At 71.1% G+C, this 56,865-nt stretch carries 52 protein-coding genes (1 of these 52 only partly in view); 30 read left to right on the forward strand and 22 right to left on the reverse strand.

Features of this window, described 5'->3' with window-relative positions:
• Window positions 1–262 (forward strand): universal stress protein (locus ACY34M_RS17760; RefSeq protein ID WP_462723543.1); only part of this gene is annotated, 262 nt, incomplete at its 5' end.
• 26 nt (window positions 263–288) lie between these two features.
• Here ACY34M_RS17760 and ACY34M_RS17765 read toward each other — a convergent pair.
• Genes ACY34M_RS17765 through ACY34M_RS17775 form a run of 3 tightly spaced genes read right to left on the reverse strand, consistent with a single transcriptional unit; the run spans window position 289 to window position 4,830 of the window.
• Window positions 289–1,182: a universal stress protein gene (locus tag ACY34M_RS17765; protein ID WP_462723542.1), complete on the reverse strand. Its 894-nt coding sequence runs from the start codon at window positions 1,180–1,182 to the stop codon at window positions 289–291.
• Window positions 1,183–1,218: 36 nt separating this feature from the next.
• Window positions 1,219–3,903: a pyruvate, phosphate dikinase gene (ppdK, locus tag ACY34M_RS17770; protein WP_462723546.1), complete on the reverse strand. Its 2,685-nt coding sequence runs from the start codon at window positions 3,901–3,903 to the stop codon at window positions 1,219–1,221.
• Window positions 3,904–3,933: 30 nt separating this feature from the next.
• On the reverse strand, window positions 3,934–4,830 hold the full coding sequence (locus tag ACY34M_RS17775; RefSeq protein WP_462723541.1) for a universal stress protein: 897 nt from the start codon (window positions 4,828–4,830) through the stop codon (window positions 3,934–3,936).
• A gap of 214 nt (window positions 4,831–5,044) precedes the next feature.
• Between ACY34M_RS17775 and ppk2 the strand changes: the two genes are divergently transcribed.
• From ppk2 to ACY34M_RS17805, 6 genes are all read left to right on the forward strand, one after another.
• Window positions 5,045–5,827 carry a polyphosphate kinase 2 gene (gene ppk2 / locus ACY34M_RS17780; protein ID WP_462723540.1) on the forward strand — a complete coding sequence of 261 codons (783 nt, stop codon included), beginning with the start codon at window positions 5,045–5,047 and terminating at the stop codon, window positions 5,825–5,827.
• 181 nt (window positions 5,828–6,008) lie between these two features.
• Window positions 6,009–6,290 (forward strand): SHOCT domain-containing protein, encoded by a 282-nt coding sequence (locus ACY34M_RS17785; protein WP_462723545.1) that lies wholly within the window; start codon window positions 6,009–6,011, stop codon window positions 6,288–6,290.
• 99 nt (window positions 6,291–6,389) lie between these two features.
• Window positions 6,390–6,659: a DUF1876 domain-containing protein gene (locus ACY34M_RS17790; protein ID WP_462723539.1), complete on the forward strand. Its 270-nt coding sequence runs from the start codon at window positions 6,390–6,392 to the stop codon at window positions 6,657–6,659.
• A gap of 108 nt (window positions 6,660–6,767) precedes the next feature.
• Window positions 6,768–7,514 carry an HAD family hydrolase gene (locus ACY34M_RS17795; RefSeq protein WP_462723538.1) on the forward strand — a complete coding sequence of 249 codons (747 nt, stop codon included), beginning with the start codon at window positions 6,768–6,770 and terminating at the stop codon, window positions 7,512–7,514.
• Window positions 7,511–9,904, forward strand: coding sequence for a glycoside hydrolase family 65 protein (locus tag ACY34M_RS17800; RefSeq protein WP_462723537.1), 2,394 nt, complete (start codon window positions 7,511–7,513; stop codon window positions 9,902–9,904). Before ACY34M_RS17795 ends, ACY34M_RS17800 begins: the two co-directional genes overlap by 4 nt.
• 90 nt (window positions 9,905–9,994) lie before the next feature.
• Complete coding sequence (locus ACY34M_RS17805; protein WP_462723536.1) at window positions 9,995–10,813, forward strand: MFS transporter; 819 nt, start codon at window positions 9,995–9,997, stop codon at window positions 10,811–10,813.
• A gap of 38 nt (window positions 10,814–10,851) precedes the next feature.
• Here the strand turns inward: ACY34M_RS17805 and ACY34M_RS17810 are convergent, their stop codons facing one another.
• Genes ACY34M_RS17810 through ACY34M_RS17830 form a run of 5 tightly spaced genes read right to left on the reverse strand, consistent with a single transcriptional unit; the run spans window position 10,852 to window position 14,584 of the window.
• Window positions 10,852–11,682, reverse strand: coding sequence for a hypothetical protein (locus tag ACY34M_RS17810; RefSeq protein WP_462724119.1), 831 nt, complete (start codon window positions 11,680–11,682; stop codon window positions 10,852–10,854).
• Between the two features lie 49 nt (window positions 11,683–11,731).
• Window positions 11,732–12,031 carry a hypothetical protein gene (locus tag ACY34M_RS17815; RefSeq protein WP_462723534.1) on the reverse strand — a complete coding sequence of 100 codons (300 nt, stop codon included), beginning with the start codon at window positions 12,029–12,031 and terminating at the stop codon, window positions 11,732–11,734.
• Window positions 12,028–12,714 (reverse strand): nitroreductase family protein, encoded by a 687-nt coding sequence (locus tag ACY34M_RS17820; RefSeq protein ID WP_462723533.1) that lies wholly within the window; start codon window positions 12,712–12,714, stop codon window positions 12,028–12,030. Before ACY34M_RS17820 ends, ACY34M_RS17815 begins: the two co-directional genes overlap by 4 nt.
• 31 nt (window positions 12,715–12,745) lie before the next feature.
• Complete coding sequence (locus ACY34M_RS17825) at window positions 12,746–13,117, reverse strand: hypothetical protein (RefSeq protein ID WP_462723532.1); 372 nt, start codon at window positions 13,115–13,117, stop codon at window positions 12,746–12,748.
• A 42-nt stretch (window positions 13,118–13,159) separates the two neighbouring features.
• Window positions 13,160–14,584: a phosphotransferase gene (locus tag ACY34M_RS17830; RefSeq protein ID WP_462723531.1), complete on the reverse strand. Its 1,425-nt coding sequence runs from the start codon at window positions 14,582–14,584 to the stop codon at window positions 13,160–13,162.
• 555 nt (window positions 14,585–15,139) lie between these two features.
• Between ACY34M_RS17830 and ACY34M_RS17835 the strand changes: the two genes are divergently transcribed.
• The 4 genes from ACY34M_RS17835 to dmpG all read left to right on the forward strand — a co-directional run bounded on the left by ACY34M_RS17835 (window position 15,140) and on the right by dmpG (window position 18,814).
• Window positions 15,140–15,904, forward strand: coding sequence for an IclR family transcriptional regulator (locus ACY34M_RS17835; protein ID WP_462723530.1), 765 nt, complete (start codon window positions 15,140–15,142; stop codon window positions 15,902–15,904).
• A gap of 71 nt (window positions 15,905–15,975) precedes the next feature.
• The gene (locus ACY34M_RS17840; protein WP_462723529.1) at window positions 15,976–16,824 is read left to right on the forward strand and encodes a 2-keto-4-pentenoate hydratase; all 849 of its coding nucleotides are present in this window, start codon (window positions 15,976–15,978) and stop codon (window positions 16,822–16,824) included.
• On the forward strand, window positions 16,821–17,768 hold the full coding sequence (locus tag ACY34M_RS17845; protein ID WP_462723528.1) for an acetaldehyde dehydrogenase (acetylating): 948 nt from the start codon (window positions 16,821–16,823) through the stop codon (window positions 17,766–17,768). Before ACY34M_RS17840 ends, ACY34M_RS17845 begins: the two co-directional genes overlap by 4 nt.
• The gene (gene dmpG / locus ACY34M_RS17850; protein ID WP_462723527.1) at window positions 17,765–18,814 is read left to right on the forward strand and encodes a 4-hydroxy-2-oxovalerate aldolase; all 1,050 of its coding nucleotides are present in this window, start codon (window positions 17,765–17,767) and stop codon (window positions 18,812–18,814) included. Before ACY34M_RS17845 ends, dmpG begins: the two co-directional genes overlap by 4 nt.
• 156 nt (window positions 18,815–18,970) lie before the next feature.
• Here dmpG and ACY34M_RS17855 read toward each other — a convergent pair whose 3' ends face one another.
• Genes ACY34M_RS17855 through ACY34M_RS17870 form a run of 4 tightly spaced genes read right to left on the reverse strand, consistent with a single transcriptional unit; the run spans window position 18,971 to window position 22,729 of the window.
• Entirely contained in the window at window positions 18,971–19,942 is a 972-nt protein-coding gene (locus ACY34M_RS17855) for a quinone oxidoreductase family protein (protein ID WP_462723526.1), read from the reverse strand.
• 50 nt (window positions 19,943–19,992) lie between these two features.
• Window positions 19,993–20,817, reverse strand: a complete 825-nt coding sequence (locus tag ACY34M_RS17860; RefSeq protein WP_462723525.1) for an ABC transporter permease — start codon at window positions 20,815–20,817, stop codon at window positions 19,993–19,995.
• Window positions 20,814–21,725, reverse strand: coding sequence for an ABC transporter ATP-binding protein (locus tag ACY34M_RS17865; RefSeq protein WP_462723524.1), 912 nt, complete (start codon window positions 21,723–21,725; stop codon window positions 20,814–20,816). The genes ACY34M_RS17860 and ACY34M_RS17865 overlap by 4 nt, the downstream gene beginning before the upstream one ends.
• Entirely contained in the window at window positions 21,722–22,729 is a 1,008-nt protein-coding gene (locus tag ACY34M_RS17870) for an ABC transporter substrate-binding protein (protein ID WP_462723523.1), read from the reverse strand. The genes ACY34M_RS17865 and ACY34M_RS17870 overlap by 4 nt, the downstream gene beginning before the upstream one ends.
• Window positions 22,730–23,025: 296 nt before the next feature.
• On the opposite strand from ACY34M_RS17870, the gene ACY34M_RS17875 reads away from it, so the two are divergent.
• The 8 genes from ACY34M_RS17875 (at window position 23,026) to ACY34M_RS17910 (ending at window position 32,262) form a co-directional block, all read left to right on the forward strand.
• On the forward strand, window positions 23,026–24,390 hold the full coding sequence (locus ACY34M_RS17875; RefSeq protein WP_462723522.1) for an MFS transporter: 1,365 nt from the start codon (window positions 23,026–23,028) through the stop codon (window positions 24,388–24,390).
• Between the two features lie 88 nt (window positions 24,391–24,478).
• Window positions 24,479–25,276 (forward strand): IclR family transcriptional regulator, encoded by a 798-nt coding sequence (locus ACY34M_RS17880; RefSeq protein ID WP_462723521.1) that lies wholly within the window; start codon window positions 24,479–24,481, stop codon window positions 25,274–25,276.
• A gap of 127 nt (window positions 25,277–25,403) precedes the next feature.
• Window positions 25,404–27,707 carry a CaiB/BaiF CoA-transferase family protein gene (locus tag ACY34M_RS17885; protein ID WP_462723520.1) on the forward strand — a complete coding sequence of 768 codons (2,304 nt, stop codon included), beginning with the start codon at window positions 25,404–25,406 and terminating at the stop codon, window positions 27,705–27,707.
• Window positions 27,704–28,516: an enoyl-CoA hydratase/isomerase family protein gene (locus ACY34M_RS17890; RefSeq protein WP_462723519.1), complete on the forward strand. Its 813-nt coding sequence runs from the start codon at window positions 27,704–27,706 to the stop codon at window positions 28,514–28,516. The genes ACY34M_RS17885 and ACY34M_RS17890 overlap by 4 nt, the downstream gene beginning before the upstream one ends.
• Window positions 28,517–28,599: 83 nt before the next feature.
• Window positions 28,600–29,379, forward strand: coding sequence for an SDR family NAD(P)-dependent oxidoreductase (locus ACY34M_RS17895; RefSeq protein WP_462723518.1), 780 nt, complete (start codon window positions 28,600–28,602; stop codon window positions 29,377–29,379).
• A gap of 155 nt (window positions 29,380–29,534) precedes the next feature.
• Complete coding sequence (locus tag ACY34M_RS17900) at window positions 29,535–30,383, forward strand: alpha/beta fold hydrolase (protein ID WP_462723517.1); 849 nt, start codon at window positions 29,535–29,537, stop codon at window positions 30,381–30,383.
• 77 nt (window positions 30,384–30,460) lie between these two features.
• Window positions 30,461–31,315 carry an alpha/beta fold hydrolase gene (locus tag ACY34M_RS17905; RefSeq protein WP_462723516.1) on the forward strand — a complete coding sequence of 285 codons (855 nt, stop codon included), beginning with the start codon at window positions 30,461–30,463 and terminating at the stop codon, window positions 31,313–31,315.
• On the forward strand, window positions 31,315–32,262 hold the full coding sequence (locus ACY34M_RS17910) for a quinone oxidoreductase family protein (RefSeq protein ID WP_462723515.1): 948 nt from the start codon (window positions 31,315–31,317) through the stop codon (window positions 32,260–32,262). Before ACY34M_RS17905 ends, ACY34M_RS17910 begins: the two co-directional genes overlap by 1 nt.
• A 90-nt stretch (window positions 32,263–32,352) precedes the next feature.
• Here the strand turns inward: ACY34M_RS17910 and ACY34M_RS17915 are convergent, their stop codons facing one another.
• On the reverse strand, window positions 32,353–33,846 hold the full coding sequence (locus tag ACY34M_RS17915; protein ID WP_462723514.1) for an AMP-binding protein: 1,494 nt from the start codon (window positions 33,844–33,846) through the stop codon (window positions 32,353–32,355).
• A 161-nt stretch (window positions 33,847–34,007) separates the two neighbouring features.
• Between ACY34M_RS17915 and ACY34M_RS17920 the strand changes: the two genes are divergently transcribed.
• The 8 genes from ACY34M_RS17920 (at window position 34,008) to ACY34M_RS17955 (ending at window position 41,906) form a co-directional block, all read left to right on the forward strand.
• Entirely contained in the window at window positions 34,008–35,270 is a 1,263-nt protein-coding gene (locus ACY34M_RS17920; protein ID WP_462723513.1) for an aromatic ring-hydroxylating oxygenase subunit alpha, read from the forward strand.
• 115 nt (window positions 35,271–35,385) lie between these two features.
• Window positions 35,386–36,753, forward strand: a complete 1,368-nt coding sequence (locus tag ACY34M_RS17925) for a M20 family metallopeptidase (RefSeq protein WP_462723512.1) — start codon at window positions 35,386–35,388, stop codon at window positions 36,751–36,753.
• Complete coding sequence (locus ACY34M_RS17930; protein WP_462723511.1) at window positions 36,750–37,709, forward strand: DODA-type extradiol aromatic ring-opening family dioxygenase; 960 nt, start codon at window positions 36,750–36,752, stop codon at window positions 37,707–37,709. The genes ACY34M_RS17925 and ACY34M_RS17930 overlap by 4 nt, the downstream gene beginning before the upstream one ends.
• Window positions 37,706–38,566 carry an IclR family transcriptional regulator gene (locus tag ACY34M_RS17935; protein WP_462723510.1) on the forward strand — a complete coding sequence of 287 codons (861 nt, stop codon included), beginning with the start codon at window positions 37,706–37,708 and terminating at the stop codon, window positions 38,564–38,566. Before ACY34M_RS17930 ends, ACY34M_RS17935 begins: the two co-directional genes overlap by 4 nt.
• 141 nt (window positions 38,567–38,707) lie before the next feature.
• The gene (locus ACY34M_RS17940) at window positions 38,708–39,712 is read left to right on the forward strand and encodes an NAD(P)/FAD-dependent oxidoreductase (protein WP_462723509.1); all 1,005 of its coding nucleotides are present in this window, start codon (window positions 38,708–38,710) and stop codon (window positions 39,710–39,712) included.
• A gap of 7 nt (window positions 39,713–39,719) precedes the next feature.
• On the forward strand, window positions 39,720–40,040 hold the full coding sequence (fdxA, locus tag ACY34M_RS17945) for a ferredoxin (RefSeq protein WP_462723508.1): 321 nt from the start codon (window positions 39,720–39,722) through the stop codon (window positions 40,038–40,040).
• A complete protein-coding gene (locus ACY34M_RS17950; protein WP_462723507.1) occupies window positions 40,037–41,095 on the forward strand; it encodes an LLM class flavin-dependent oxidoreductase in 1,059 nt (352 codons plus the stop codon). Before fdxA ends, ACY34M_RS17950 begins: the two co-directional genes overlap by 4 nt.
• Window positions 41,096–41,111: 16 nt before the next feature.
• Window positions 41,112–41,906 (forward strand): alpha/beta fold hydrolase, encoded by a 795-nt coding sequence (locus tag ACY34M_RS17955; RefSeq protein WP_462723506.1) that lies wholly within the window; start codon window positions 41,112–41,114, stop codon window positions 41,904–41,906.
• Window positions 41,907–41,959: 53 nt separating this feature from the next.
• On the opposite strand, the gene ACY34M_RS17960 is transcribed toward ACY34M_RS17955, so the two are convergent.
• Complete coding sequence (locus tag ACY34M_RS17960) at window positions 41,960–43,393, reverse strand: endo-1,4-beta-xylanase (RefSeq protein ID WP_462723505.1); 1,434 nt, start codon at window positions 43,391–43,393, stop codon at window positions 41,960–41,962.
• Between the two features lie 302 nt (window positions 43,394–43,695).
• On the opposite strand from ACY34M_RS17960, the gene ACY34M_RS17965 reads away from it, so the two are divergent.
• Window positions 43,696–45,162 (forward strand): non-reducing end alpha-L-arabinofuranosidase family hydrolase, encoded by a 1,467-nt coding sequence (locus ACY34M_RS17965; protein ID WP_462723504.1) that lies wholly within the window; start codon window positions 43,696–43,698, stop codon window positions 45,160–45,162.
• 78 nt (window positions 45,163–45,240) lie between these two features.
• Here the strand turns inward: ACY34M_RS17965 and ACY34M_RS17970 are convergent, their stop codons facing one another.
• Together ACY34M_RS17970 and ACY34M_RS17975 are read right to left on the reverse strand one after the other, a co-directional pair.
• The gene (locus ACY34M_RS17970; protein ID WP_462723503.1) at window positions 45,241–46,830 is read right to left on the reverse strand and encodes an AbgT family transporter; all 1,590 of its coding nucleotides are present in this window, start codon (window positions 46,828–46,830) and stop codon (window positions 45,241–45,243) included.
• 40 nt (window positions 46,831–46,870) lie between these two features.
• Window positions 46,871–48,178 (reverse strand): metal-dependent hydrolase family protein, encoded by a 1,308-nt coding sequence (locus ACY34M_RS17975; protein WP_462723502.1) that lies wholly within the window; start codon window positions 48,176–48,178, stop codon window positions 46,871–46,873.
• 184 nt (window positions 48,179–48,362) lie between these two features.
• On the opposite strand from ACY34M_RS17975, the gene ACY34M_RS17980 reads away from it, so the two are divergent.
• Window positions 48,363–49,382: an Lrp/AsnC family transcriptional regulator gene (locus ACY34M_RS17980; protein ID WP_462723501.1), complete on the forward strand. Its 1,020-nt coding sequence runs from the start codon at window positions 48,363–48,365 to the stop codon at window positions 49,380–49,382.
• A 14-nt stretch (window positions 49,383–49,396) separates the two neighbouring features.
• Here the strand turns inward: ACY34M_RS17980 and ACY34M_RS17985 are convergent, their stop codons facing one another.
• From ACY34M_RS17985 to ACY34M_RS18010, 6 genes are all read right to left on the reverse strand, one after another.
• A complete protein-coding gene (locus ACY34M_RS17985) occupies window positions 49,397–50,191 on the reverse strand; it encodes a hypothetical protein (RefSeq protein WP_462723500.1) in 795 nt (264 codons plus the stop codon).
• A gap of 160 nt (window positions 50,192–50,351) precedes the next feature.
• On the reverse strand, window positions 50,352–51,536 hold the full coding sequence (locus ACY34M_RS17990; protein WP_462723499.1) for an FAD-dependent monooxygenase: 1,185 nt from the start codon (window positions 51,534–51,536) through the stop codon (window positions 50,352–50,354).
• Between the two features lie 52 nt (window positions 51,537–51,588).
• A complete protein-coding gene (locus tag ACY34M_RS17995) occupies window positions 51,589–52,641 on the reverse strand; it encodes an MBL fold metallo-hydrolase (RefSeq protein ID WP_462723498.1) in 1,053 nt (350 codons plus the stop codon).
• Complete coding sequence (locus ACY34M_RS18000; protein WP_462723497.1) at window positions 52,638–54,068, reverse strand: MFS transporter; 1,431 nt, start codon at window positions 54,066–54,068, stop codon at window positions 52,638–52,640. Before ACY34M_RS18000 ends, ACY34M_RS17995 begins: the two co-directional genes overlap by 4 nt.
• A gap of 238 nt (window positions 54,069–54,306) precedes the next feature.
• Window positions 54,307–54,861, reverse strand: a complete 555-nt coding sequence (locus ACY34M_RS18005; RefSeq protein ID WP_462723496.1) for a MarR family winged helix-turn-helix transcriptional regulator — start codon at window positions 54,859–54,861, stop codon at window positions 54,307–54,309.
• A gap of 108 nt (window positions 54,862–54,969) precedes the next feature.
• On the reverse strand, window positions 54,970–55,458 hold the full coding sequence (locus tag ACY34M_RS18010; RefSeq protein WP_462723544.1) for a MarR family winged helix-turn-helix transcriptional regulator: 489 nt from the start codon (window positions 55,456–55,458) through the stop codon (window positions 54,970–54,972).
• 118 nt (window positions 55,459–55,576) lie between these two features.
• On the opposite strand from ACY34M_RS18010, the gene ACY34M_RS18015 reads away from it, so the two are divergent.
• On the forward strand, window positions 55,577–56,865 hold the 5' portion of the coding sequence (locus ACY34M_RS18015) for a DHA2 family efflux MFS transporter permease subunit (RefSeq protein WP_462723495.1). 337 nt of this gene lie beyond the right edge of the window; only the first 1,289 of its 1,626 coding nucleotides appear in the window; the start codon lies at window positions 55,577–55,579; its stop codon lies beyond the right edge, outside the window.

Below are 56,865 nucleotides of genomic sequence, written 5' to 3' on the forward strand. Positions count from 1 at the left end.
TGAGGCCCATGTGGTGCACGCCGAGAACGAGTTGACGGCCGTGCTGCACGATCCGCGCGAGGCCCACGGCGGCGTCGCGGAGCACTCGCAGGCCCACGAGGGCCGGGCCCGCGACGTGCTGGTGGAGGCATCCGCGGTCTCGGACCTGCTGGTCGTCGGCGCCCGGCGCCGCCGCAGCTCGGTCGGACTGCAGCTCGGCCCGGTCGGTCACGCCCTGCTGCACCACGCTGCCTGCCCGGTCGCCGTCGTGCCGCACGACTGACGGCGGGCGGGCGCGGTGCGCCCGAGTCACCCGTGCGGCACCAGTGCCACCGGGCACCCCACATGGTGGATCGCCGCATGGGTCACCGATCCCGTGTGGGGACCCAGCGTGGCCGGGCGCATGTGTCGGCCCACGACCAGCAGACCCGCGCCGGCCGCCGCCCGGGTCACGTGGTGGGCCGGCCTGCCCTCCACCACCACCTCACGGACGGGGACCTTCGGGAACTTGGACCGCCACGGGCTCATCGCGGCGGCCAGTTCGGTCTGAACACGCTGCTTGACCGCCTCGCGCTCGTCCCGGCCCACCAGCCCCTGCCGCAACGGGACATGCCACGCGTGCACCACTCGAAGCGGTGCGTTGCGCAACTCCGCCGCATGGAAGGCGAACTCGGTCACCGTGCTGCTCGCGTGTCGAAGGTCCACGGCGAGCGCCACGTCACGCAGCGGGCCACGCCCGCCCGCGGCCCCGCCGAAGTGCAGGTGCTCACTGTCCTGCGTGTACGCGGCACGTACGAGCACCAGCGGGCACGACGCGCGGGCCGCGACGGCCAGGGCCACCGAGCCCGCGAGCACTCCGCTCACGCTCCCCAGCCCCTGACTGCCCAGCACCAGCAGCTCGGCCGATTCCGACTCGGCCAGCATCGCGGGCACCGGCGACCTCCTGATCCGCTCCGTGGACACGTACAACTTCGGGTAGCTGCCGAGGAGTTGACCGCTCACCGAGCGCAGCGCCCTGCCGGCCCAGTACTGCGGGGCCCGCAGCTCGGGGAGCGTCACCTCGGCGCCCGGCTGCGGGAGCCCTTCCCACGCGTGGACCAGACGCAGGGGCAGGCCGCGGCGGAGCGCTTCCCTGCCCGCCCAGTGTGCCGCGGCGGTGCTCTCGCGCGAGCCGTCGACTCCGACGACGATGGGCTTGACCATGACCGTCCCCCTCTCGAACGGGTTGCGTGGACGCCCTCACCGGGCGTCGCTCTCCTCGGCCGGGCCGAGAGCCGCCCGGCCCGCTTCGAGTCGCGCCGCCGGGACCCGGAACGGCGAGCACGACACGTAGTCGAGTCCGGCGCGGTGGAAGAAGTGGATGGAGGCGGGATCGCCGCCGTGTTCGCCGCACACCCCGGTCTCCAGGCCGGGTTTGGCGGCGCGTCCGGCGGTGACGGCGCGCGTCACCAGGGCGCCCACCCCTGCTTCGTCGAGGCGCTCGAAGGGCGAGACGGGGAAGATGCCGCGGTCCAGGTACAGCGGGAAGAAGGACGCTTCGGCATCGTCGCGCGACATGCCCCAGACCGTCTGGGTGAGGTCGTTGGTGCCGAAGGAGAAGTAGTCGGCGTGGAGTGCGATCCGGCCGGCCGTCAGCGCGGAGCGGGGCAGCTCGATCATCGTGCCGATCGGGCAGTCGATGCGGCGGCCGGTCTCCCGCGACACGTCGGCGAGCACCTGTTCCGCCTCGGCGCGGGACTGCTGGAGTTCGGCGGCCTCGGCCACCAGCGGGATCATGATCTCGGCGCGCGGGTCCCCGCCGTCGCGCAGCCGCCGGGCGACCGCTTCGGCGATCGCGCGGACCTGCGTGGCGTACAGGCCGGGTGTCGCGAGGCCCAGCCGCACCCCGCGCAGCCCGAGCATCGGGTTCTGCTCGTGCAGTGCCCGTACGGCGGTGAGGAGTGCGCGGGTACGGCTGCCCGCCCGCTCGTCCTTCGCGACCCGCACGGACAGCGCCGTCAGGTCGGGCAGGAATTCGTGCAGCGGGGGGTCGAGCAGCCGGATCGTGACCGGCAGTCCGTCCATGGCGCGCAGGATGCCGGTGAAGTCGTCCCGTTGCAGGGGCAGGAGTGCCTCCAGCGCCGCGGCGCGGGCGGCGGCGTCGGACGCCAGGATCATGTCCTCGACCAGGGTGCGGCGCTCCCCCAGGAACATGTGCTCGGTGCGGCACAGGCCTATGCCGCGTGCCCCGAGGCGCCGGGCGAGGACCGCGTCCGCCGGGGTGTCGGCGTTCGCACGGACCTCCAGGCGGGCCGCATCGTCGGCGTGCGCGAGGGCGCGCAGCACGGCGTCGCTCAACGCTCCCCCGCGCGAGCCGGTTTCGAGGGTCTCCCGGACCTCGGAGTCCACCAGGGGCAGCGCCCCGAGGTGGACCGTGCCCGCCGTGCCGTCGACGGAGACGGTGTCGCCCTCGTGGACCACCACGCCGGAACGCGTCGTGAGGCGACGGGCCTCGGTGTCGACGGTGAGGCTGTCCGCACCGCAGACGCAGACCTTGCCCATGCCGCGGGCCACGACCGCGGCATGGCTGGTCTTCCCGCCGCGGCTGGTGACCACGGCCTCCGCGACGACCATGCCGGGCAGGTCGTCCGGCGTGGTCTCCTGGCGTACGAGGACCACCCGTTCACCGGCCCGGTGCCTGCGTACGGCGCTGCGCGAGTCGAGGACGACCGCGCCCACCGCGGCGCCGGGTGAGGCGGCCACGCCCCGGACGAGCGGCACGTCGTGGGGCCGCCTGCCGAAGCGCGGGAACATCAAGCGGTTCAGCGCCGCTCCGTCGACCCGCAGCAGCGCCGCGTCCTCGGTGAGGCGCCCCTCGCCCACGAAGTCGTACGCGATCCGGAAGGCCGCCTCCGCGGTCCGCTTGCCGATGCGTGTCTGCAGGATCCACAGGGTGCCGCGCTCGACGGTGAACTCGACGTCGCACATGTCGCGGTAGTGCTGCTCCAACGTCGCCATATGCTCGGCGAGTTCGGTGTACGTCCGGGGCAGGTGGCGGCGCAGCACGTCGAGCGGCAGGGCGTCGCGCACTCCGGCGACGACGTCCTCGCCCTGGGCGTCGGGGAGGTAGTCGCCGTACAGGCCGGACGAACCGGTCGCGGGGTCGCGGGTGAAGGCGACGCCGGTGCCGGAACCGGGTCCGAGGTTGCCGAAGACCATGGCCTGGACGGTGACGGCGGTACCGAGGTCGTCCGCGATGTGCTCGCGCGCCCGGTACAGGCGGGCGCGTTCGCTGTTCCAGGAGGTGAAGACGGCACGGACGGCCTGCTGGAGCTGGTCGATCGGGTCCTGCGGGAAGTCCGCACCGCTCACCCGCCGGATCAGCGCCTTGAACTCCTCGACCAGGATTGCCAGTTGCTCGGCCGGCAGTTCACCGTCGTCCTTGATGTCGCAGGCCCGCTTGCGTTCGGCGATGAGGTTCTCGAACAGGCTCGCGTCGATGCCCATGACCGTGTGGCCGAACATCTGCAGCAGCCGCCGGTACGAGTCCCGGGCGAAGCGCTCCCGGCCGGTGGCCCGGGCCAGCCCCGCCACGCTCGCGTCGCCCAGCCCGATGTCGAGGATCGTCTCCATCATGCCGGGCATGGAGAACCGGCCGCCGGAGCGCACCGACACGAGCAGTGGATCGTCGGCGGCGCCCAGCGTCCGGCCCACGGCACGTTCGAGGGCGGCCAAGTGCCGCGCGACCTCGACACCGAGTTCGGGTGGTTCGGTGCCGGTGGCCAGGAACTCCCGGCATGCCTCTGTGGTGACCGTGAATCCGGGCGGCACCGGCAGCCCCAGGCGGCTCATCTCGGCGAGCCCCGCGCCCTTGCCGCCGAGCAGGTCGGCCATCTCGCGGTTGCCGTCGGCGAACGCGTACACGTACTGCTTCGGCTTGCTCATGGCGGTCATGGCGGTCATGGCGATCCCCCTTCAGGAGTGCGGCACGACGGCGACGGGGCAGAGGGCGTGGTGGATCACCGCATGGGCGACCGGACCGTTGCGGTGTCCGGGCAGGTGCCCTTCGCGCGTGCGCCGTCCGACCACGACGAGGCAGGCGCCCGCGGCGGCGTCCAACAGCGGCTGGGAGGCCCGTCCTTCGCAGACCGTTCCGCTCACCTCGACGTCGGGGAACGTGCCGCGCCACGTCTCCAGCACGGCCCGCTGGAAGCTCTGCCACTCCTGCGCGCGCCGGGGCCCGTCGGCGAGCGCGAGTTCGCCCGGCCCCAGCGTGTAGAACGCCGGATCGCGCCACACGGACACGACGCGCAGCCGCGCACCACGCGACGCGGCGGCGGTGAAGCCGAATTCGATCACTTCGTCGCACGGGTCGGCGAGGTCGAGGCCCAGCACCACGTCGGCGCGGGCGCCGAGCTCACCGGGCATGTGGTCCGTCGGCGTCTCGGACCGGACGAGCACCACCGGCACGGGCGCGGCGGCCGCGACGTGCTGGGCAACCGATCCCGCGACCACACCGCCGACGGCGCCGAGTCCTCGTGAACCGAGAACCAGCACCTCGGCCTGCCCGCCGGCCCGGACCAGCGCACTCGACGCGGGCCCCTCCACGGCATCGGCCGTCACGCTCACGCCAGGGCAGACGGCACGCACCAGCTCCTCCGCCCGGCCCAGCGCCGAGCGCGCCCGCTGACGCTGTGCCGCACTGGCCACGAAGACGCCCGCGGGCACGTCCGACGCGGGGTGCGGGCTCCAGTTCCAGGCGTGCACGAGCCTCAACGGCCTGTTCCGGAGGGCCGCCTCCCTGGCCGCCCACACCGCTGCGGCCCGGCTCTCGGCGGACCCGTCCACTCCGACGACCACAGATCGCGGCATGGTGCTGCCCCCTCTGTGAGGTCTCCTGCTCCGTCCGCTCCCATGGTTGCGCCGACGGCTCGCCTCCAGGAGGGGCCGCCGGGTCCCGGCGAGGGCCGTCCGGCCCATGCCCGTCCCGTCCCTCTGCTTGACCCGACGGGCGGACACGTCCGTAATGTCACTTCAAGGGCGACCGCTCGACGCAGCCGTACGACGGCGAAAGAGGCGAGGACCGGTGAACAAGGACCTCTACGAGCAGGAGCTGTACCGGCTGCAGACGGAGCTGGTGAAGCTTCAGAGCTGGGTGCGCGCGGAGGGCGCCCGGCTCGTCGCGGTCTTCGAGGGCCGGGACGCCGCGGGCAAGGGCGGCACGATCAAACGGGTCGCCGAGCACCTCAATCCGCGGGTCGCCCGGATCGTCGCGCTGCCCGCTCCGACCGAGCGGGACCGCACGCAGTGGTATTTCCAGCGGTACGTGGAACACCTCCCCGCGGCGGGCGAGATCGTCCTGTTCGACCGCAGCTGGTACAACCGGGCGGGCGTGGAACACGTAATGGGCTTCTGCACTCCGGTCGAGCACCGGCGCTTTCTTCACCAGTGCCCCATCTTCGAGCGGCTCCTGGTGGAGGACGGCATCCTGCTGCGCAAGTACTGGTTCTCGGTGAGCGACTCCGTGCAGGAGCGGCGGTTCCGTCGCCGCCTCGAAGACCCCACCCGCCGCTGGAAGTTGTCCCCGCTCGACGTGGAGTCGATCACGCACTGGGAGGCGTACTCAAGAGCCAAGGACGAGATGCTGGTGCACACCGACATCCCCGAGGCACCCTGGTACGTCGTCGAGGGCGACAACAAGCGCAGCGCGCGCATCAACATGATCGCGCACCTGCTGTCGACCATTCCCTACCACGACATCCCGCCGCCCCGTCTGAAACTCCCCGCGCGGCCGGCGGCCACGGGCTACCAGCGCCCGCCACGGGACCTCCAGACATTCGTGCCGGATCACGCGGGCGAGCTGAAGTAGCCGTCTCGCGCACCGATCGTGGCCGGTGTCGGCCGGCGAAGCGCCCAACGGCCCTGCCGCTTTGCCCCTGTCGGCCCATGACGCCCCCGCCGCGCCGGGAGATGGTGAGGACGGGGCCGTGGGATAAGGACATGGGCACCGGTACCGTCCCTTGCGGCCCACGAGGAGGCGAGCGACCGTGATGTTCAGGTATGACCACGAACTCGGCGGGTGGGGCTGGTTCGCCATGTCGGCCGGCACGATCCTCTTCTGGGCCTTGCTCATCGCGATCGGGGTGCTGCTCTTCCGCGCCATGTCCCGGGCAGGAGCCACGGGCTCGGCGCCCCGCACCACCTCGGCTCCGCCCGAGGACGTACTCGCCGATCGCTTCGCGCGCGGCGAGATCGACGAGGACGAGTACTGGCGCAGGATGTCCGTCCTGAACGAACGCGCCGAGAACCGTGCCCGTTTCAGCAAGAGGTGACCGCCCTCTTGATCAGGGCGCTCGGGGGGGAGGAGGAAGGGAGGCGTCTTGGTACGGAACGCGAAAGGGCACGTCACCCGAAACGAGGAGGTGCTCGCCATGACCACCAAGGAATGGACCGTTCGTATTCACATCGTCGAGGATGGCGACGTGACCCGTGCGCGTGCCGAACTCACCACGCCCGGCTCCTCCATGAAGGTCCTCGGCCACGGCACGGCGCGCCGCAATCCGATCGACCGACCTGTACCGGAGATCGGTGACGAACTCGCCGCCGGCCGCGCGCTCGAGAACCTGGCCTCCCATGTGCACGATGTCGCGGTCGACGACATCGTGGAGCTGACGGGACCCTTGGCCCAGCCTCAACGATGAGCGTGGACATCACCCCCAAAGGGTGCCGGTGCGCCCGGTGGCCGTGGTGCCCGGTGGCCGTGGTGCCGCAGCACGGATCCTGAAGGACGTTCGTCGTGAGGAGCAGTCGTGCGTGACCTGGCCCCACCTCTGCGGAGCGTCCGAGCCGTGGTCCTCGACACCGACGGGGTGATCACCGATTCGGCCCATCTGCACGCGGAGGCGTGGAAGGCCGTCTTCGACGCCTTCCTCCAAAAGCATCCGCCGCAACTCCCGGCTGACCGGCGGCCGTTCGATCTCGGGATCGACTACCCGCGGTACGTGGACGGAAAGGCGCGGCGCGACGGCGCGGTCGCCTTCCTCGCCTCGCGCGGCCTGCACCCGGCCCCGGCGACGGTCGAGACGGTGGCCGCCGACAAGGACCGCCGTTATACGGAAGAGCTCCACCGCGGAACCATCGTGCCCGCCTACGCCGGCACCGTGAGCCTGCTGTACGCCCTGCGGGGTTCCGGGGTGCTGCTGGCCGCGGCTTCCGCGTCGCTGCACGCGAAGGAGTTGCTCGACCGCGCCCATGTCATGGACCTCTTCGACGCGGTGGTGGACGGCACGGAGGCGGCACGCCTGAAACTGCGGAGCAAGCCCGCTCCGGACCTGTTCCTCGAAGCCGCTCGCCGACTGCGCACCGTCCCCGCGGAGGCGGCGGTCGTGGAGGACGCCCTCGCCGGTGTCGAGGCGGGGAGGCGAGGCGCGTTCGGCCTCGTGATCGGCGTCGACCGGACCGCCGGGCGGCAGCGTACCCGCGAACTCCTGCGTCACGGCGCCGACCTGGTGGTCGCCGATCTCGGCGAACTGCTCACGGAGGGGGCCACGCCGTGACAGATCCGACGTGGAGCTACGAAGGCTACGTGCCGCACGAGGAACGCCTCAGGGAGTCACTGTGCACGCTGGGCAACGGCTACTTCGCAACCCGTGGCGCCCTTCCCGAGTGCACGGCGGACGAGGTCCACTACCCGGGAACCTACGTGGCGGGCTGCTACGACCGCCTCACCTCTGCGGTGGCGGGCCGCCGCATCGGGAACGAGGACCTGGTCAACGTCCCGAACTGGCTTCCCCTGCGGTTCCGTTGCCGAGGCGAGGAGGGCACCGGACCGTGGCTGCACCCGGACACCGCCAGGGTCCTGGAGCATCGGCAGACCCTCATCATCAACAGCGGTCTGCTGGAACGCCGGACCACCTACGAAGACACCATGGGACGCCGCGTCACCGTGCGGCAAGTGCGGTTCGTGCACATGGCCGACCCTCATCTGGCCGCTCTGCGCACGGAGTTCACCGCGCTGAACTGGACGGGGGAGCTGGAGGTCGAGGCCGCCCTCGACGGCTCCGTCCGCAACGCGGGCGTGCCGCGCTACCGCGACCTGGCCGACCGTCATCTCGTGCACGGCCACACCGGCATGGCCGCACCCGACCTGTTCTGGCTGCGCTGCCGCACCCGCGTCTCCGACGTCCGCATCGCCCTCGCGGCCCGGACCACCTGCGCCGACGCCACGCACGCGGACGACCGCCGCACCGATCTGCGCGCGGCCCGGATGCTGTCCCTGCCGATGGAGCCGGACCGCACCGTGACCGTGGACAAGACCGTCGCCCTGCACACCTCCCGCGACCCCGCCATCAGCGATCCGCTGCAAGCGGCCATCGACCGGGCTCGGCGGGCCCAGCCCTTCGACGGCCTGCTCGACTCCCATCTCACCGCGTGGAAACAGCTTTGGCGGAGGGCCGAACTGGACGTGCCCGAGGAGGCGGGCCGCATTCTGCGCCTGCACCTCTTCCACGTACTGCAGACGCTCTCGCCGCACACCGCCGACCTGGACGTCGGCGTGCCGGCGCGCGGACTGCACGGCGAGGCCTACCGCGGCCACGTCTTCTGGGACGAACTGTTCGTCCTGCCGTATCTGAACCTGCACTTCCCCGAGGTCTCCCGCGCCCTGCTCACCTACCGGCACCGGCGGCTGGAGCGGTCCTGCCGCGCCGCACAGGACGCCGGACGCCGCGGCGCCATGTATCCGTGGCAGAGCAGCAGCGACGGCCGGGAGGAGACCCAGAAACTGCACCTCAACCCGGACTCCGGACACTGGCTGCCCGACCACACCCACCTGCAGCACCACGTCGGCTCGGCGGTCGCGTACAACATCTGGCGCTACTGGGAAGCCACCGGCGACGCCGAGTTCCTGCACACCAAGGGCGCCGAGATGCTGCTGCAGATAGCCCGCTTCTGGGCGGACACGGCCTCCTACGACGACGATCTGGGCCGCTACCGCATCCGCGGCGTCGTCGGCCCCGACGAGTACCACGACGGGTATCCGGAGGCCGACCGGCCGGGCATCGACGACAACGCGTACACGAACGTGACGGCGGCCTGGGTGCTGGGCCGGGCACTCGACCTGCTCGATCTGCTGCCCCCGCCGCGCCGTCAGGAGCTCGCGGAGCACATCGGGTTCGACGACGGCGAGGCGGAGCTGTGGCGGGACGTGTCGCGCTCGCTGCACGTCCCCTTCCACCACGGGGTGATCAGCCAGTTCGCCGGATACGAGCGGCTGGCCGAGCTGGACTGGGAGGCGTACGCGAACAAGTACGGGGACATCCGCCGCCTGGACCGGATCCTGGAGGCCGAGGGCGACCGCGTCAACCGCTACCAGGCCTCCAAACAGGCGGACGTCCTGATGCTCGGCTACCTGTTCTCCCCGGATGAACTCGGCTCGCTCTTCCGCCGGTTGAGCTACTCGCTCGACGACACCACATGGCGGCGCACGGTCGATCACTATCTGCGCCGTACCAGCCACGGATCAACGCTGAGCGGGCTCGTGCACGGCTGGGTGCTCGCTCGCGCGCGCCGCGCCGACGCCTGGCGGTTCGCGCACGAGGCACTGGTCGGGGACATCGCGGACGTGCAGGGCGGCACCACGGGCGAGGGCATCCACCTCGGCGCCATGGCCGGCACCGTGGACCTGATCCAGCGCGGGCTCACCGGCCTCGAGACCCGAGGCGACGCCCTGTGCCTGGACCCGGCGCCACTTCCCGAACTGACCGGCTCCTCCTACGGGTTCACGCTCCGCTACCGCGGCCACTGGGGCGTACGCCTGCGCATCCTCTCCGGCCGCCTGCGCATCACCGTCCCGACGTCGGACCGCTCCCCCATCACCGTCGAACTGCCGGGCCGGGCCGTGACGGTCCGGCCGGGCGAGACGTATGAACTGGCCCTGAAGGAATGAGCACCCGCGCGGCGGGCGGGCGCACGAGTACGGGGCGGCCCGGGCTCGCTTGATCAGCGACCGGCCCACCCCTCTGCGAGGGCCTCCGCAGTGTTCAGAAGAAGAGCCGCGGCACGGGTTCTGTGGTCCCGGCGCCAGGCAAGGGCGAGATCTGCGGTCTGCCTCGCGCTCCTCGCGGCTCTCATCGGCTACGAGCTGCGCCGTGACGACCCGCTGATCGACATGCGCTTCTTCCGCTCGGTCCCCTTCACCGGCGCCGCGGTCAACGCACTGGCCAGCTTCTCCACTCTCGGCGGCTTCCTGTTCCTGACCACTCTCTACCTGCAGAACGTCCGCCACCTGTCCGCGCTGCACGCGGGACTGTGGCTGCTGCCCATGGCCGTCATGGTGTTCGTGTCCGCTCCGCTGTCCGGGCGCCTCGTCGCACGCGTGGGCCCCCGCCCGCCGCTGTTCGCGGCCGGCTGCCTCATCGCCGCCGGCGCAACCCTGTTCGCTGCCTTCGACGGGCAGACCCGCACCTGGTCCATGATCCTGGGCTGCGCCCTGTTCGGGGCAGGGTTCGGCTTCGTCAACGCCCCGATCACCAACACCGCCGTCTCCGGCATGCCCCTCGCCCGGGCCGGTGTGGCCTCGTCCCTGGCCTCCACCTTCCGGCAGACCGGCAGCGTCCTCGGCATCGCCGTCCCGGGAGCCGTCCTCGCCTCCCGCATCGACCCCACCGCCTACGCCGACACCTACGCCTCGGCCGCACGCCCCGCCTGGTGGATCATCGCCGGATGCGGCCTGACCGTCCTCGTCGTCGGCCAGCTCACCAACACCCGGCACGCCCGAGGCGCCCACCAGCCCCCTTTCGCCACAACGGAACGGGGATGCAGACCTGCCGACGCGAACCTCCGGACCTCACCCTGACCTGGAACGCCGAGCGCCTCCTCCGCCGGACCGCCCGCTCACTCGACCGACCGTTGGGCCCATGCTCGAGGGGCGGCCTGTCCGACACGGACGGTCCCGTCCACGGGGACGTACCCCAGCAGGCCGAGATCGACCAGGCTCCTCAGGTGCGCCCAGCATTCTTCGTCGCTCCAGCCGAAGGCGCCCCGCAGCTGATGAGCGGTGGGGCACCCGCCGACACGCCGGTCGTACGTGGAGACCCAGGCGACAGCGTCCCGCTGTTCCTGCGCGGACAGCCCGGTCGTCGTGGGTGGCAAGTCCTCCGGCGGCGTGGCACCGAGCCCCAGGCTGTACGGAGCATCGGTGTAGGTGACCACACCGCGTTGAGCTAGGTACTCAAGGACACCGGCGAGCTCCGCCGCGGTCCAGTCGAAACGCTCACGCAGGTCACCCCATGACGGTCCTCTTCCGTGCTGCTCCCTGGCCTCCGCGATGTGCGCCGCCACGAGCGGCTCCCGACCGCGCAGCAAGGCACGAGCGCGGTGCTTGCGGTACGAGGCCGACGACGAAACCGGCTGCTCGGACGCCGGCTTCTTCGGCGGCTTCGCCTTCCACTCCGCGCGCGAGGAGAGGTGCCAGCGCCCGCACTGCGGGCATTCGTACGCCCGCTGCGGAACCGCGCCAGTGCGCCTCGGACGCTCACGGATCTCCTGCAACCGCAGCTCAGCGCTCTCACGATCAAGAAACTCGGTCTTGCCCCGGCAGGCGCGCACCCGCGTTCTCCGCGTGCGCTCTTGAACCAGCGCCTGCTCGGCAACGGTCGGGCCCTCGGCGTCGACGCCGGTCAGCCCCACTATGTCGTTGATACGAGCTTCGAGTTCCCTGTCCATATGAACCGTTGTACGGCACGCCACTGACAATCTTCACCGACCAGGGCCTTTACCCGGGCGACGGTGGTGACGGTGGTGTCGACGGCGGTTCGCCCGCGCTGTCCGCGCACATGGCAAGCACGGTGTCCCGGTCGGCGACGGGCCAGCCGTATTCCCGTGCGCCCGCGGTCAGTTCCGGATCGGGTTCGAAGGCGATGGGGTGGCCGACGGCCTTGAGGACGTCGATGTCCGAGGCACTGTTGCCGAGCGCCAGCGACGTGGTCAGATCGACACCGGGCAGGGGACGGCCGCAGACATGCCACTCCCTATGAGGTAGCCCGGCAGCGGTCGTGGTCTCGTTGCGGCTCACGACGGCCAGGTGTTGTGGTGCGTGACCTCGGCAGTGCGACAGCGCGGTGCCGGGCGGAAGCCGTGCCCTGTCGGGTGGGCGACGGCGAGCAGCCCGGCCTGGCGGACCGTGGAGGGAAGCCCCAGGACGCGAGCGGCCTCGGCTTCCCTGCCCAGGTGGAGCGTGGTCACGGCGCTGACCAGGTTCTCCAGGCGCAGGGCCAGCATGAGGCTCCATATGGCGGGCCAGATGGAGCCGTAGTACACACTGTGCGCGGCGTGGCCGACCGGAGCGGGAAAGCCCAGGTCGGCGAACTGGGCCTCGAAGTCCTCCGGTGCGGCTGTCAGGCAGGGCACGACGAGGACGGGTGCGCGGTGCAGGTTCTCGGCGAGGTGGGCGGATGCCTCCCACAGTCGGCGGCGGCGTTCGTCGGCGCCGGCCGAGTCCCGCATGACCGTCAGGTAGGGGCCCGCTGCCTCGCGGTAGCAGTCGGCGAGTGCCGCGCGGACGGAGGGGTCGGTGACGAGGATCCATTGCCACGGCTGGCTGTTGGATCCGTTGGGTGCCTGGAGAGCCATGTCCAGGGCGCGTTCGACGGCGGCGGTGTCGACGGCCCTGTCCCAGTCGAGTCGCTTGCGCACGGAGCGGGTGGTGGTGAGCATCTCCCTGGCCGTCAGGGGACTGTGGGGCGGTGTGTCGGGCACGGCTGCGCTCCTTTCGGCGGGCGGGACGGGTTCAGCCGGCGGTCGGCGGATGCCAGGGGTGCTTGTCCCCGTCGACCTTGGGGAGTTGGTGCACCACGATGTCGACCGGGTGGTCGACGGGGAGCGCCCCGTGCGGGTCGCCGGGGGCCAGGACGACGAGGTCGCCGGCGTGGATGCGGTGGTCGGCTCCGCACAGCCAGTAGTCCGCGTCGTGGAGGAAGTAGAAGATCTCCCACATGTGTCGGTGGAAGTGGCGGTCCTCGGTGAAGTGAGCGGGGTGTTTGGCCAGGAGGATGGCTGCCCGGTCGGCGGAGACGGGCAGGTCGAGGTCGCTCAGCGTGAGGACGGTGCGCCCGTTGGGGCGGTGCTCGAGGGGAACTTCGGCTGCGCGGACGACTCGCATGGCAATCCCTTCGCTGGTGTGGGAGGTGGGGCGGGGAAGAGGTCAGAGGGCGTCGAGGCGCGCGGCGACGTCGTTGAGGAGTTCCGCCCCGCGCGCGTACAGGGCCAGGGCCAGGGTTTCGGTGCCGTCCTGACGCAGGTGGAACGGCATGACGCTGGCCATGTGGCAGGCCTCGGCGAACAGGGCCCGCAGATGCCAGTGAGGTTCCTGGCGCAGCCGCTCCCATGCGCCCAGGGCGGCGAGCAGTTCTTGGTGGACCTGCTCGTAGACGGCGGCGATTCGGGGTGCCGTGCAGGTCAGGGTGAGCCTGGCGCCGTCGTGCTGAAGCCGGTAGTGACCGGCGTGGAGCAGGTCATAGAGCGAGTGGCACGAGTGGAGGATCTTTCCGACGTCGTAGGCGATGTCGTAGCTTTCGGCTCCTCGCGGGTCGACGAGCAGGAACCCGGAGCGGGCCGGGCGTACGAGGATGTTGTCGAAGTGCAGGTCACCGTGGATGCGCAGCAGGCTCGGCGGTTCGAGCACCGACAGCTTGGGATGGTGGGCGAGGCGGTTCGCCAGCGGCCAGTGGTTCTCCAGTTCGCGGCCGTTGACGACGAGGGTCGGGCTGTTCCACAGAGCGCGGTACTGGGGCAGCCGGAAAGCGGTCTCCGCGACGCGGCCGGTCACCCGGTCCAGGTGGATACGGCGGGCGTAGTCGTCACGCGGGCCGCGCACGCGCCGGTAGACATGGGAGTCCAGCGTCCGCAGCACCTTGAGCAGGACCGACACGGCCGTCTCCGGGGTCATGCGGCCGTCGAGCAGCAGGGTCCGGAGCGTGGGCAGGTCGTGGTAGGAGAGATCGACCGAGCCTTCGTCCTCGCTCAGGATCTGGGGGAAGAGGCGGCGTGCCGAAGGGTCCAGCGAGCGTAACCAGGCGACTTCGTCGGCGAGTTTGTCCCGGCCGGCCCCGCCTGCCTGTTTGCGCAGCCGCGGTGCGCCTCCGCCTGCGGGCAGAAGTTTGTACGTCGTGGCGTGGGAGCCGCCTCCCATGGGTGCGACATCGAGCCCTTCGGGGCGTCCGTCGTCGGTCGAAGGGACGAGACGCAGGGCTCGTGGTCGTAAGCCACGTATGGAGTCGGTGGCGTTCAGGATCGCGGCGGTGGGGCTGCTGCGGATGTCGGTCACCGCCAGAGGAGACGGGTCGGCGGCGGACAGCCGGCTTGCGAGGACCGCCGCGTCGTCGGCGGTGAGCAGGGCCATGCCGCTGAAGACATACTCGGACAGCATGTCCGTTGCCAGAGCGGTCAGTTGATAGCCGTTCTTCTGCGCGGCACGCAGGCGGGCACGGACCACATTCTGTCCAGCTGGGGCGGCCCTGCTGACGACCACCGCGGTGTGCGGGTAGTCGGCGAGCAGCCGGGCGCTGTCGATGAGGGATTCCGCCCGGGCGTCCGCGAGCAGGACCCGCCCTTCTCCCTTGTGGCACATGTCAAGGAGGTCCGACCGGGCGGTGGATTCGGTGAGGTGCAGGCTGCGTACGCAACTGACCGTGGGGAGTCGGGTGAGTGCTCGGTGCAGGTCAGAGGTCGAAGCATCGGTCTCATGAAGTCGCGGGTGGTGCTGGAGCACCACGATGTGCAGAGCGGCAGGAGCGGCGTTCAATGCAGGCTCTTTCTCGCGAGCGCCCGAATGTGGGGGTGGGCGTGGCGCGTCTTCGATCTTCCTGGGAAAGAGGCATGCACTGATAGCAGATATTTTGCCTAGCTGCTCCTGCCTTGCGTCGTATTAGCCGATGTGGGTGACCCGCAGTCGCTCTCACCAGGATCAACAAGGGGAGTGACACTTCTGAGTCGTGAGCCCTGTGTGACAGCGGGTGGTGAAGAGGTACGAGAGAGCCGCGCTCATGACGCAAATGTGCCCCCGCCGGTCTTCGCTCATCCGCTCGGCCCGCGTGGGCCCGGGGGTGTGCGCACCGTCCCGTACAGTCGAGCCGTCCGTGCAATCTGCGCCAAGGAGCGCCGGGCCCCGAAAGGAACACACCCCTTGAGCGACGACGCGCCGAGCGGCGTCCTGGCCAAGGCCCTCACCGTGCTGCAGGCCTTCACCGTCGAGGACACCACCTTGGGCTTCGCCGAGTTGCAGCGGCGCACGGACTTCGCGAAGAGCACCCTGCACCGGGTCCTCGGCGATCTCGTGGCGGCCCGGCTCCTCGACCGCGTCCAGGGGCGCTACCGGCTGTCCGGCCTGGTCTTCGAGCTGGGGATGCGCGCGTCCGTCGAGCGCGGGCTGCTCGAAGTGGCCACGCCGTTCCTGGAGGACCTGTACGTGCGCACGCACGAGCTGGTCCACCTGGGCACGCGCGAGGGCTCGGAGGTCGTCTACGTCGCCAAGATGGGCGGCCACCAGCAGGCCGACTCCCCGTCGCGGCTCGGCGGCCGGATGCCGCTGCACGCGACGGCGCTCGGCAAGGTGCTGCTCGCCCACGCCCCGGCCGAGGTCCGCGAGGCCACGCTGCGCGGCCCGCTGGAGCGCAAGGCGCCCCGGACCATCACCAACGTCGACGTCCTGACGGGGCAGCTGTCCGACGTGCTCACCAAAGGCGTGGCCTTCGAGTACGAGGAGTCGGCCGTCGGCATCGTGTGCGTCGCGGCCGGGATCTTCGGTCCGGCGGACGAGATCGTGGCGGCGGTCAGCGTGACGGGGCCGGTGCACCGCTTCCAGCCCGCCCGGCACGCCACCAGCGTGCGCGCGGCCGCGGCCGGGATCTCCGCGACGCTCGGGCGGCGCGCGGAGCTGCGCAAGCACTGATTCGTGGGCGAGTTCCGCCAGACGGAACTCGACGCTGGGCGTGGGGCCGCCTGCGTGTCCAAGCTGAGGGCATGAACGAGACTTCCCCCGGCAACGGCACCGGCACCGCCACCGCCACCGACGCCGTGGCACAGGCGGCGCGGCGACTGCTGCGCGCCGCCGACGACCACGTGCCCTGCGCCCCGGTCCGCGACCTGATCGGCAGCGACGACGTGAAGGCGGCCTACGCCGTCCAGGAGCTGATCACCGCTCACCACCTGGACGCGGGCGGCCGGATCACCGGCCGCAAGATCGGCCTCACCTCGCCCGCCGTGCAGAAACAACTGGGCGTGGACCAGCCGGACTTCGGGGTGCTGTTCGACGACATGAGCGTCGCCGACGGGGCGTCCGTACCGGTCGACGGACTGCTCCAGCCGAAGGTCGAGGCCGAGATCGCGTTCGTCCTGGGCGCGGACCTCGCCGAAGGCCCCCTCGACGACACGCAGATCCGGGCCGCCGTGGCGCATGCCGTGCCCGCGCTGGAGATCGTGGACAGCCGGATCGCCGCCTGGGACATCACCTTCGGTGACACCGTCGCCGACAACGGCTCCTCCGCGCTCTACGTCCTCGGCACCCCGGCCAGGCCGCTCGCCGAATTCGAGCCCGTCGAAGCCGCGATGACCCTGAAGCGGCACGGCGAGACCGTCTCCACCGGGAACGGCGCCGCCTGCCTCGGCGACCCGCTCACCGCGCTCGCCTGGCTGGCCCGCACCGCGCGCGACGTCGGCGACCCGCTGCGCGCCGGCCAGGTCGTCCTGTCCGGGGCGCTCGGCCCGATGGTGCCTGCCGCGGCCGGCGACGCGTTCACCGCGGAAATCGGCGGGCTCGGCTCCGTCTCCGTCCGCTTCCACGCCTCCACCCCTGAGGGAGCCACCGCATGAAGACCAAGGTCGCCGTCATCGGCTCGGGCAACATCGGCACCGACCTGACGATCAAGGTGCTACGGCTCTCGGACACTCTGGAGATGGGCGCGATGGTCGGCATCGACCCCACCTCCGACGGGCTGGCCCGCGCCAAGCGGCTCGGAGTGCCCGTCACCGCCGATGGTGTCGAGGGCCTCATCGCGATGGACGGCTTCGAAGACATTCGGATCGTCTTCGACGCCACCTCCGCGAAGGCGCACGTCGCGAACGCCGCCGCGCTCGCCCCGTACGGCAAGCAGCTCGTCGACCTCACCCCGGCCGCCATCGGCCCGATGGTGATCCCGGCGGTCAATCTCGACGACCATGTCGGCGCGGACAACGTGAACATGGTGACGTGCGGCGGGCAGGCCACCATCCCGATCGTCGCGGCCGTCTCCTCGGTGGCACCGGTCCCGTACGCGGAGATCGTCGCCTCGATCGCGTCGAAGAGCGCGGGTCCCGGCACCCGCGCGAACATCGACGAGTTCACCGAGACGACCAGCCACGCCATCGAGACGGTCGGCGGCGCGGAGCGCGGCAAGGCCGTCATCGTCCTCAACCCGGCAGAGCCGCCGCTGATCATGCGGGACACCGTGCTCGCGCTGGTGAACGCGCCGGACGAGGCCACGCACGACGCGATCCGCGCGGCCGTCGCCGAGCGGGTCGACGAGGTGTCGGCGTACGTGCCGGGGTACCGCCTCAAGCAGCAGGTGCAGATCGCGCCGGTCCCCGCCGACCAGCCGGTGCACACCCTCACCACGGCCCCGGTCACCCACCAGGTGTCCGTCTTCCTCGAGGTCGAGGGGGCCGCCCACTACCTTCCGGCGTACGCCGGGAACCTCGACATCATGACGAGCGCGGCCCTGCGGATGGCCGAGGCCATGGCCGCCCGCGCCACCGAACTTCAGGGAGCCGACGCATGAGTGACACCACTGACTCCACGGGGGACACCCCCTCGGGTGACACCAAGCTGTTCATCCAGGACGTCACCCTGCGCGACGGCATGCACGCCATCCGGCACCGCATCGAGCCGGAGCAGGTGGGCCGCATCGTGGCCGCCCTCGACGCGGCCGGCGTAGACGGCATCGAGGTGTCCCACGGCGACGGCCTCGCCGGTGGCTCCCTCAACTACGGCCCCGGCAGCCACACCGACTGGGAGTGGATCGAGACCGCGGCCGCACACATCAAGAACGCCCGCCTCACCACCCTGCTGCTTCCCGGCATCGGCACCATCGAGGAGCTGAAGCAGGCGTACGCGCTCGGCGTGCGCTCCGTGCGCGTCGCCACGCACTGCACCGAGGCGGACGTGTCCGCCCAACACATCGCCACCGCGCGCGAGTTGGGCATGGACGTGTCCGGCTTCCTGATGATGAGCCACATGGCCGACGCGAAGACACTCGCCGCGCAGGCCAAGCTCATGGAGTCCTACGGCGCCCACTGCGTCTACGTCACCGACTCCGGCGGCCGCCTGATGATGGACGGCGTCCGCGAGCGGATGCGCGCCTACCGCGATGTGCTCGACCCCGGCACCGAGCTCGGCGTCCACGCCCACGAGAACCTCTCCCTCGCCGTCGCCAACTCGATGGTCGCGGTGGAGGAGGGTGTGACCCGCGTGGACGCCTCCCTCGCCGGTCAGGGCGCGGGCGCGGGCAACTGCCCGATCGAACCGTTCGTCGCGGTCGCCGACCTCAACGGCTGGAAGCACGGCTGCGACCTCTTCGCCCTCCAGGACGCGGCCGAGGACCTGGTGCGCCCGCTCCAGGACCGCCCGGTCCGCGTGGACCGCGAGACCCTCACGCTCGGGTACGCCGGGGTGTACGGCTCGTTCCTGCGGCACGCGGAGGCGGCGGCCGAGCGCTACGGCGTCGACGTCCGCACGATCCTCGTCGAGGTCGGCAAGCGGGGCCTGGTCGGCGGCCAGGAGGACATGATCGTCGACGTCGCGCTGGGGCTCACCCGGGCGAGCTGACACCGCGTACGCCACAGGGCCGGGAGAGCAAGAGCTCCCGGCCCTGTTCCGCGTGCCCGCACAGCCGTTCCGCCCCCGTCACCGCGGCCCAACCCGCCGCGCAGGCAGGCGGCTCGCGGTCCTGACCCTTCTGGCAGGAAACGGACAGGCGGGCGGTCAGTTGCCGGTGTCACCCAGTTCGAGCACGATCTTGCCGACCGCCGCGCCCGTGCGCAGCCGCTCCACCGCGGTGCCGAGCTCGTCCATCCCGTAGCTCTCGTACGGCAGCGACAGCGCGCCCGAGGACAGGTCGGGGAGCAGGCGCAGCACCTCGGGGGCGACCTCCTGGCTGCGGGAGATCATGTTGACCGGCAGGAGGGTGACGTCGGCGAGGAAGAAGTCCGCGAGGTCCAGGGTGAGTTCGCGGCCGGCCGTGTAGCCGAGGAGGGCGGCGCGGCCGCGCGGGCGGACCAGGGTGAGGGCGTCGCGCAGGATCTGGCCGCCGACCGTGTCGATGAGTACGTCGACCTTGCCGCCGATCGTCTCCTCGGAGAGGTCCTTGGCAAGCAGCGCCTTGGCGGCGTCGGGGACGTGCTCCAGCTTCGCCGGGCGGCCGACCGCGCCGATCACCTCGGCGCCCGCGCGGGCCGCGAGCTGCACGGCCATGGCGCCGACCGCGCCGGACGCGCCGGTCACCAGGACCCGCTCCCCCGGCTCGACCCGGGCGATGGCGTGGACGGTCGCCCAGGCGGTGCCGACCGGCGAGAAGTAGATGCAGGCGAGCGCGGGGTCGGTGCCCTCGGGCATGACCTCCACGGCGGCGTCCGGCACGAGCGCGTGCTCGGCCCAGGCGCCGTCGCGGCTGAGGCCGAGCCCCTCGCCGCGCAGGCGGACCAGTGCGCCCTCGGAATGCGTGTCGGAGGCGACGACGTAGCCACTGCCCTGGGTGCCGGGGACGAACGGCAGCTCGGGCAGGATGCCGAACTGCCCGTCGAGGATGTTCAGGTCCAGATGGGCGGCGGTGGCCGCCGCCATCCGCACGAGGGTGTGGCCGGGGCGCGGCTCGGGTACGGCCCGCTCCGTGAGGCGCGGCAGGGCGCCGAACTCCTCCAGGAGCAGGGCCCTCGATGTCGTTGCGGAAGTGCTCACGTGCTGTGTTCTCCGTTCTTGTCCCCGATGGCCGAGCTTGTCCCTCGCATTCACACCTTAGCTCCGTACTTGTGTAGTACACGCATCGCGATCAGGCGCAGGATCCGGTCGTAGACGAGGCCCAGGACGCCGAGGGTGATGATGCCGACGAAGACCCAGTCGATGCGGCCGTAATTGCGGGAAGTCCAGATCAGGGAGCCGAGGCCCACCTGGGAGGCGACGATCTCGGCGGAGACGATCGTCAGGAAGCTGTTGCCCATGGCCAGGCGCGCGCCCGTGAGGATGTACGGGACGGTGGACGGCAGCACGATCCGCTGCAGGATCTGGCGGCGGCTTGCCCCGAGGCTCGCCGCCGCCCGCAGCTTGGACTCGTTGACGGCCATCACACCCGCGCTGGTGTTGAGGGTGACGATGAAGACGGCCGTGTAGAAGATCAGGACGACCTTCGACGACTCGCCGATGCCCAGCCACACCACCGCCAGGGTCACGAAGGCGACGGGCGGGATGAAGCGGAAGAACTCGATGTAGGGCTCGAGGAGTTGGCGGACGATCCTGATCTGTCCGATCAGCAGCCCGATCGGGGCGCCCACCGCGACGCCGAGGCCCCAGCCGATGAGGATGCGGCGGCTGGAGGCGATGAACGAATTGGTCAGGGTGCCGTCGGCCGCGAGCTCGCCGGCGGCCGACAGGGTCTGGCTGGGCGAGGCGACCAGCGAGGGGCCGTACTTCATCGCGACGAGCTGCCAGATTCCCAGGCCGACGAGGACGGCGAGGGCGTACAGGCCGAGGGTGCGCAGTCCCTGTCCCCGCGCCTCGATGGTGCGGCGCGGGCGGGTGCGGGTGCGGGCCTGGGCCTCGGTTGTGGTGATCGTCATGCGCCCTTCGCCCCTCGGTCGATCCGGTCGTCGAGTCCTTGGTCGCGCATGGCCTTGCGGACCTCTTCTCCGATGTCCTCGCGCAGCTTGTGGCGCAGGCGCACGGCGGCGGGGTCGGACTCGTCGCGGGGGCGGGGCAGGTCGACCTCGTACAGGGACTTGATCGAGGCCGCGGGCCCCGCCGTCATGACGGCGACCCGGTCGGCCAGCAGGATCGCCTCGTCGATGTCGTGCGTGACGAAGACGACGGTGCAGCCGGACGCCCGCCAGATCCGGGCCGTCTCCTCCTGAAGCACCTGCCGGGTCTGCGCGTCGAGTGCGCCGAAGGGCTCGTCCATGAGGACGACGTCCGGTTCGTTGGCGAGGACCCGCGCGATCTGCACGCGCTGGCGCATGCCGCCGCTGAGCTGGTTCGGGTAGCGGTCCGCGCAGTGGCGCAGGCCGACCAGGCCGAGGAACTCCTCGGCCGCCCGGTCCTGTTCGGCACGGGAACGGCCGCGCATGCGGGGCCCGAAGGTGACGTTCTGGCGCACCGTCAGCCAGTCGAAGAGGGCCTCGCTGCTCTGGAACACCATGCCGAGTTCGGGATCCGGGCCGCTGATGGGAGTGCCGTCGGCGGTGAGCGAACCTTCACTGACCTGGATGAAGCCGGCCATCGCCGAGAGCAGGGTGGACTTGCCGCAGCCGCTCGGCCCGAGCAGGCAGAGGAACTCACCGGCCGGGATGTCGAGGTCGATGTCCCGGACGGCCTGGAAGTCGCCGAAGGAGATCCCGGCGCTCTCTGCTCGCAGGGAGGCACCGCGACCCGCCGCGGGTGCCGCCCGGTCGCGGGGTGCCGTCACCGTGTCCGTCGCCCCGGCGCCCGCCCGCGGCGCAGTCGTCGTGTCCTTCTCGATGCCCTTGGTCATCGGGATCCCTTCGTGTTGTCGGGGAGCCAGCCCCGCTGGACGGTGCCGTACACGTCGGGGCGTCCCTTGACCTTGCCGGTGTCGAGGTAGAAGCGGGCCGTGTCGTCGTAGCCCTTCAGGTCCTTCGCGGTGAAGTCGCGGACGGCGAAGTCGATCTCCTTCACCGCCTTCAGGGTCTGGGCCGTGGGGATCTTCGCCGCCTCCTTGGTCGCCTGTGCGGCGGCTTCCGGGTCCTTCTCGGTCTTCTCGGCCGCCTCCGCGAGCGTCTCGGCCACCTTGGCGGCGACGTCCTTGTGGTCCTTGAGCCATGAGGAGGTCGAAAGGAGCCAGTGCTGGTAGTTGAGGCCGTAGTCGCCCGTGGTCTCCACGATCCGCGAGCCGAGTTCCTTCCCCTTGGCCGGCCACGGCTCCCACAGCACGTACGCGTCCACATCGCCCTTGTTGGTGAGGGCCGGGATCTCGGCGGGGTCGCTCGTCACGAACTCCACCGACTTGGGGTCGACGCCCTTCGATTCGAGGAACCGGGTGGCGGCCAGCTCGGACAGGCCCGGGACCACCGCCATCTTCCGGATCTTCGCGGGGGACTTCACGTGGGGGCCGAGGACGACCTTGAGGTACTTCCCCGAGTCCTCGTAGACGGCGAGCGACCTCAGGCTCGGGTTCTGTCCGAGCACGCCGATGGTGGTGGCGTCGGAGTTCCCCGCCATCTGGACCTGTCCGGCGCCCAGGGCGTCGACGCCTTCCCCGCCCTTGGCGAACTGCACGAGGTCGACGTTCACGCCGTGCTCGGCCCACAGCCCCTCCTTGTCGGCCAGGAAGAACGGCGCGTATGCCGCGTCGACGCCGACGGCGATCCGCACCTGCGGGCCACTCGCCCTGCCGCCGGAGCCCGGGTCGGCTCCGGTATCGGTGGTGCCCGCGACGCATCCGGTCGCGGCGAGCAGTGCCGCGGCGAGGAAGGCGGAGCCGGTGATGCGATGGACCGGGCGGGACGCTGTGTGCATGGTCACCTCTGAGTGGGACGCTTTTCGGCAGGTCATCGGGTGCGGGTCCGCGAGTCGGCGCACGCTACTGCCCGCCGGAGGCCGGAGGCTCGCGTGCCGGTCCGTTCAGTGGAACGGTCCGGGATCGCTCGGCGGGGGCGTGATCACCCGGCGTACCGGTCGTGTACCGCAGGCGGTGGCGAGGAGGAGGACCTCCGGGAAGCACCCTGTCCCGTCTGGCGGACCGCCCCGATTGAGGCGGTCCCGGGCCGTTCGTACGCTCCACCGATCTCAGGGTCGAACGGCAAGGAGCACACATGCCCCGCAAGTGCACGACCGAGGGCTCGTCCAGGACGCGGCGCGTGGTCATCGCGTCCGTCGCCGGCAACATGATGGAGTGGTACGACTTCTTCCTGTACACCACCGCTGCCGCGCTGGTCCTCGGCTCGGTCTTCTTCCCCTCCGGCGAAAATCCGCTGCTCGGCACGATCGCCGCCCTGGCCGGTCACGCCGTGGGGTTCGCGGCCCGGCCCATCGGGGGCCTGGTCTTCGGGCACATCGGTGACCGGCGGGGGCGCAAGGCCGCGCTCATGGGGACGCTCTCGCTGATGGGCGCCACCACCTTCTGCATGGGGCTGCTGCCCTCGTACTCCACGGCAGGTCTGCTCTCGCCGCTGCTCCTGGTGCTGCTGCGGGTGCTCCAGGGCGCGGCGGCGGGCGGCGAATGGGGCGGCGGGGTGCTCATCATCACCGAGAACGTCCCGGCCGAGCGGCGCGGCTTCCTCGCCTCGTTCAGCTCCTGCGGCATGGGCCTGGGCTTCGTCCTGTCGGCGCTGGCGCTGTGGCTCGCCGAGCAGGTCTCGGGCGACGGCTTCCTCGTGTGGGGCTGGCGGCTCCCGTTCCTGGCCAGCGCGGTGATCTTCGTGGTGGGGCTCTACATCCGCCGCAACCTCGGCGAGACGGACAGCTTCGAGGCCGACACCGCGAAGGCCGCAAAGGCCGAGAAGGCCCCGGCACACTCGCCGCTGCGCGAGGTACTGCGCCGTCATCCGCGCCAGGTGCTGTTCGCGATGGCGCTGCGCTTCGCCGACAGCGGCGCCAGCTACATCTTCATGTCCTTCTCCCTCGTGTACGGCGCGTACGTGGGCATCTCCTCGAACGTTCTGCTGTGGGCCGGGATCGTCGGGATGCTGGTGGACTCGGCGATGATGGTCGTCTTCGGCCGGCTCTCCGACAGGGTGGGCAGGCGGCCGGTCTATCTGAGCGGGGCGATCGGCATGCTGCTGTGGGCCGCGCCCTTCTTCCTGCTCATGGACACGGGGCATGCCGCGGCCGTGTGGGTGGCGTTCATCGTCGGGCACATCGCCATCGCCGCGATGATCGGGGTCCAGCCCTCGTACTTCTCCGAGCTGTTCAGCACCAGCACCCGTTACTCCGGGATGGCGCTCGGCCACGAGCTGTCGTCGGCGATCGCCGGTGGCCTGTCGCCGGTGGTGGCCACGGCGCTGCTGGCCGCCACGGGACACTTCCTGCCGGTCGCGCTGCTCACCATGGGGATGGCCGTCGTCACGCTGGTGGCCCTGGTCTTCTTCGCACATGTGCCGAAGGACCGGGGTGCCGCGGGACCCGGCGGGCGGGACACGGACCCGGCCGAGGAGGGGCTCCGCACCCCCGTTGCGTGATGTTCACACCCCTGACCCTCTAGGCAACATGGCGTTGATGCACTTCAAATGGCTGTAGCGCCATGTGAAGAAGTGAGAGGACGCCACGATGGGGTCGTACGCCGACGAAGAAGTCCTGCTACCCAATTCCGTACTGGGGAAGGCGCAGCTGCTGCTCGCCGCGTTCGAGTCGGGTGCGGACCGGCTGCGGCTGAGCGAGCTGAGCCGCCGGTCCGGGGTGCCCAAGGCGTCGGCGTACCGGCTCGCCCAAGAACTGGTGCAGTGGGGTCTCCTCGACCGGCACGGCGAGCTGTACGAGCTCGGCATCCGGCTCTTCCACCTGGGGCAGCGGGTGCCCGCGTCCGCGGTGCTGCGCGCCGTCGCCCGTCCGCTGATGGCGGACCTGTTCACCCGCACCCGCGCCGCCGTGCACCTCGCGGTCCTCGACGGCACCCACGTCCTGTTCCTGGAGAAGATCGCGGGTGAGGCCAACGTGCTCACCCACTCCTACGTCGGCGGCCGGCTGCCCGCCTCCTGCACCGCGACCGGTCAGATGCTGCTCGCCCTGGCTCCGGACGGTCCTGAGCAGGTGGCGGCCCTCGCCCGTGGCGGCCTCCCCACGATGACACCGCGCTCCGTGACGGATCCCGAGGTGCTGCGGCGGCGGCTGTCCCGTGCGGTCCGTGAGCGGTACGTGCTGGAGGTCGAGGGGGTGAGGACCGGGTACGCCAGTCTCGCCGTGCCGGTGGCCGCGGGCGGACTCGCACACGCCGCGCTCTCGATCACCGCGCCGGTCGCGCAGGTGTCGGTGGACCGGAGCCTCGCCGCGTTGCAGGGCACGGCCGAGAGCATCGAGCGCGGCGTGGTGCAGAGAGCGTCGGACGACACGAGACACGCGGTGGGCTGAGCACCGCGCCAACCCTCTGGGCCGCATCTGCGGTCCGGTCAACAGAACACGGCGGTGGTCCGCCTCCCCGCCCACGGTGATCGTGGGATTCCGCAAAGGCTGCGGTCACGTAAAGGGAGGAGCCGTGGTGCGAACAGACACGGACCCGACAGCGCTGCGCGTGCTCGACCTGACCGACGAACTCGCTTTCCAGGGCGCCCGGTTGCTCGTGGGGATCGGCGCCGACGTCGTACGGATCGAACCGGGCGCCGACCTCGACCCGGCGGCCCGTGCGCACTGGCACGCGGGCAAGCGCTGGACTCCGGTGCACGACGCGGCGGAGCTCGACGCACTGGCGGCGGGGGCCGATGTCGTGCTGGAGAGCGGGCCCGTGGCACGCTTGCGCGGCCTGCGTGAGGACGGTTCGTCCCGCTGGCCGCACGCGGTGCACGTGGTGGTGACGCCGTTCGGGCTGAGCGGACCGCGCCGCGACTGGGTCGGCGACGATCTGGTCCTGGCGTCGGCGGGCGGCATGACCTGGCTCGGCGGGCGCCCCGAAGGACAGCCGAAGCCGCCGCCGCGCGAGCAGGCGGTCCAGACCGCCGGGGCCCATGCCGCGATCGGGGCGCTGCTCGCCGTCGTCTCGGGAACTCCGCAGCTCGTCGACATCTCCGCGCAGGAGGCCGTCGCCGCCACGCTGGAGACCGCCGCCCTCGCCTGGATCCACGCCGGACGTTTCCCCGTACGCAACGGAGGGGTGTACGAGCACGTCGCGCACCGGATCTTCGAGGCGGCGGACGGGTACGTGGCCGGAGGCTACTCCGGCAGCAACCGGATGTGGACGGATCTGCTGGCCTGGATGGCCGAGCGGGGCGAGGCCGGTGACCTGCTCGACGAGCGCTGGCAGGACGCCGCGTTCCGGTGGGGCGAGCGCGCCCATGTCGACGAGCTGGTCCAGCGGTTCGCGAAGGGGCAGCCTGCCGCCGAACTGGCCGCGGAGGCGCGGCGGCGCGCCCTGCCGTGGGCCGAGGTCGTGCCGCCCGAGCGGCTGACGGCCAATCCGCAGCTGCGCGACCGGGAGTCCCTGGTCACGGTCACCGGCGAAGGGCTGCCGGACGCAGGCGTCGAGGACGTCGGCTTTCCGTGGGCGGCGCTCCCCCGGCCGGTCTCCCTGTCGGAGCTCCACGAAGCGAAGGGCGACGCTCCGTGGCACCACACCGAACAGGCGCGCAGCCGTGACGGGGAGCCCAAGTCCCGTGCTCTGGACGGGGTTCGGGTCCTGGACCTCACCTGGGTGCTCGCCGGTCCGTACGTCACCAAGCAGTTCGGGGAGCACGGCGCGGACATCGTCAAGGTCGAGTCCCGGCACCGCCAGGACCCCACGCGCTTCGCGCCCTCGATGCACCTGCGGCCCGGCTCCGATCCCGACGACAGCGGCTACTTCCTCAACTTCAACCGCAACAAGCGCAGCGTCGCCCTCAATCTGCGGACCGAAGAGGGGCAGCGGCTGCTGCGCGAGCTGGTCCCGCACTGCGACGTCGTCGTGGAGAACTTCAGTCCGGGAGTCCTCGCCCGGTGGGGCATGGACTACGCCTCGCTGCGCGAGCTGAACCCGGACGTCGTCCTGGTGTCGATGGCGGGAGTCGGGCAGACCGGGCCCTGGCGCAACGCCGTGACCTTCGCCGACACACTCGCCGCGATGTCCGGCCTGTCCAGCGAGACCCGCGATCCGGGCGGCCCGCCGCAGGGACTGACCTTCGGCCTCGGTGACATGATCGCGGCCAACTCCGCGGTGCTCGCCACCCTCGACCTGCTGGCGCGCGGACACGGCGGCCACGTGGACCTGTCCCAACTGGAGGCGATGGCCGCGACGATGGGTCCGGCGGCCCTGGAATCCGCGCTCGGCACCGGTGTGCCCGATCCCCGGACGGCGGAGCATCCGAACCGGTCGCCGCATGCCGTGCCCCACGGTGTGTACCCGGCGGCCGGGGACGACCGGTGGGTGGCGGTGTCGGTGACGGACGAGGCACAGTGGCACGCCCTGACGAGACTCGCCGAACTCCCCTGCCCTGATGGGGACTTGGCGGTACGGCGGGCACATGAGGACGCGATCGATGCCGCCCTCGCCGCCTGGACGAGCCGGCACGACGGCCACAAGCTGGCCGAACTCCTCCAGGCCGAGGGCGTGGCGGCGGCGGTCGTGGCGACCGGGCAGGACCTGGTCGAGGCCGACGAACAGCTCGCCGCCCGAGGCTTCTACCCCGTACTGGACCATCCCCTCACCGGGCCGGTCGCGCACGAGGGCATCGTCGCGCGGCTGGCCGCGACGCCCGGCGAACTCGACCGGCCCGCACCCCTCCTCGGGCAGCACACACACGAGGTGCTGCGCGAACTGCTCGACCTGAACAGTGAACAGCTGGCGGCGCTGACCGCCGACGGAGTGACCGAATGAGCGAGGCGAGGATGACCCGGGAGAAGCCGACCGAGGAGAAGCCCTCCGTACTGCACGTGACGCGCGACGGCGCCGTGGCCACGGTCCGCATGGACCGGCCCAAGGCGAACGCCGTGAATCCGGCGATGATCGAGGAGTTCCTCGCGGTCCTGCCGCCGCTGGCCGCCGATCCGGAGGTGCGCTGCGTCGTCATCACCGGCACCGGGCGGTTCTTCATCGCCGGCGCCGACATCGCCGTCATGCGGGACCTGTCGGCGGGCAACCAGGCGAAGATGCGCCGCTGGATCGATGTGCAGCGGGTGATCGAGCAGGCTCCCAAGCCGGTCGTCGCGGCGATGAACGGCCACGCGCTGGGCGGCGGAGCCGAGTTGTCGCTCGCCTGCGACGTGCGGATCCTCTCGGCGGAGGCCACGTTCGGCTTCCCGGAGATGCGGCTCGGACTGTTCCCGGGAGCCGGTGGCAGTCAGCGACTCCCCAGGATCGTCGGCCCCCACGTGGCGAAACGCCTGATGATCGAGGGGGAAGGGCTGACGCCGCAGCGCGCCCTGGAGCTCGGACTCGTCGACGTCGTGGTGGAGCAGGCCGATTTCGGCACGGTGGTCGCCGAGCGGGCCCGCCGCCTCGCGGCGCAGCCGACGGCCGCCATCGGCCTGCTCAAGCGGGTCGTCGACGAGGGGTACGGGCTGCCCGTCGAACAGGCCCTGGAGCGCGAGGAGAAGGGCGTCGCCGACCTGACCGGGACCGCCGACGCGGCGGAGGGGCTCCAGGCGTTCCTGGAGAAGCGGGCGCCGGTGTTCACCGGGCGGTGACGCCGCGACAGCGCGGGTGGTCCGGTTCCGGTGACCGGACCGCCCGCGTTGGTGTGTCCCCGGTCGATGCGCATCCTCGCCGGATGACCTTCACACAGCACACAGACGAAGCGCCTCGGAACGGGCCCGTGCTCGTCACGGGCGGCACCAGCGGGATCGGCCTGGCCATTGCGGAGGCGGTGGCCCGTGCCGGGCGCCCGGTCGTGGTCACCGGGCGTTCCGCCGATCGCTGCCGCGCGGCGGCCGACCGCCTTCAACACATCGCCACAGACGCCCAGTTGGCGCTGGTCGCGGACACCACCGATCCCGCCGCTTTGGCCGCGGCCGTGAGCCGGGCCGCCGAGCGCTTCGGCCCGGTCACCGGTCTGGTGACGGCCGCAGGACGGCTGGCCCGGGGCTCGGTGCTGGCCCTGACACCCGACGACTTCCGCGCCGCCCTCGACACCAACGTCATCGGCACCTGGCTGGCGATCCGCGCCGTCCTGCCCGGCATGCTCGACGCCGGCCACGGACGCATCGTCACGATCGGCTCGGTGCTCGGCTCGACGGGCGCTCCCGAGCGGTCCGGGTACGCCGCCACGAAGGGCGCGGTCGCCGCGCTCACCAGGTCGGCGGCCCTGGAGGTCGCCGGGACCGGCGTCACCGTGAACTGCGTCGCGCCCGGCCCCGTGCGCACCCCCATGAACGAGGGTGACACCGGTACCGACGCCGCCGCCCGGGCCGCGTTCACCGCCAAGGTGCCGCTGGGCCGCTGGGGCAGGCCCGAGGACGTCGCGCACGCGGTGCTCCCGCTGCTCGCCGCCGGCTCGTCCTTCACCACCGGGGCAGTGGTGCACGTGGACGGCGGCTACACCGCGCAGTGAGGCGTCCAGCGAATCGCGCGCTGCATCGCCCGGTGCGTCACCCACTGCATCACCCAGTGGGAGCGGTTCGCTGAACGGACCGTGACGCTGGGCCCGCGCCCGGCGCGGTGATGGGCTCGACACCGTACCCCCGGCATTCGTACGGAAGGACTCGCATGTCACCAGCACCGGAGAGCCACTACGCGGACGGCGCGGGCATCCGCTACCACTACCACGACCTCGGCTCGGGCCCCGACACCGTGTTCCTGCACGGCGGCGGCCCCGGCTGCACCGCGTGGAGCGACTTCGGGCCCGTCGCGCCCCTGTTCGCGGCCGACCGGCGCTGTCTGCTCGTCGACATCCAGCAGTACGGCAAGTCGGAGAAGTCCCGCATCGAGGGGCCGATGTGGGACCACCACGCGGCGAAGACGGTCGGCCTCCTCGACACCCTCGGCGTCGACCGCGCCGACTTCGTGTGCAACTCGTGGGGCGGCACCATCGCCCTCAACCTCGCCGCGAAGTACCCGGACCGCGTCCGGTCCCTCGTCATCACCGGCAGCATGCCCGTCTTCTACGGGCCGCTCGCCCCGCTCCCCGAGAGCGGTCACCGCGGCCGCACGGCCCGCGACATCTACTACGGCGGCGAGGGTCCGACCCGCGAGAAGATGCGGCAGCTCATCACGAAGCTGGAGTGGTACGACGGCGCGAAGCTCCCCGAGGAGACACTGACGCTGCGCCACGAGCAGAGCCTCGACGAGGGCGAGCGCGCGCTCGCGGCCATGTCCGACTCGCCGCGCGGCGACTGGCAGGACCTCACCGAGGAACTGGGCCGGGTGCAGGCTCCGACGCTGTTCATGTGGGGCATGCAGGACGCGTTCCTCACCCCGGACTACCCGCTGATGCTGGCCCGCATGGTGCCCAGCGGGAACCTCCACGTGATGGACCACGCCTCCCACCACCTCCAGGAGGAGCGACCCGAGGCCTACCACTCGGTGGTCAGCGGCTTCCTCGACTCCTTGAACTGAACTCCTTGAACTGACCTCCTTGAACTGAATCTCTCCCCTCCCCCCTTCTCCCTCAACAGCCTTACGGAGCACGCCTCATGTCGATCTGGACCGAGATCAGCCCCACCCCGTTCCGCGTCGAGTACGTCGACGCCGCCGGAGTCCCCACCCGCGCCCTGCGCGCCGGTGACCCGACCGCCCATGCAGTCGTCTTCCTGCACGGCACCAGCGGTCACCTGGAAGCCTTCGCGCGCAACATCACCGCACACGCCGCCTACGACCTGCACGCCATCGACATGCTCGGCCACGGCTACACCGGCAAGCCCGACAAGCCGTACGAGATCGCCGACTACGTGACCCACCTGCTCGACTACCTGGACGCCGTCGGCATCGACAGCGCCCACATCGTCGGAGAGTCCCTCGGCGGCTGGGTCGGCGCCCGCGCCGCCATCGAACACCCCGAGCGGGTGCGCAGCCTCCAACTCCTGTGCTCCGGCGGCACGGTGGCCAACCCCGAGGTCATGGACCGCATCCGCACCAGCACCAAGAAGGCCGTCGCCTCCGACGACATCGACCTCACGCGCAAGCGGATGCGGCTGCTCATGGCCGACGACGCCTCCGCCACCGAGGAGCTGGTCGAGGTCCGGCACGCGATCTACCACACGCCGGAGTTCGTCGCGGGCGTCGACAACCTCCTCTCCCTCCAGGACATGGAGCGCCGCCAGCGCAATCTGCTGCGCCCCGAGCACCTGGCGCAGATCACCCAGCCGGCGCTGGTGGTGTGGGGACGTCAGAACCCGTTCGGCGAAACCCCCGAGGCGACGGCGCTGCACGAGGCCATTCCCGGCTCGCGCCTCGAACTCTTCGAGAACTGCGGGCACTGGCCGCAGCACGAGCAGGCCGAGCGCTACAACGCCCTCAGCCTCGAATTCATCGGCAAGGCGGCCGGCTGATGCGGGCGGTCCGGTTCCACGACTGGGGCGCCGCTCCGGTCCTCGACGAGGTGCCCGAGCCCGTCCGCGCGCCGGGAGAGGTCCTCGTCCAGGTCACGGCGGGCGGTGTCTCGCACCTCGATGCCACCGTCGCGTCCGGCGAGTTCGAGCTCAAGCCCTCGCTTCCGTACGTCGGCGGCGTCGAGGGCGCGGGCACGGTCCTTGAGGCGGATGCCGACTCCGGTCTCGCGCCGGGCACGCAGGTCGTGCTGCGCGGGGGCGGCCTGGGCCTCCTGCGCGACGGCACGTGGGCCGAGCGGGTCAGCGTGAAGCGCAAGGCCGTCACCCCGCTCGCGGCCCCGCTCGCCCCCGCGGTGGCGGCGAGCTTCTTCGTCCCCGCCACGACCGCGTACGTGGCTCTGCACGATGTCGCCCGGATCGGTGGGGACGAGGACGTCGTCGTGGTGGGCGCGGCCGGTGCGGTCGGCGCGATGGTGGCGCAGCAGGCGCTGGCGGCGGGCGCCCGGGTGACCGGTGTGGTCGGCCGGGAGGACCAGCTGGCCGATGTGCCGAAGGGGGTGGAGGCCGTGACGCTGGACGACGCGGAAGGTCTCGCCCGGGACCGGTCGGCATCGCTGCTCGTCGACACACTTGGTGGCGCGGGGCTTGTCGGCCGCAGCCGGTGGGTGCGGCAGGGCGGGCGCGCCGTGGTCATCGGGTACGTCGCAGGCCCGCGCGTCGAGCTGGACCTGCCGAGCTGGCTGCTCGACGAGGTGGCGCTGCTGCCGGTGAACATGATCCGCCAGGAACGCCGGGCCAGGGAGGTCTCCGGTGACCTGGTGCGCAGGCTCTCCGAGGGTGAACTGTCGCTGGCGGTGCAGGAGTTCGGTCTGGCCGAGGCTCCGGCGGCGCTCGACGCGCTGCGCGGCGGACGGGTACGGGGGCGGGCGGTTCTGCTGCCCGCGTGACACTCGCCATACATGGGGACACCCCGCGCCCCTCCGGGGGGGGCGCGGGGACATGTGTGTCCGGCCGGGCTGCCGCCATCAGCGGCTCCCCTATCCGCACCTGTCCCACGTCACCTCGGTGACACCTTGTTCCCGCAGCACGGACTTGCGCACCTTTCCCGTCTCCGTGAGCGGCAGCGCCGCGACCACGTCCACGTACCGTGGCACCGCGAATGCGGGAAGCTCTCCGGCGCAGTGGCGCGCCACCTCCGCCGCGTCCAGCACCCGGCCCGCACGCGGCACCACCGCCACCATGACCTCGTCCTCGGCGAGTGCCGACGGAACCGGGAACGCGGCCGCCTCGGCGACATCAGGATGCGCCCGCAGCGCGGTCTCGACCTCGTACGACGAGATGTTCTCGCCACGTCGCCGTATGCAGTCCTTGACGCGGTCGACGAAGCGGAACCAGCCGTCGGGCTCGCGCACCACGCGGTCCCCGGTGCGACGCCACGAACCCGGATCCAGTGACACATCGCCCACGTAGCCCGTGGCGAAGGCGTGTTCCTGGTGGGTGCGGACCGCCAGTTCACCGGGCGTTCCGTCGGGAACCCGGGAGAGACCCGCGTCGACGACCCGCGCCTCGAAGCCGTCGCGCACCGTGCCCATGTACCCGGCGCGGCAGTCCTCGGGGTCGGAACCGATCACCAGGTTGGTCTCGGTGGAACCGAATCCGTCGACGAGCGTCACGCCGAACCGCTCGCGGAACACCTGCCACAGCGCGCCGGGCGTGCCCGGACCGAGCCCGCGCCATGCCCGGTGCGCACGGTCGCCGGGGCCCGGCGGCCGGGCGAGCAGCATCGGCACCATGGCACCGAGCACATACACACACGTGGCTCCGGTCTCGGCGGCCCGCTGCCAGTGCCGCGAGGCGGAGAACTTGCGGTCCACCACCATGGAGGCACCCACGGTCATCGCCTGCGCCAGTGCGTTGAGGGCGTTGGTGTGGAACAGGGGCAGGCAGGTGTAGAGGGTGTCGTCGGCGGTCAGGCGCAGCGAGTCGGCCACGTTCCGGCCCCACCAGAAGAACTGGGCGTGCGGGCAGCGCACCCCGCGTGACGGCCCCGTGGTGCCGGAGGTGAACAGGATGGCGGCCGTGTCCCCGGGCCGGGACGGCCAGGGAGCGAGCGCCTCGTCGACGCCGGGGACGGGCGCATGCGGCGAACCGGTCACCCACACCTCGCCCGCGTATCCCACCGCCTCCACGCGCTCGGCCAGTTCCTCGTCCACGTACAGGAATTGAGGCGTCGACTCGTCCAGCGCGTGCCGGAGCAGCCGCCCGTGCAGCGCGGTGTTGAGCGGGACCACGACCGCGCCGAGCCAGGCGCAGCCGAGGATCAGGTCGATCAGTTCGACGCGGTTGGGGAGCAGCGCGGCGACGCGGTCGCCGGGCCGGCAGCCGCGGGCCGCGAGCGCGCCGGCCATGGTGGCCGCGGCCGTGCGTGTCCGCGCGTAGGTGCGCCGGGTCCCGTCGACGGTGAGGAAGGTCCGCTCGCCGTGGTGTGCGGCCGCCGCGTCGACGAGGCCGGGGATCGTCATGCGGTTCATGGGCGGATGCTGTCCGCCCGCTCCCGCCCGATCAAGGCTCCTGGTTCGCTGACCGGTCCGAACCGGCCCCGGTCCGTTCACCGGAACAGGTTCATAGGCGGCAGCCGCACCGCGTCGGATGCTCGTGCCGCACACCCACTTGAGCAGGAGGCCACGACGAGATGACGACGAGCGAGCGATCCCCCGCCGTGAAGAAATCCGCCGAGAAGGAGCCCGCCAGGGCGCGCCGCGGATCCGCCGACAAGATCGGCCGGCAGGACTGGTCGTCCTGGCCCCACTACGACGCGGCGGCGTCCGGCTTCCGCGGCTACTGGTACCCGGTCACCTGGGCGAGCCACATCACCGACGACCCGAAGCCGTTCACGCTCTGCGGCGAGAAGATCACGCTGATCCGCGACAGCGGAAAGGTGTACGCGCTGCACAACCGCTGCCCGCACCGCGGCGTCCCGCTGTCCGAGGGCAACCAGCAGTTCCCCGGCACCGTCAGCTGCCCGTACCACGGCTGGACCTTCGACCTGCCCACCGGCAAGCTGTCCGCGGTCATCACCGACGGCCCCGGCTGCCGTCTCACGGGCAAGCTGGGCGTGCGCACGTACGCCGTCGAGGAGCGGCTCGGCATGGTCTGGGTGTACATGCCGGTCGCCGAGGAGGAGCCGCACCCGATCGACGAGCAGCTCCCCGAGGAGCTGGTGTCGAACGCCTTCGTGATGGGCGGCCGTATCGAGCCGCGCGGCGGCAACTGGCGCTTCGCCTGCGAGAACGGCTTCGACGAGGGCCACGCCAAGTACCTGCACCGGACGGCCCTTTGGCGCCTGTTCAAGCCGATGCCGACGTGGAACATCACGCGGATCGTGCCGAAGGACCGCTGGATCTACCGCGTCCAGGACGAGGTGTACTGGGAGGCCGACTTCCCGGGCGTGGGCCGCTGGTCCAACAAGCGGTGGTGGAAGAAGCAGCCACCTGGTGAAGGCGCGGCGTTCAACCTCGGCAACACCGGCAAGGCCGACGCCGTCGACCCGGTGATCGAGGCCCAGGAGTTCCCCGGCTTCGCGTCCCTGTCGATGCCGGGCGTGCTGCGGATCGCGTACCCGAAGTTCATCCACTACGAGTTCTACGTCCCGGTCGACGCGGACAACCACCAGTACGTCGGCGTGATGGTCAACTTCACGCAGGGCTGGGAGACGCTGCGCTTCTACGCCAAGTACCTGGGCGCCGTCCGCTGGCTGTTCCACGGAGAGTTCTCCGGCCAGGACGCCTGGATGGTCGACGTGACCGACGCGCCCCCGGAGAAGCTGTACCGCCCCGACGTGTCACTGACCGCGTGGCGCAATCTCAGCGAGGAGGAGTACGGCAAGAAGCTCGCCGCTGCGGGCGTCACCGACCCCACCGCGGACGCCACGGACACCACGAAAAAGGAGGCCTGATCATGGCCCACACCCTGTTCAAGATCCTGCTCGGTGTCGCGGTCGCGGTGGCACTCCCCCGCGCGAAGCAGCGCTTCGCACGGACCACGATGACCCAGGTCCACCGGGTCAACCAGTGACCGGCGACAACGCCCACGACGGGCTCTCCGGACTCGACGCACAGCGTCGCGGATGGGTGTCGGAGGCGTGGCGGCACGTCACCGAGGAACGGCTGCGCGAGCTGATCGTGGGCCTCGTCGGGGTCCCCAGCCCGACCGGTGACGAGCGGCCGCTCGCGCAGCACATCGCGGGCACGCTCGAATCGGTGGGCCTGCGCGCCGCCTGTCAGCCGATCGACGCGCGGCAGGCGAACGCCTGGGCCCGCCTCGAAGGCGACGGCACCGGGCCCGATCTGATGCTGTACGCGCCCATCGACACCTTCACCGTGGGTGAGGAGAGCGAGGACGTGCCGTGGGCCGGGCCGAAGCTGCGTGAGGACATGCGTCCCGAGGCGACCGTCTACGACGACCTGGTGACCGGCCTCGGTGCCTCCAACCCCAAGGGCCACGCGGCCTGCGTGATGATGGCCGCCGAGGCGATCGCGCTGGCCGGGGTGCCGCTCACCGGGGACCTGGTGGCCGCGTTCGGCGCGGGCGGCATGCCGACCAACGCCCGGCCCGGCAGCGACCGGCTCAACACCGGTCAGGGCGCGGGCTGTTCGTTCCTCCTGGAGCAAGGTGTGTGGACGGACTACGCGGTCATCGCCAAGCCGGGGTGGACCGTGTCGTGGGACGAGGTCGGCCTGGTGTGGTTCGAGGTGACGGTGCACGGCACCCACACCTACGTGGGCTCGCGCCACCGGCTGCCGTACGACAACGCGATCAACCGCGCCGGCGACGTCGTACGGCACCTGGAGGAGTGGTTCACCGAGTACGCGAAGCGGCACACCGGCGGCACGGTCGCGCCCCAGGGCATCGTCTCCTCGGTGCGCGGTGGCTGGCCCCGCCTTGCCGCCGCCACCCCGGCGGCGTGCACCCTGCGCGTGGACCTGCGGATCGCTCCGGAGACGACCCCGATGCAGGCGAAGCGTGAATTCGTCGCCGCTGTCCAGGAGTTGAGGCGCTCGATGCCGGGGCTCGACGCGACGGTGGAGATGATCCTGGCGATTCCCGGGACGTCGACGAGCCGGGAGAGCTGGGTCTTCCGCAGCGCGGTCGCCGGGTGGGAGGCCCTGGAAGGGCGCCCGCACGAGGTCGTGACCGGCAACAGCGGCGCCACCGACGCGAACATCCTGCGCGGGCGCGGCATCCCGACGGTCCGTGTCGGCATGCCGAAGGTCACCGAGGCACCGTTCGACATCGACTTCACCCGCGGCATGAACACCGTCTCCGTACGGGAGATGCAGAGACTGACCCGCCACCTGATCCGCACGGCGGTGGACACCGTCACCCGTTCCCGCGCGGACTGCGACTCCCCCACGGCACTGGAAGGAGCAACGGCATGAGCGAGATCGTGCTCGGTGTGGGGGCCTCCCACAGCACGCTGATGAACACGCACTGGGAGGAGACCCTCCACAAGGACCGGGCCGAACGCTTCCGCGACGCGCTCGGTGCGGCCCGCGAAGAGCTGGTCCGGACACGTCCCGACACCGTCGTCCTGATCGGCTCGAACCACTTCCGCGGGTTCTGGCTCGACCTGATCCCGCCGTTCACGCTCGGCGTCGGGGAGTGCATCGCGAGCGGCGAGTCCGGGACACCGAAGGGCCCGCAGCCGGTGGACGTGCCGCTCGCGCAGCACATCGCCGACTCGTTGGTGGAGAGCGGGCGCTTCGACCCGGCGTTCTCCGCCCGGCTCCAGATCGACCACGGGCAGTCGCACGCCATCCAGTACCTGCTCGACGGGCTCGACGTGGAGATCGTGCCGCTGGTGGTGAACGTCTTCGCCCATCCGCTGCCGACGCTGGAGCGGTGCGAGGAGTTGGGGCGCGCAGTGCGCGAGGCCGTGCTCGCCTTCCCCGGCGACCGGCGGGTCGCGGTGGTCGGCTCCGGCGGGCTCTCGCACCGGCTGCCCTGGCCGGACTGGCGCGAACCGCACGGCGACGACGAGGAGTTCATGGTCGGCGCGTGGCTGAACGGCCGCGACAACTGGCAGGACTACGACAAGCGTCGCCGCGAGATCATCCGGGCCGCCGAGGCCTCCCTCACCCCGGAGTTCGACAACGAGTTCCTCGCCCTTCTCGAACGCGGCGAGGCACACTGCCTCACCGCGTACACGACGGAGGAGCTGGAGAAGGCCGCGGGCAACGGCGCGCAGGAGCTGCGGACCTGGCTCCTGATGGCCGCCGCCCTCGACCATGCGCCCGCCCGGCGTCTGGCCTACGAGCCGATGCCCGAGTGGCTCACCGGAATGGGGGTCGCGGTCATCGACCCGGCGGCCGTGGACGCGGGGCAGTCGGCATGAGCGCGACGGCCGGGGCACCGCCGGCCGATCGCCGCCCGGGCGTCACGGCGCCCGCCGGGTTCGTGCTCTCGTCACGCCCCAACGAGCCGGGGCACGGGCCCGAGGCGGACGAGGCGGGTGGGGCCGACCCGATGAACTCCGTTCTGGGGAAGGTCCGTCCGATCCTGGAGGCCTTCACCTCCGACGACGCCGCGCTCTCACTGGCCGAGCTGGTGCGCCGGTCGGGCGCGGCCAAGGCGACGGTGCACCGGCTGGCCCAGGAGCTCGTCACCTGGGGGCTGTTGGAGCGCGAGGGGTGCGACTACCGGCTCGGCCTCCGGCTGTTCGAGCTGGGGCAGCGGGTGCACCGGCAGCGCATCCTGCGCGAGGCCGTGCAGCCGTACATGGAGGATCTGCTCCTCATCACCCGGGAGACCATCCACTTCGCCATCCACGACAGCCTGGACGTCGTCTACCTGGACAAGATCTTCCCGCACCGCGGGCTGAACGCCGAGTCCCGGATCGCGGGCCGGCTCCCGCTGTACTGCACGGGCACCGGCAAGGCGATCCTCGCGCACTCGCCGCCGTCGCTCTTCGTCGACGTGGTCCGCAGCGGCCTCAAGCCGGTCACCCGGCACACGGTGATCTCCCCGGGACGTCTGCGCGCCCAGCTGGACCGGATCCGGGACGAGGGCATCGCCCTGGAGTCCGAGGAGATCAGGCTCGGTTACGCGAGCCTGGCCGTGCCGGTGTTCGCCGGGGGCACCACCCTGGTGGGCGCGCTGTCCATCACGGCGCCCACGTACCGGATGGACGCGGCCGGGCACGCGACGGCGCTGCGGACCGCCGCGCTGGGCATCGGACGGTCGCTCGCCTAGCCGCGCCACCTCGCACACGCACGAAGGGGCCCGCCGTCCGGCGGGCCCCTCGCCGCGTTCCGCGGCCCGCGCGCCGGGGCCGTCCTGCTCAACGGAACGACTCCGTAGGGAGAACCACCTCCTCGTTCCTACGCTCCCCACATGAGCGAACTCACCGACGACACCGGCGTCCTGACCACCGACGTCCTGATCATCGGCGCAGGACCGGCGGGCCTGTACGGCGCGTACTACGCCGGGTTCCGCGGCCTGACCGTCACCGTCATGGACGTCCTTCCGCAGCTCGGCGGACAGATCAGCGCGATGTACCCCGAGAAGCCGATCTTCGACATCGCCGGCTTCCTGTCCGTGCGCGGCCGCGACCTGGTGGACGGTCTCGTCGCCCAGGCCGAGCCGTACTCCCCGCGCTATCTCCTGGGCCACCGGGCCGCTGAGCTGACGCACGACGCCGACGGGCTGCCGGTCGTCCGGAGCGACCAGGGGGCGACGGTGCGCGCCAAGGCCGTCGTGATCACGGGCGGCGTAGGAACGTTCACTCCGCGCCCGCTGCCCGCCGGGGAGGAGTTCCTCGGGCGCGGGCTCGAGTACTTCGTGCCGGACCCGTCGGTGCACGCGGACCGGGACGTGCTGGTCGTGGGCGGCGGCGACAGCGCCTTCGACTGGGCGGCCCTGCTCGCCCCGATCGCCCGCTCGGTCACCCTCGTGCACCGCACCGCCCGCTTCCGCGCCCACGCGGCGTCCGTGGAGAAGGTCCGCGACCTCGGCGTGGAGATCGTCACCGACAGCGAGGTGAGCCGGCTCATCGGCACCGACCGGGTGGAGCAGGCCGAGATCAGACACCGTACGACCAAGGAGACCCGCCTCGTCCCGGCCGGCACCGTCGTCGCCGCGCTCGGTTTCCTCGCCGACCTCGGCCCGCTCCAGCACTGGGGCCTCGACCTCCAGGCCCGGAAGATCACCGTCGACACCCACATGGCGACCAACCAGCCCCGCGTGTTCGCCGCGGGCGACATCACCGACTATCCCGGCAAGGTCCGTCTGATCTCGGTCGGCTTCGGCGAGGCCGCCACCGCCGTCAACAACGCGGCCACCGTCATCGACCCGGAGGCGGCCCTGTTCCCCGGCCACTCCACCGAGAAGGAGCACTGAACACACCATGGCGTACGTCATCGGCTCGTCCTGCGTCGACATCATGGACCGGTCCTGCATGGAGGAGTGCCCGGTCGACTGCATCTACGAGGGCGAGCGCAAGCTCTACATCAACCCAATGGAATGCATCGACTGCGGGGCCTGCGAAGTCGCCTGCCCCGAACAGGCGATCACCGTCGACCGCAAGGCCGACCCCGAGTTCCGCGAGGACAACCGGAGCTTCTTCGTGGAGATCCTCCCCGGCCGCGACACCGCGCTCGGCTCCCCCGGCGGGGCGACGCCGCTCGGCCCGGTGGGCGTCGACACCCCGATGGTGAGCGCCCGGTGAGCGTCGCCGACGCGACCGAGGCGGACGGGGGCCGTCTGTCGGTCGGCGTACGCATCCCGCCCTGCGATCGCGCCGACCGGGTCACGGAGGCCGTACGCAGGGCGGAGCAACTCGGCTTCGACGCGGCGTGGTTCCCGGACTCGCAGCTCCTGTGGCGCGACGTGTTCACCACCCTCACGGCCGCCGCGCTCGGCACGGAGCGGATCGGCCTGGGCACGGCGGTCACCAACCTGGTGACCCGCCACCCGGCGGTAGTCGCCTCCGCCGCGCGCAGCGTCGCCGAACTGGCCCCGGGTCGCTTCACCCTCGGTCTCGGCGTGGGCAACAGCTCGGTCGGACCCGTCGGACTGCGCCAGAGCACGACGGGTGAGATGCGTGAAGGCCTCACCCTGCTGCGCGCCCTGCTCGACGGCGAGGAGTGGGACTTCGCGGGCACCGCGGGAACGGTCCGCTCGCGGATGCGTGATCCCCGGCCCGAGGTGCCACTGCATCTGGCGGCGAGCGGGCCGCGCAACCTCCGGCTCGCCGGTGAGGCGGCGGACGGCGCCATCCTGCTCAGTGGTGTCTCGCCCCGCACCCTGGCGGGCGCCACGGCCCGGGTACGGGAGGGCGAACAGGCGGCCGGTCGCCCGGCACGGTCGGTGCCCGTGACGGTGTCCGCGTACTGCGAGGTGACCGACGACATCATGGCGGCGGCCCGCCGCATCAAACCCATCTGCGCGTCGATCGCCCAGAACGGCGGCGGCCCCTTCCTCGCCCTCGCCGGCATCGACGTCGCCGTACCCGACGTCATCGAGGGCGTGTATCCCGACCTGGTGCACGCCGAGGACTGGGACGCCGCCGTGAAGGTCGCTTCCGCATGGGTGGACGACGCGGCGGCGCTGCGGTTCGCCGAGGAATTCTGCCTGTTCGGCACGGCGGACGACATCGCACGTCGGCTGCGTGCCCTGCACGCCGACGGCGTCAGCGGGGTGTTCCTGCAACACGTCGGCTCGTACGACCCGCCCACCGGCCTCATCGAATCCGTCGGCGCCTCGGTGCTGCCGGCCCTGTGACGAAAGCGAGCCGCGCATGACGGACACGAACACGCCGCGGAAGGGCTATGTGCCCAGCCGTTTCGGCCAGTTGCACTACGTGGAGTGCGGTGAGGGCGAGCCCGTGCTGCTGCTCCATCAGACGCCCCGCTCCTGGACGGAGTACCTCGATGTACTCCCCCTGGTCGGAACCCGGTACCGGGCGATCGCGATGGACACCCTGGGCTACGGGGCCTCCGCGAAGCCCGAGGGGGCGCACACCATCGAGCGCTTCGCGGACGCGGCGGGCGACCTGATCGAGGCGCTCGGCCTGGACCGGTTCCACCTGGTCGGTCACCACACCGGCGGTGTGATCGCCGTCGAGGTGGCCGCCCGTTTCCAGGACCGGGTGGCGAGTCTCCTGCTGTCGGGAACCCCGTTCGTCGATGACGAGAAGCGCAACGGCGACCCCGGCAGCGTCGACCATGTCGACCCCGCGCCCGACGGCACGCACCTGCGAGAGCTGTGGGACAAGCGGCGCGGCTTCTACCGGCCGGGCGAGGAGGACGCGCTGGGCCGGTACGTCGTCGACGCGCTGACCGTCCTCGACCGCGTCGAGGAGGGCCACGAGGCGGTGCGCCGCTACGCCATGGAACCCCGCCTGCCGAGAATCACCGCACGCACACTCGCGGTGTGCGCACCCGATGACAGGTTCTCCCGGCCGTCCCTGGCGAAGTTCGCGGCGGCACTCGACTGCCCGACCCGAGTGCTGTCCGACGGGCACGTGGCGGCGCCGGAGCAGGTGCCGCAGGAGTTCGCCGACACCGTCGTGGACTGGGCCGACCGCGGCTGAACCCGGCGCGAGGGTCGCCGCCACCCTGGCGGCGACCCCTGAGCATCAGGTCATCAGGTGCGGGTCCAGCGCTGGTTGCTTCCGTTCGAGCAGGAGTAGAGCTGGATCTGGGTGCCGTTGGCCGTGCCGGCCCCGACGGCGTCGAGACAGAGGCCGGACTGGACGCCCACGATGGATCCGTCGGAGTTCAGACGCCACTTCTGGTTGTCGGCGCCCCAGCAGCTGTAGATCTGGACCTTGGCGCCGTTGCCGGTGCCTGCGGCGTCCAGGCACTTGTTGCCGTAGACCTTGAGTTCACCGGCGGAGGTGTACGTCCACTGCTGGTTGGTGCCGCCCGAGCAGTCCCACAGCTGGACCTGGGTGCCGTCGGTGGTGCTGGAGTTGGGGACGTCCAGGCAGCGGCCAGAACCGGCGCCCTTGATCGTCCCGCCGTCCGAGGGGGGCGTCGTGGTGGAGCCGCCGTTGAGCGCGTTGAGGACGGAGGTGTAGGCGGCCTTCTTGCTGCCGTCGCCGTTGAACAGCAGCGGCGTGTCCCCGGATCGCCAGGAGTCGGTGTCGCGCACGCCCCAGACGGTGATGCCGAGGCAGCGCGAGACGGCCAGGCAGTCGTTGGTCACGTTGGCGTACGTCGTGGCCGAGGCACCCTGGATGTCGAGTTCGGTGACGGCCACGTCGACGCCGAGGGCGGCGAAGTTCTGCAGCGTGGTGCGGAAGTTGCTGTTGTAGGGGCTGCCGCTGTTGAAGTGGGACTGGAAGCCGACGCAGTCGATGGGCACGCCGCGCTGCTTGAAGTCCTTGACCATGTTGTACATGGCCTGGGTCTTGGCCCAGGTCCAGTTCTCTACGTTGTAGTCGTTGTAGCAGAGCTTGGCGGACGGGTCGGCGGCGCGCGCGGTGCGGAAGGCGACCTCGATCCAGTCGTTGCCGGTGCGCTGGAGGTTGGAGTCGCGCCGGGCTCCCGAACTGCCGTCGGCGAAGGCCTCGTTCACGACGTCCCACTGAGCGATCTTGCCCTTGTAGTGGCCCATCACGCCGTTGATGTGGTCGATCATCGCCTGGCGCAGGGTGCTGCCGCTGAGGCTCTGCATCCAGCTGGGCTGCTGGGAGTGCCAGGCCAGGGTGTGGCCGCGCACCTTCTTGCCGTTCTGCACGGCCCAGTTGTAGACGCGGTCACCGGCGCTGAAGTTGAACTGGCCGCGCTGCGGCTCGGTGGCGTCGATCTTCATCTCGTTCTCGGCGGTCACCATGTTGAACTCACGGCCGGCGATCGACGTGTACGCCGAGTCGCCCAGCTTGCCCGAGGCGATGGCGGTACCGAAGTAGCGGCCGCTCTGCGCGGCCGCGGCGCCGAGCGTGCCCTCGGCCGCGTGTGCGGTCGGCGGGGCGAGCAGCGTGGCGGCCACACCGAGGACACCGACGAACAGCGATAACAGCAGACCGTGGAGTTTTCGGCGGACAACGGGTCTGGAAAGGGCGTACGAGCCCATGGCTGTGCCTCCAAGGTAGAAGTCACGGAGCGGGTCGACATGGTTCGCAATTTCGAACGATGGTCGGGGCCGCAGACACGGATGATTGGGTGTTGGCGGTGCATCGTCAATACACCCCGCAGAGAAATCTTTCCGGTCCGCGCCCGAAAACCTTCCGGAACCTCAACCAGCCGCCGTTTGTGGACAGATCAGCGAGAGACCTTGACCGGAGAGCCCCGCATTCCTAGCTTGTGGCGTCACAGATTCCGGGAATTCTCCGAAAAGTTTTCAGACTTGGCCCAGGCCTCAAGGGAGTCCTTCTGATGTGGTTCCGCACACCGTCCCCGGTCCGCCTGAGACGCTTACTCGCGGTCCTCGCGCCTCTGCTGCTCGTCGCCACCTTCCTCGGCGCCCAGCCCGCCGCCGCGGCGACCGTCGACCCCAACGCCTCGTACGTACTGGTCAACCGCAACAGCGGCAAAGCCCTGGACGTCTACAACATGGCGACCACCGACGGCGCCCGCATCACCCAGTGGGCCAGAAACGACCAGAGCCAGCAGCAGTGGCAGTTCGTCGACGCCGGGGGCGGCTACTACCGCGTCAAGTCCCGCCTCTCGGGCAAGGTGCTGGACGTCTACAACTGGTCCACAGCGAACGGCGGCTCGATCGTCCAGTGGACCGACCTGAACGCCACCAACCAGCAGTGGCGCCTTGCCGACAGCTCGGACGGCTACGTGCGGCTCATCTCGCGCAGCAGCGGCAAGGCCCTCGAAGTGCAGGGCGGTTCCACCGCCGACGGCGCGAACATCGTCCAGTACGACGACTGGGGCGGCACCAACCAACAGTGGAAGCTCGTCAAGGTCGGTGACGACACCCCCGGCTCGTGCGATCTTCCGTCGTCCTACAGCTGGTCGTCGACGGGCGCGCTGGCTCAGCCCAAGTCGGGGTGGGTGTCCCTCAAGGACTTCACCGTCGTCCCCTACAACGGCAAGCAACTCGTCTACGCGACGACGCACGACACGGGGACGAGCTGGGGTTCGATGAACTTCAACCTGTTCAGCAACTGGTCGGAGATGGCCTCGGCCGGCCAGAACACGATGTCTTCCGCCACCGTCGCACCCACGCTCTTCTACTTCGCGCCGAAGAACATCTGGGTGCTCACCTACCAGTGGGGCGGGAGCGCCTTCTCATACCGGACGTCGAGCGACCCCACCAACCCGAACGGCTGGTCGTCCCCGCAGGTGCTCTTCTCCGGAAGCATCTCCGGCTCCGGAACCGGCCCCATCGACCAGACGCTCATCGGTGACGGCACGAACATGTACCTGTTCTTCGCCGGTGACAACGGCAAGATCTACCGGGCCAGCATGCCCATCGGGAACTTCCCGGGCAGCTTCGGCACGAACTCGACCGTGGTCATGAGCGACACGACGAACAACCTCTTCGAAGCCCCGCAGGTCTACAAGCTGCAGGGCCAGAACCGCTACCTCATGATGGTCGAGGCGATCGGCTCGCAGGGCCGCTACTTCCGCTCGTTCACGGCGACCAGCCTGAACGGCTCATGGACACCGCAGGCCGCGACCGAGAGCAACCCCTTCGCCGGCAAGGCCAACAGCGGCGCCACCTGGACCAACGACATCAGCCACGGCGAACTGATCCGCACCAGCGCTGATCAGACCATGACCGTCGATCCCTGCAACCTCCAGATGCTCTACCAGGGGCGCAGCCCCTCCTCGGGCGGCGACTACGGCCTCCTGCCCTACCGTCCGGGTCTGCTGACACTGCGGCGCTGACGGCACGACACGGGTCCGGCTCCCTCAGGGGCCGGACCCGTGCACGTGACATCCCCGCCCCGCTCCGGTGCGCTTCGGCTACTTGAGACCGATGCCGGCTCCCGGCCCGAGCGGCAGATGGAACCCGTAGAAGACGGCCAGGATCGCCAGCCACGCCACCATGAACGGCAGCACGAAGATGGCGAGCCGCGAGATGAGGGTGCCGAGCCGCGCCCGGGGCTCGTACCGCTGGACCAGGGCCAGGAGCAGGAAGACGTACGGGTTCATCGGCGTGATGACGGCCGTGGCCGAGTCGCCGATGCGGAACGCCGCCTGGGTCAGCGCCGGGTGCATGCCGAGCAGCATGAACGCCGGGACGAACACCGGCCCGATCAGGGACCACAGCGCGGAGCCGGAGAGGACGAAGAGGTTGAGCACGCCCACCACGACCACGAAGGCGATCAGCGCCCCGAAGCCGGTCAGGCCGATGGAGTCGAGCAGCGCCGCCGCCTTCACGGCCATCAGGGCGCCCACGTTGGACCAGTTGAACACCGCGATGACCTGCGCCGCGACGAACATCATGACCACGTATCCGGCCATGCCCTGCACCGACTCGGTCATCGCCTTGACGACGCCCTCCGACCCGTCGAGTGCTTTCACCGTGCGCCCGTACACCACGCCGGCGAGCAGGAACGCGCCGAACAGGACCGGGACGATGCCGTCGAGCAGCGGCGAGGGAACCAATGCCCCGCCGTCGCCGCGCAACGGCGCGCCCTCGGGCAGCCACAGGGCCAGCACCGCCGCCGCGTACACGAGGACGGCGAGCGCCGTGACCAGCAGACCGCGGCGCTGCACCGGGGTGAGCGCGGCCTCCGGGTCGTCGTCCTCCTGGCCGCTCTCGGCCGGCTCCCAAGCGGGCAGCCGTGGTTCGAGCACCCGGCTGATGAGGAAGCCGCCGATGAGGCCGAGGATCAGGCTGCTGGAGGCGGTGAAGAAGTAGTTGGCGAGGATGTTCACGTCGACGTGGTGCGTGCCCGGCAGCACCTCGATGGCCCGCTGGGTGATGCCCACGTAGAGCGCGTCGAGGGAGCCGATGGTGAACCCGGCCGCATATCCGGCGGTGACACAGGCGAACCCGCCGATCAGGCCGGCCACCGGATGGCGGCCCGCGCTCTTGAAGACGACACCGGCGAGCGGCGGCAGGACGATCGCCGCCACGTCGCTCATCATGTGTGCCTGGCAGGCGACGAGCGCCACCACGTACGGCAGGAGGGCGCGCGGGGCGCGGGCCAGGGTGGCCCGCATCGCCGTCTCCAGCAGGCCCGCCTTCTCGGCGACCCCCACGGCCATGATCATGAGGAGCACGGCGGCGATCGGCGGGAACGAAGCGAAATTGGTGACGAGGTTCTGCGCCAGCCAGCGGACTCCCTCGCCGGAGAGCAGGCCGGTGACGTGCTTGGTGGCGTCCGTGCCCGGCACGGCGACGGACACGTCCGCCCACGCGAGCGCGGTGGAGACCACCGCGATGAGCACGAACAGGGCCACGAACAGGACGACCGGGTTGGGCAGGGCGTTGCCCGCCCGTTCGATCAGCGAGAGCACCCGGTCGGTGAGGGACGTGCGGCTGTGCGGTGCCTTGCCGCCCGGGGGTGTCTCCCCGGCGGACTTGTGGTCGGTCAAGGAGGCCATCGTGGCTCCTTCGCACTCGGGGCCGATAAGGCCGGGCCGGTCAAACCTTGTCCGTGGTGCTCTGCTTCCGCGGGGTGCTCCGGTGTGCGGGCAGCAGGTCCTTGCGGACGACGCCGTCCTGGATCACGCAGACGATGTTGGCGGGGTCGCCGAGGACGCCGATGTCGGCCAGCGGGTCGCCGTCGCACATGACGATGTCGGCGACGCGGTCGGCGGTGAGGGTGCCCAGGCGGTCGTCGACACCGAGGAGCTCGGCGGAGGTCCGCGTGCCGGCGACGATGGCGGACATGGGGTCCATGCCGAGGTCGTGCAGGTAGCTGAGCTCCATCAGGTTCACGCCGTGCGGGCCGACGGCCGCGTCCGTGCCCAGCGCGATGCGGGCGCCCTGGTCGATGGCGCGGGCGATGTTCTCCTTGGTGATGCCGGACCAGCGGACCTTCTTCTCGTAGTGGAAGGGCCGCATCGTCTCCTTGTCGATCCCGGCGTAGACGGTGGAGAGCGTCGGGACGACGAACGTGCCGCGCTCCCCCGCAAGCTCCAGGGCCTGGTCGGTCAGCCCGTAGCCGTGCTCGATGGAGGTGACTCCGCCGCGGATCGCGTTGAGGATGCCGGAGGTGCCCTGCGCGTGGGCGGCGACGGGCTTGCCGCGGTGGCGGCGGGCCTCGTCCACGACGGCGCGGATCTCGTCCTCGGTCAGGCCGTCGTCCTCGGGCTGGTCGTACGGCGAGCCCATGCCACCGGTGGCACACACCTTGATCAGGTCGGCTCCGTCGCGGATCACCTTGCGTACGGCGACGCGGGCCTCGTCGGCGGTGTCGACGATCTCGGACATGCCACAGCTGAAGTCGTGGCCGTCGGGCAGCCGGACGTCGGCGTGGCCGCCGGTGTGCGACAGGATGCGCACGGCGGTGTGCAGGCGCGGCCCGACGATGCGTCCGGTCTCGACGGCCGTACGGTACCCGGCGGTCAGGCCGCCGAGATCGCGGGCGCTGGTGATGCCCGCTTCGAGGGTCTCCTTGAGGCGGGTCGCGGTGTCGTACGTGACCAGGACCGGGTCGAGTTCGCCGCGCATGGCAGGGTTGTTTCCGTGCGCGTACGCCATGTGGACGTGGCAGTCGAAGAAGCCGGGAAGTACCGTGCGACCTGCGGCGTCGATGACACGTGTGTCGGGTGCGTCGACGGCGGCGTCGGGAGCGCCGACGGCCGGGCCCACGTAGCTGAGGGTGCCCTCGGCGTCGACGAGCACGACCGCGTCGTCGACGGGCGAGCCGCCGGTGCCGTCGATCAGGCGTGCGTTGGTGATGCGCAGCGGGCTGCGGGGGGCCTCGGGCGCCAGGGCGTGCGACATGGGGTGCGGTCACTCCTTGATCAAGTGCGGGTGAGGACTTCAGATGGAGAAGGAGTGTGGGACGGGCTTGAGAACGCCATGCGACTGCGCAGCTTTCGGCCTCGCTTCGGGCGACGGACGCACGGAAGTGCCGTCCCCGGGGGTGCAGGAAAGCACCACTCCGAGTGCCGCGGCTGACGCACCCGTGGAGCTGGACGAACTGGACCGCGGCATCGTCCACGCCCTGCAGATCCATCCGCGCGCCCCGTGGAAGCTGGTCGGCGACGTGCTGGGGGTCAACCCGGTGACGGCGGCCCGGCGTTGGCAGCGGCTGCGGGAGGCGGGCCTTGCCTGGGTGACCGCCTATCCGCGGGTCTCGGATCCGCGTGTGGTGGTCTCCGGGGTCGTCGAGGTGGACGCCGAACCGGGCCGGGCGGAGGACGTGGCCCGCGCGCTCGCGGTCGAACCGGCCGTGGCGAACATCAAGCACACCGCGGGCGGCCGCGACCTCGTGGTCACGGTGCACGCCGCGAACCTGCACGAGCTCACCCATCTGACGGCCGAGTTGTTCCGTACGACCACGGGCGTGCGGGCCACCCGCACCCATGTGTCCACGGGCGCGCCCATCGAGGGCAGCCGGTGGCGGCTGCGCAGCCTGGACGCCGAGCAGGCGGCCCGCGTCGAGGCCGCCGCGGCAGCACCGTGGCCGCGACCACCGGCCCCGGAGGCGCCCTGGGACGCCCTGGACGCGCGCCTGCTCGAACTCCTCAGCGCCGACGGACGCATGTCACTGCGCGACCTGGCATCGGCCACCGGTGCCGGTCCGACGACGGCGCGCCGCCGCGTCCAGGCGCTGCTCGCGTCGCGCCTGAACCTGCGCTGCGACCTGGCCCGCCCACTCTCCGGGTGGCCGCTTTCGGCCGTCTACTTCGCCTCGGTGCCGGCCGCGCACCTCGACGAGGCCGCCACCGTCATGGCCGGCATCCGCGAGGTACGCTCCTGCGCGATCACGGCGGGCCCGCACAATCTGGTCATCGACGTCTGGCTCCGCTCACTCGGGGACGTCCACCCCTTCGAAGCCCACCTGTCGCGCAAGCTGCCGCGCCTGACGATCCACGACCGGTCGGTGGTCCTCCACACGGTCAAGCACATGGGCCACCTGCTCGACCACGCGGGACGCACGACGGGGATCGTGCCGCTGCGGCATCCGGTGGAGGTCCGCTGACGCCCAACCTGCGATCACGTACCGCTGTTCCCCGTCACCTCGACCGCGGTCCCAAGGTTCGGCGCCGCGCTCCTGGCGAGTTCTCCGGCATGGACGACGTCAGCGCTGTCCGCCACGACGATGGTCGCGGCGGATCCGGTCACGGCGTCGCGTCGCAGGGCCGCGCCGGTGACGGAATACCGAGCGAGAACCGCCTCGTACGCGGCGATCGCCTCGGCAGGGAAGGCGTCGTGGAAGTCGGTCTCCACGAAGAGCCCCGGCCCGGTGACCCTCAAGTCCATCACCCCGGTGAGCGGCCGATGCCGGCCGCCCTCGGTGAGCATGTCCTTGAACACCGTCAACGCCCCGGTGGCATCGACCGCGGAGACCTCGATCCGCCAACGGACGGTGGCTTCCTTCCACGGCGCATCATGGATGTCGGCGCGTATCACCTGGTCGTCGGCCGACAGCGACCGCCAGAGCGCCAGGACCTCGTCCGTGCGCCCCTCGTCCTCGACGACGGTGAAGGTGATGCCGTTCTCCGCGATCCGGCCGGTGACCTTGCCGTGCCGGACGACGTACTCCCGCAACTCGCCCGCCAACTGCGTCACGCGTTCGCCCGACGTGCCCTCGTCGACGGTCAGGGTGCCGGTGGACGATCCGAGGAACGGCAGTGTGTTGTTCTTGGTCGCGCGCACCTCTGCCACGTCCGGCGTCCCGGCCCAGCGCTCTTCGAAAGAAGCGGCGAGCGCCGTTCCCTTGTCGATGGCACACCGGCGCAACGCGGCCCGGGACAGAGCCGCCAGGGTGGACAGTACGGACCGCCGCACGGTGATTCTCCTCAGTGCCGTCTGCTCGGAGAGCGGCCGGACCGATCCGCCCCGAACCGTGACCGCGACGGTCGCGACCGGCTACAGATTACGGCTCCTGGCCCGACGGGCGGCCGCCATCAGGGGCATCCACAGCGGACACGGGATCCGCTCGGTGTGCTCAGCCCAAGGGCACCGTCCAGGCGTCGTACGCGTACACCCAGTCCCCGTTGCCCGAGGTGCGCAGCCAGTCGTTGCCGCGTGAGCCGACTTGGACGCGGGCGGTGCGGTCCTGACGGGTGGTCTCGTACGACTTCAGGGCCGGTTCCGGGCAGCGGGGGTCGGCGGTGGCCAGGGCGCGGGCGAGGACGACGGCGTCCTCGATGGCCATGGCGGCGCCCTGGGCCATGAACGGTGTCATCGGGTGGCAGGCGTCACCGAGCAGTGTGCGGCGGCCCGACGACCACGAGGGCAGGGGGTCACGGACGTACAGGGCGGACTTGAGGACCTCGTCGCAGGCGTCGAGGACGGCGCGCGCTTCGGGGTGGAAGTCCCGGTAGTGGGAGCGGAGTTCGGCGGCTTCGCCCGGCGTGGTCCAGGACTCGTGCTGCCAGGTCTCCTGGGCCGTGGTCGCGAAGACGAACAGGTCCTGGCCGCGATTGAGGGGGAAGGTGACCAGCTGGGTGGCCGGGTCGGGCCCCCACCACTTGGTGAAGGTGTCCATGCCGGGGACGTCGAGGCGCCCTGCGGGGACCACGGCACGGTAGGCGACCAGACCGGTGAACCGGGTCGTTTCCTGGCCGAACAGGTCGGTACGTACGACGGAGTGGATGCCGTCGGCGCCGACCAGGACGTCGACGTACGCCTCGGTGCCGTCCTCGAACGTCGCGGTGACACCGTCGGCGTGCTCGACGGTGTGTGTCAACCGGCTGCCGAAGCGGACGGTGCCGGACGGCAGCGCTTCCTCCAGCGCGGCGAGCAAGTCCGCGCGGTGCATGGTGAGTTGCGGGGACCCGTACCGGGCGAGGGCTTCGTCACCCATCTCGATGCGGGAGGTCTCCTCGCCGGTGTCCCAGGTCCGGCTGAGACGGTATGTGGGGCGGGCCGCCGTACGCCGCAGTGTGTCGCCGACTCCCAGGCCGTCGAGGGCCTTGACCGCGTTGGGCGTGAGGTTGATGTCGGCGCCGACGCGGCCGAAGTGTGCCGTCTGCTCGAACACGACCGCTTTCACGCCCGCCCGGTGCAGGGCGATCGCGGCCGCGAGCCCGCCGACACCGCCGCCCACGATGCCGACGGTGAGTGTCCTGCCGTCCGCAGGGCCGCCCTGGCGCGGGCGGATCGGGTCGTGCTGGTTGTTCTCGTGCATGGTGCGGTTCTCCGTGGAACTCGAGGAAGGGAAGGGGCGGTCAAGAGGTGGTTCAGCGAACGGGGACGAGGCGGGTCAGGTCGTGGCCGACGACGACCGGGCCGGTGTAGGTGGCGGCCACCTTGCGGATCCAGTCGTCGTCACCGACCTCGCGCGGGTCCGGCGGGCCGATGTGGCTCAGGGCGACGCGACGCGCTCCGGCCGCGGCGGCGAGCCTGCCGACGTCACCGGGCGCGGTGTGGGAGGCGGAGAGAAAGTCGAGGAGGCGGTCGGAGTAGCCGAGGCCGCGGTAGAAGTCGGGCTCCATCGTCTCGTGGACCAACAGGTCGGCGCCCGCGGCGAGTTCACCGACGCTGTCGCTGTACGCGGTGTCGCCGGAGAAGGCGACGACGCCCTCCTCGGTCTCGAAGCGGTAGCCGAAACTCTGGTGCAGCGGCGGGTGCGGAACCTCACGGGCGGTGACCCGCACCCGGTCGTCCTCGTACACGAGCACGTCCCGCCCGGCCGGCGGGGAGACCAGATCGCGGGGCCGGACGAGGTCCGCGAGCGGAGTGCGCGCGCTGGTGCGCAGGCGCACGGCGACGTCCTGGCCGAAGCCTGCCAGGAGGTGGGCGAGCAGGCCCTCGGTGCCGGGTTGCGGGTGGTCGGGCAGGGTGCGGTCGGGGCCGGGTCCCACGATGTCGACCGGCTGGTTCACGCCGTGGTTGGCCGGGCCCCAGCCCAGCAGGAACAGGTTGAACAGGTCGGCGGTGTGGTCGGAGTGCAGGTGGGTGAGGAAGACCGCGCGCAGGTCACTGAGGCGCAGCCCGGCCTGCGCGTACTTGCGCAGCGCGCCGTAACCGGCGTCCACCAGATACGTCCGGTCCCCGACGACGACCGCGGTGGAGGCGCCCTGCCGCCCGGGCGCCGGGTAGGGTCCCGCGCCGGTGCCGAGCAGGACGACGCTCAGCGCGGTCGGGCCGTCCGGCCGCGCGTCGCCGGTCACTTCGACCGCGTCGGGCGGGACGGCGAGGTCCGGGAAGGCGGGGGCCGGGGAGCCCGGGGCAGCGCCGCCGCAGGTGCACAGATCCGCGACCGTCTGCCCCTCGTGCTTCGGATCGCTCACGGCGAGACCTCCTCCAGGGTGCGGCCGGTGGTCTCCTCGGCGAAGAGACCCGCCACAACGGCCCCGGCCAGCGTGAAGACGGAGAGCAGGAGGAAGACCGCCGACAGCTGGGTGCCACCGCCGTAGACCAGACCCACGAGCAGCGGGCCGACGATCAGCCCCAGGCGGTTCATGACGCCGCCCATGCTGCAGCCCAGGGCGCGGGCACGGGTCGGGTAGAGCTCGGGCGTGTACAGGTAGAGGCTGATGTTGACCGCGAAGTTGAACATCGCCGCCAGCGAGGACCACACGGCCAGTTGCCAGGGCGCTCCGGCGCCGAGCACGGCCAGGACGACGAGCATCGCGGTCGTCCCGCCGAGGCCGCCCACGACGATCCCGCGCCGTCCGACCCGGTCCACTAGCAGAGCGGCGAGGACGCAGCCGACGAGTCCGGCGACCGAGGCCATGGTGCTGTACCAGAGCGCGGAGCTCAGGGACATTCCGTAGACGCCCTTGTAGATCGTGGGCAGCCAGGACGTGATGCCGTAGTTGGCGAGGTAGCCGACGAACCAGATCGTCCAGATGACCAGCGTGCGGCGGCGGTAGCGGCCGGTGAACAGGTCCCGCAGCGAGCCGCGGGCAGGAGCGGCGGCGGCCGGTGCGGCTTCCTGCTCGGACGGGACGGCGGATTCGGCTTCCGGCATGGGCTGCACGGACGGGGCGGCCGGGGCGGGCAGCTCCGCGCCGCTCGCGCGGCGCACGCGTTCTTCGATGAGGTCCATCGTCACCCGCGCCTTCTCGTAGCGGCCGCGGGAGACCAGCCAGCGGGGCGACTCGGGAATGCGGCGCTGGAGGAGCACGGCGGCCAGGCCGGGGACGGCGGCGAACAGGTAGAGCGCGCGCCAGCCCCAGTGCGGGATGACCCAGGCGGCGAGCAGCGCGCCGGCCGCGAGTCCGGCCGGGAAGACGATCTCGTAGAAGAGGACGAAGCGGCCCCGGCGGTGTGCCCGGCTGATCTCGCTGATGTAGGCGGCGGCGGTCGGCACCTCGCCCCCGATGGCGAAGCCCTGCACGAACCGGAGGACCAGGAACGGCAGCAGCGAGGTACAGCCGGCCATCAGCAGACTGCACAGGGCGGTGAGGGCGACACAGATCGAGATGACCTTGACCCGGCCGACCCGGTCGGCGGCCCAACCGGAGACGTAGGCACCGAGCAGCATGCCGATCGAGCCGATGGTGAGGGTGAGCGTGGTGCCCGCCGCGGAGATGTCCCACTCCTTGGTGATGACGGGCAGCGTGTAGGCGATCAGCAGCTGGTCGAAGGCTTCGAAGAAGGTGACCACGCCGATGGCGAGGCGCACCGTGACCTGCCAGCGGGACATGGGCAGCCGTTCCAGCCGCGCCGCGATGTCCTGCCGCGCGGCGTCGGGCGTGACGCTGGTACTCATTCGGCCCTCCTGCGGGCCTGGCGGCCCTGACGGATATGACTTAGCGCTAAATGTTTTAGCGCTAAGGTTTCTAGCAGGCCGAAAGAAGCGGCCACAACCCCTCCGTGCCAAGAGATTGCGACCGCTTCACATGTGTTGTGCCGTCAGATGCCGCGCCGGCAGATGCCGCGCCAGCAGGCTTTGCGTCATCAGGGTCTGCGCCGTCGGGCGTCGTGCCGCCAAGGTCCGAGACCGGGCGCTATGCGCTCCCGTCGGCCCCCGCATCGCCCCTCCCCCGCTCCGCCGCCCGGTCGAGGGAACGCTCCAGCCGGGCCAACAGGCCGCCCAACTGGGCACGTTCAGAGTCCGAGAGGTCGGCGAGCATGTCCGATTCATGGGCGAAGTGGGCGCCGATGATCTCCTCGGCGAGCGCGAGCCCCCGGTCGGTGAGCTGGATGTGTACGATCCTGCGGTCGTCCGGGTCCCGCACACGCAGGGCGAGCCCGGCGGCCTCCAGCTTGTCGACCCGCTGCGTGATGCCGCCGCTGGTCAGCAGGTTGGCGTCGGCCAGTTCACTGACGGTGCGCCGGTACGGGGCGCCGGCCCGTCGCAGCGCGGCCAGCACCCCGAAGGCCGGAACGGTGAGGTCGTAGGTCTCGAAGAACGCGTTCAACTGGGCCTGATAGCGGTTGAAGCTGCGGTGCAGCCGGCCGAACACACCCAACGCGGTGGCATCCACCTCGGGGAACTCGCGTTGCCACTGCTCCAGCATGGCGGCCACGGCGTCCTGGTGTCCCGCCCGGAGTTCACTCATCACTCCCTCATCCCGCCCGCCCGAGGGATGGGCCGAGCCGCGAACGCGCATTCTACGGCGGGCCAACGCGGCCCGTGAGCAGGGGGACTGCGGGCACCACGCCGGGCGTCAGGCCTTCTGGGCCCGCTCGGCGATGTGGGCGTCCATGGTGGTGCACAGATCCGCCAGCAGCGCCTCGAACCCGGCCAGCACCTCGGGCGGGTACGTGGCCATGACCGCGTCCATCTGGGCACCCAGCGGGCGGAAGAACTCGTCGGCGCGCTCTTGCACGTGAGTGCTGCTGCGCAGGGTCACGAGCCGGCGGTCGGTGTGCTCCCGGCTGCGGACGATGTGGCCCGCGGCTTCGAGGCGGTTCAGCAGTGCGGTCGTGGCGCTCGGCGACAGGAGGATGCGTTCGCTGAGCCGGGCCGGTGAGAGCGGGGCGCCCCGTTCGTCCGCCGCGGTGATCTCCAGCAGGGCCCCGGCGTCGGTGGAGTGCAGGCCCAGCCAGTCGGCGAACAGGCGGCCGAGCTCGGTGTAGTGGCCGCCGTAGGACCGCAGCCCTTCGATCAGCCGCTCACGCTGCGCCGACACCTCACCGTGTGCCGTCTCCTCCACCACCGACGCCGCCCTTCTCCCATGGCCCAGGCGATCCGCACCCGGGACGCGCTTTGACAACCTACCTCCACCGCCTTAAGTTCCATCGCAGAATTATTCCATGATGGAAGGTGTTTTCATGCGTGACCCGTCCGCCACCCGGCGGTGGCTCGGTCTGATCGCGATCGCGCTGGGTGTGGCACTGATCGTGGTGGACACCACGATCGTGAACGTGATCGTCCCCTCGGTGATCGAGGACCTGGACGCCACCTCCGCACAGGCGCAGTGGATCCAGGAGTCCTACGCCATCGTCTTCGCGGCCCTGCTCCTCCTCACCGGCCGGCTGGCCGACATCTTCGGCGCCCGCCGGATCTTCGTCTGGGGTGTCGTCGTCTTCGGCGCGACCAGCGTGCTGGCCGGTCTGGCGCCCGGAAGCGGGCTGCTCATCCTGGCCCGCTTCCTCCAGGGCGCGGGGGCGGCGATGCTGCTGCCGACCTCGCTGTCCCTGCTGAAGGCGACCTTCACCGGCAAGGCGCGCGGTCAGGCGTTCGCGGTCTGGGGCTCCACCATCGGCGCGGCCGCCGCGCTCGGTCCGCTGCTGGGCGGCTGGCTCGCCGAACACGTCTCCTGGCGCTGGGCCTTCGGCATCAACGTTCCGCTGTCCGTGCTGGTCGGGATCGGCGTGCTCCTCTACATCGCCCCGTCCCCGCGCACCCGTGGCCGCGTCGACGTGCCGGGTGCGCTGCTGTCCGTCATGGGCCTGGGCCTGCTCGCCTTCGGGCTGGTCGAAGGCCGCACCTACGGCTGGATCGCCACCGTGCACCCCCTGAAGGCGCTGGGCTTCACCTGGGACAGCGGCCCCTCGCCCGTCCTGGTGGCCCTCGCCCTGTCCGCCGTCACCCTTTTCGCGTTCGTACGGCGCCAGATCACGCTCAGTCGCGGCGGCGCCGGCTCCCAAGTCCTCATGGACGTCAGCCTGTTCTCCATCCCCTCCTTCCGGAACGGCAACATCGCCACGCTGATCATCGGCATCGGCGAGTTCGGCATCGTCGCGGTCCTGCCGCTGTGGCTCCAGTTCACCCTCGGCTACAGCGCCCTGCAGGCCGGTCTGGCCCTTGTGCCCGTGGCCATCGGCAGCTTCGTGGCCAGCGGCGCGAGCTTCGGCCTGGCCGCCAAGGTCGCCCCGCTGGGCCAGCTGCGCATCGGCCTGGCCCTGGAGGTCGTGGGTCTCGCCGGAATCGGACTGATCGCCACCCCGGACAGCTCCTGGTGGTCGGTCTCCCTGGTCCTCTTCCTCTACGGCATCGGCGTCGGCTTCGCGACCGCCCAGGTCACCAACGTCGTCCTCAACGACGTCCCCGAAAGCAGCTCCGGCCAGGCATCCGGTGCCCAGAGCGCCTTCCGCCAACTCGGCTCGGCACTCGGCAT

This window comes from Streptomyces sp. EDA2-14 (assembly GCF_054963755.1).

Coding starts and splice junctions, on each gene's coding strand:
- ACY34M_RS17765 (WP_462723542.1), bottom strand. CDS start 1,182: ATGGTCAAGCCCATCGTCGTCGGAGTCGACGGCTCGCGCGAGAGCACC.
- ppdK (WP_462723546.1), bottom strand. CDS start 3,903: ATGAGCAAGCCGAAGCAGTACGTGTACGCGTTCGCCGACGGCAACCGC.
- ACY34M_RS17775 (WP_462723541.1), bottom strand. CDS start 4,830: ATGCCGCGATCTGTGGTCGTCGGAGTGGACGGGTCCGCCGAGAGCCGG.
- ACY34M_RS17785 (WP_462723545.1), top strand. CDS start 6,009: ATGTTCAGGTATGACCACGAACTCGGCGGGTGGGGCTGGTTCGCCATG.
- ACY34M_RS17790 (WP_462723539.1), top strand. CDS start 6,390: ATGACCACCAAGGAATGGACCGTTCGTATTCACATCGTCGAGGATGGC.
- ACY34M_RS17810 (WP_462724119.1), bottom strand. CDS start 11,682: ATGGACAGGGAACTCGAAGCTCGTATCAACGACATAGTGGGGCTGACC.
- ACY34M_RS17825 (WP_462723532.1), bottom strand. CDS start 13,117: ATGCGAGTCGTCCGCGCAGCCGAAGTTCCCCTCGAGCACCGCCCCAAC.
- ACY34M_RS17830 (WP_462723531.1), bottom strand. CDS start 14,584: ATGTGCCACAAGGGAGAAGGGCGGGTCCTGCTCGCGGACGCCCGGGCG.
- ACY34M_RS17840 (WP_462723529.1), top strand. CDS start 15,976: ATGAACGAGACTTCCCCCGGCAACGGCACCGGCACCGCCACCGCCACC.
- ACY34M_RS17845 (WP_462723528.1), top strand. CDS start 16,821: ATGAAGACCAAGGTCGCCGTCATCGGCTCGGGCAACATCGGCACCGAC.
- dmpG (WP_462723527.1), top strand. CDS start 17,765: ATGAGTGACACCACTGACTCCACGGGGGACACCCCCTCGGGTGACACC.
- ACY34M_RS17860 (WP_462723525.1), bottom strand. CDS start 20,817: ATGACGATCACCACAACCGAGGCCCAGGCCCGCACCCGCACCCGCCCG.
- ACY34M_RS17865 (WP_462723524.1), bottom strand. CDS start 21,725: ATGACCAAGGGCATCGAGAAGGACACGACGACTGCGCCGCGGGCGGGC.
- ACY34M_RS17870 (WP_462723523.1), bottom strand. CDS start 22,729: ATGCACACAGCGTCCCGCCCGGTCCATCGCATCACCGGCTCCGCCTTC.
- ACY34M_RS17875 (WP_462723522.1), top strand. CDS start 23,026: ATGCCCCGCAAGTGCACGACCGAGGGCTCGTCCAGGACGCGGCGCGTG.
- ACY34M_RS17880 (WP_462723521.1), top strand. CDS start 24,479: ATGGGGTCGTACGCCGACGAAGAAGTCCTGCTACCCAATTCCGTACTG.
- ACY34M_RS17890 (WP_462723519.1), top strand. CDS start 27,704: ATGAGCGAGGCGAGGATGACCCGGGAGAAGCCGACCGAGGAGAAGCCC.
- ACY34M_RS17895 (WP_462723518.1), top strand. CDS start 28,600: ATGACCTTCACACAGCACACAGACGAAGCGCCTCGGAACGGGCCCGTG.
- ACY34M_RS17900 (WP_462723517.1), top strand. CDS start 29,535: ATGTCACCAGCACCGGAGAGCCACTACGCGGACGGCGCGGGCATCCGC.
- ACY34M_RS17905 (WP_462723516.1), top strand. CDS start 30,461: ATGTCGATCTGGACCGAGATCAGCCCCACCCCGTTCCGCGTCGAGTAC.
- ACY34M_RS17910 (WP_462723515.1), top strand. CDS start 31,315: ATGCGGGCGGTCCGGTTCCACGACTGGGGCGCCGCTCCGGTCCTCGAC.
- ACY34M_RS17915 (WP_462723514.1), bottom strand. CDS start 33,846: ATGAACCGCATGACGATCCCCGGCCTCGTCGACGCGGCGGCCGCACAC.
- ACY34M_RS17920 (WP_462723513.1), top strand. CDS start 34,008: ATGACGACGAGCGAGCGATCCCCCGCCGTGAAGAAATCCGCCGAGAAG.
- ACY34M_RS17930 (WP_462723511.1), top strand. CDS start 36,750: ATGAGCGAGATCGTGCTCGGTGTGGGGGCCTCCCACAGCACGCTGATG.
- ACY34M_RS17935 (WP_462723510.1), top strand. CDS start 37,706: ATGAGCGCGACGGCCGGGGCACCGCCGGCCGATCGCCGCCCGGGCGTC.
- ACY34M_RS17940 (WP_462723509.1), top strand. CDS start 38,708: ATGAGCGAACTCACCGACGACACCGGCGTCCTGACCACCGACGTCCTG.
- fdxA (WP_462723508.1), top strand. CDS start 39,720: ATGGCGTACGTCATCGGCTCGTCCTGCGTCGACATCATGGACCGGTCC.
- ACY34M_RS17955 (WP_462723506.1), top strand. CDS start 41,112: ATGACGGACACGAACACGCCGCGGAAGGGCTATGTGCCCAGCCGTTTC.
- ACY34M_RS17960 (WP_462723505.1), bottom strand. CDS start 43,393: ATGGGCTCGTACGCCCTTTCCAGACCCGTTGTCCGCCGAAAACTCCAC.
- ACY34M_RS17965 (WP_462723504.1), top strand. CDS start 43,696: ATGTGGTTCCGCACACCGTCCCCGGTCCGCCTGAGACGCTTACTCGCG.
- ACY34M_RS17970 (WP_462723503.1), bottom strand. CDS start 46,830: ATGGCCTCCTTGACCGACCACAAGTCCGCCGGGGAGACACCCCCGGGC.
- ACY34M_RS17975 (WP_462723502.1), bottom strand. CDS start 48,178: ATGTCGCACGCCCTGGCGCCCGAGGCCCCCCGCAGCCCGCTGCGCATC.
- ACY34M_RS17990 (WP_462723499.1), bottom strand. CDS start 51,536: ATGCACGAGAACAACCAGCACGACCCGATCCGCCCGCGCCAGGGCGGC.
- ACY34M_RS18000 (WP_462723497.1), bottom strand. CDS start 54,068: ATGAGTACCAGCGTCACGCCCGACGCCGCGCGGCAGGACATCGCGGCG.
- ACY34M_RS18005 (WP_462723496.1), bottom strand. CDS start 54,861: ATGAGTGAACTCCGGGCGGGACACCAGGACGCCGTGGCCGCCATGCTG.